Genomic DNA, 56,797 nt, shown 5'->3' on the forward strand with positions numbered 1-56,797 from the left:
CGGATCGCCTCTGTCGTCGTGGCGCTCCCATGAAGAACCTGGCCCATAGCGCATCCTTTGATTCGGACGAAAAGTATGCGCCATCAAAGCCTGGGATCAAACACCTAGGCAATCCGCGTCAGTTCAGCGGAATGTCGTTTTCGGCCTTGCGCGCCTGATAAGCGCCGGACAGTTCGTCGTAGCGGGCGGAAATATTGCCGATCCTTGCCTCAAGCCGGCCGCGCTCGGCCTCGGGCAGCGCCCGCACCAGCCTGCGAATGGAAAAACTCTTCCAATAAGCGTTCTCGGCATTGTAGCCGCCGGGATCAAGAGTGAAGACCTCTTTCAGGATTTTCAGATCGTGCGGGATCGCAAAGCTGTCGCGTGAATCCTCGTGGCTGAAGAGGTAGTAGAAATTGTCGAAGCCGGTCCAGGTGATCGCCGACAGGCAGAGCGAGCAGGGCTCATGCGTGGCGATGAAGATGGCGTCCTTGGTGTCGACGCGCTCGGCTTTCGGCATTTCATAGAAACGCTTCAGGCAGTGCACCTCGCCATGCCAGAGCGGATTTTCCATCTCGTTGTTGGTTTCGGCCAGCACCAGCGAGCGGTCGCCCTTCCGCAGGATGGCGGCGCCGAACAGCTTGTTCCCATGGGCCACGCCCTCTGCCGTTTTCGGCACGATGTCGTGCTCGATGACATCGAGCAGGCGGTCGATCAGCGATATGTCGGTCATTTCTCAGGTCTCGTTGGGGAGATGGATTTCGTAGGGGTGCGAGAAATGGAACTCTTCGAGGTTGGAGCCGTCACCGCCGCGGTCGACGATGACGAAATCCTGCGCTTCGCCGAGCGGCGTCAGCACGCCGTGCCAGAGATTGCGCGGATAGTTGACGCCTTGCCCGGGTGCGGTGATGAAGGCGTGCGGCTCGCCCGGACCGTCCTGGCCGTCATGGCAGACGACGACCAGGAAAGGCCGCGGCGACAGCGGGATGAACGCCTGGCTGCCCAAGGGATGGCGCTCGACCATGGTCAGCTTCAGCGGCAGGTCGTAAGGCGTGCCGCGCGCCATCGAGATCAGCACGCGGGCATTCGGTCCCGCGGCTTCAGCGGTGGCGAGATTGTGGTAGCGCTCGGTCTTGCCGCCATTGATCGGGTAGTGATTGCCGCCGCCCATGTCGATGACATCGCCGAAGCCGGCAAAGCTTTCGCGCGTCAGCGGCCGCGCTGTGATGCGGGTCACCGCGCGCGACCGCCAATGCCCGCCCCGCCGAGCTTGGCGTGCCGGTTGACGTCCTTGTAAAGGAGATAGCGGAATTTGCCTGGGCCGCCCGCGTAGCAGGCCTGCGGGCAGAAGGCGCGCAGCCACATGAAGTCGCCGGCCTCGACCTCGACCCAGTCCTGGTTGAGGCGGTAGACCGCCTTGCCTTCCAAGACATAGAGCCCGTGCTCCATGACATGCGTCTCGGCAAACGGGATGACGGCGCCAGGCTCGAGCGTAACGATGGTGACATGCATGTCGTGGCGCATGTCGGCTGGATCGACGAAACGCGTCGTCGCCCAGCGACCCTCGGTGCCGGGCATCGGCGTCGGCGCCATTTGCTGGTCACTGCTGAACAGGACTTCCGGCGCGTCGATGCCGTCGACGGCCTCATAGGCCTTCCTGATCCAGTGGAAGCGTACGGCGTCGCGACCTTCGTTGCGCACCGTCCAGCCGCTGTCCGGCGGCAGGAAGGCAAAACCGCCGGCTTGCAGCACGTGCTTCTTGCCGGCCAGCGAAACGGTCAACTCGCCCTCAACCACGAACAGCACGCCCTCGGCGCCGGCGTCCGGCTCGGGCCGGTCGCTGCCGCCGCCGGGCAGGACCTCGACGATGTACTGCGAAAATGTCTCGGCGAAACCCGAAAGCGGCCTGGCGATGATCCAGGCCCTGGTCTCGTCCCAGAACGGCAGGGGGCTGGTGACGATGTCCTGCATCACCCCCTTTGGTATGACCGCATAGGCCTCGGTGAAGACGGCGCGGCCGGTCAAAAGCTCATTTTGGCCGGGATGGCCGCCATGCGGCGCGTAATAGGTTTTCTGGTCAGTCTTGATCATATCCATTGGGTCCTGACCCCTCAGTCATTTCATTAGAGCGGGAGCATGTCTTTCAGGCGGAGCAGCGCAATGCGCTCGACCTGTTTGCAGGCGGTATCGAGTTCGATGCCGCGGCTGTTACCGATGCGCGCCTCGAACTCGGCGAGGATCTCCTCCTTGGTCTTGCCCCGCACCGCGATGATGAAGGGAAAGCCGAAGGTGGTGACGTAAGCGGCGTTGAGCTTGGAAAACAGCTCGCGCTCCTTGTCGGTCAGCGCGTCTAGGCCGGCGGAAGCCTGCTCGCGTGTGGATTCCGCCGTCAGCCGCCGCGCCTTGGCCAGTTTGCCAGCGAGATCGGGATGGGCGTTGAGGACGCCGATCCGCTCGGTTTCGCTGGCGGCGCGGAAGACGCGGCAGAGCGCATTGTGCAGGCCGCCGGCGCTGTCGTGCGCCGGCCCAAGCTCCAGCTCATAGGCACGTTCGGCGACCCAGGGCGAATGTTCGAACACGCCGCCGAAAGTGTCGACGAAGGTCTCGAACGCCATCTTCGACGGCTTGAGCGCCGCCGGCTGGTAGGGGTGGTTCTCCTGCCAGTGCCTGGCGATATCGACGCGCCGTGCCAGCCAGACCTTGTCGTGCGATCTGACATAGTCGACGAAGCGCTTCAGCGCCGCCACCCGCCCGGGACGTCCGACGAGGCGGCAATGCAGGCCGATATTCATCATCCGCGGCCGGCCCGCTTTGCCCTCGGCATAGAGCGTGTCGAAACTGTCCTTCAAATAGGCGAAGAACTGGTCGCCGGAATTGAATCCCTGCGGCGTGGCGAAACGCATGTCGTTGGCATCGAGCGTGTAGGGGATGACGAGTTGCGCGCCGCCGCTGTGCTCGAACCAGTAGGGCAGTTCGTCGTCATAAGTGTCCGACACATAGTCGAAGCCGCCCTCTTCGGCCACCAACCGCACCGTATTGACCGAGGTGCGGCCGGTGTACCAGCCGGTCGGCCGTTGGCCTGTCACCTCGTAGTGCAGCTTGATCGCCGCTTCGAGGTCGCGGCGCTCGTCCTCGGCGCTGTGGTCGCGGTAGTCGATCCATTTCAGCCCGTGCGAGGCCATTTCCCAGCCGGCCTCCTGCATCGCCGCCACCTGGTCGGGCGACCGGGCTAATGCTGAGGCGACCCCGTAACAGGTCACCGGCACTTGCGCCTCGCTGAACAGGCGCAGCAGCCGCCAGAAGCCTGCCCGCGCGCCATATTCGTAGATCGATTCCATGTTCCAGTGGCGCTGGCCGACCCAGGGCGCGGCGCCGACGATTTCCGACAGAAAGGCTTCCGAGGCCTTGTCGCCGTGCAGCACGCAGTTCTCGCCGCCTTCCTCGTAGTTGACGACGAATTGCACGGCTACATGCGCGCCATCAGGCCATTTTGGATCCGGCGGATTGGCTCCATAGCCGCGCATGTCTCTAGAGTAACGCATTGCCCCTCCCTGCCGGACGCTGCCGGAAGTTGTGATCAGGATAGTCGAAAGGGCTGCCTGCGCATTCCCCCGAAATTTTTGAAAGTGTTTTTGTGCCGCTCCGCTCGACCGGGACTTATGCATCGCCTTTAATTGGCGCACAATTCATTGCTTCGTTCGATTGTACCGGGCCAGTTCGTTCTGGAAATGGGAGGCGCCAGTGGCAGAAACGTCGAAAGCCGATGGCGGTCGCCTGACGACGCATGTGCTCGACACCGCGACCGGCAAGCCGGCGGCGGGCCTGTCGATCGCGCTTTATCACCTTGAGGGCAACGCACGGACACATCTGAAGACCGTTGTCACAAATGCCGACGGCCGCTGCGATGCGCCGTTGCTGGCAGGAGCGGAATTCCGCCTTGGCGAATACGAACTGGTCTTCGCCGCCGGCGATTATCTACGCGGCCAAGGGACAAAATTACCGGAACCGGCCTTCCTCGACAGCGTGCCGATCCGCTTCGGCATGGCAGAATCCGTGCATTATCACGTGCCATTGCTTATCTCTCCCTATGGCTACTCGACCTACAGGGGGAGCTGACGCATGGCCAAGATCACCATACGCAACGAGATCCGCATCATCCTCAATGGCAGGGATGTCGCGCTGTCGTCGGTGGCGCCCGATGCGACCTTGCTCGACTGGCTGCGGCTTGAGCGCTCGCTGCGCGGCACCAAGGAAGGCTGCGCCGAGGGCGATTGCGGCGCCTGCACGGTGCTGGTCGGCAAACTTGCGGCCACTGGGCTGGTCTATGAAAGCGTCAACGCCTGCATCCGTTTTCTTGGTTCGCTCGACGGCACTCATGTCGTCACGGTCGAACATCTGCGCGGCGTATCAGGCCATTTGCATCCGGTGCAGCAGGCGATGGTCGATTTCCACGGTTCGCAATGCGGCTTCTGCACGCCGGGCTTCGTCATGTCGCTCTACGGCCTGTGGATGAAGTCGCCGGACCCGTCGAATGCGGCGATCGAAAAGGCCCTGCAAGGCAATCTTTGCCGCTGCACTGGCTACGAGGCAATCATACGCGCCGCGCGCGCCATCTCCACCTACGGCAAGGCGGCTAAGGATCCGCTGGCGGCGGAGCGCAAGGCAATCACGGCAAGGCTCGAGACCATGCGTGACGGCGCCCGCGTCGAAATCGGCACCGGCAAGCAGCGGCTGATCGTGCCCGCCAACGCCGATGATTTCGCCGCTGTACTGGATAAGGAACCCGACGCCACTGTTGTCGCCGGCTCGACCGATGTCGGCCTGTGGGTCACCAAGCATATGCGCGATATTTCACCGGTGGTTTTCATCGGCAATCTCGACGGGCTGTGCGCGATTTCCGAAGACAATGACGTCATCACCATCGGCGCCGGCGTCACCTACACCGACGCCTTCGCGACACTGGCCAAGCGCATCCCGGCACTCGGGCCGTTGTTCGATCGCATCGGCGGCGAGCAGGTACGAAATATGGGCACCATCGGCGGCAACATCGCCAATGGTTCGCCGATCGGCGACACGCCGCCGCCTCTGATCGCGCTCGGCGCGCAGCTGACGCTGCGCCGCGGCAAGAAGCGGCGCACCATCGCGCTCGAGGAATTCTTCATCGCCTATGGCAAGCAGGACCGGCAGCCAGGCGAATTCGTCGAGGCCGTGCACGTTCCCGTGCCGGCCAAGGGCACGAAGTTTGCCGTCTACAAGATCACCAAGCGCCGCGACGAGGACATCACCGCAGCCCTTGGCGCCTTTTTCCTCGACTTGGCCAAGGACGGAACCGTGGCCGATATATGCATCGCCTATGGCGGCATGGCGGCCACCCCGAAGCGGGCTTTCGGTGTCGAAAAAGCGCTGCTCGGCAAGCCGTGGACGGAGACAACGGTGGAAGCGGCCATGGCTGAATATGCCGGCGATTTCACCCCGCTGACCGATATGCGGGCATCGGCCGAGTACCGGGCGCTGGCGGCCAGGAACCTGCTGCTGCGCTTTTTTGCCGAAACCAGCGGCAGCAAGGCGCCGTTCCAGGTGTCACGCAACGAGGCGGCCTGATGAACAAGCACGCCTCTCCAGATCTCAAGGCGCAGAAGATTTCCGGTGGCGTCGCCGCCGACCAGCGCCACGATTCCGCGCACAAGCATGTCAGCGGCAGCGCGGTCTATATCGACGATATGCCGGAACCGGCGGGCATGCTGCATTGCTGCCTCGGCCTGTCCACGGCGACGCATGCGACGATCAGCAAAATGGATCTGTCGGCGGTGCGCGCGGCGCCGGGCGTCGTCGATGTGCTGACGGCCAAGGACGTTCCGGGCGAAAATGACATTTCGCCGACCGGTCGACACGACGAGCCGGTGCTGGCCGACGACAAGGTGCAGTTTTATGGTCAGCCGATCTTCTGCGTTATTGCCAAGACGCGCGAACAGGCGCGCCGCGCCACCCGGCTGGCCAAGGTCGAATACAGTCCATTGCCTTTCGTCACCGACATTGGCGATCTCGACCCCCGCAAGGACAAGCTGGTCACGCCGCCGCTCACGCTGAAGCGTGGCGATGCCGCTGCCGCGATCAAGGCGGCGCCCCGCCGGCTGAAGGGCAAGATGCGCATCGGCGGCCAAGAGCATTTCTATCTCGAAGGCCATATCGCAGTGGCCATTCCTGGCGAGGACCAGGACGTCACCATCTATTCCTCGACCCAGCATCCGAGCGAAGTCCAGCATATGGTCAGCCATGCGCTGGGCGTGCCGAGCAACGCCATCACAGTGGAAATCCGCCGCATGGGTGGCGGCTTCGGCGGGAAGGAGACGCAAGGCAACCAGTTTGCGGCATTGGCTGCGATCGCCGCCAAGAAACACCATCGCGCGGTCAAGATCCGGCCCGACCGTGACGACGACATGATTGCCACCGGCAAGCGCCATGACTTCCTCGTCGACTACGAAGTAGGTTTCGACGACGCCGGCAACATTCTTGGCGTCGACTTCATGTTCGCGGCGCGTTGCGGCTTTTCCTCGGACCTGTCCGGCCCGGTCACCGACCGCGCGCTGTTCCATTGCGACAACACCTATTTCTGGCCGGCGGTGCATGCGCAATCGGCGCCGCTTTACACCAACACCGTGTCGAACACGGCGTTTCGCGGCTTCGGCGGCCCGCAGGGCATGGTCGGCGCCGAACGCGTCATCGACGAGGTTGCCTTTGCCGTCGGCAAGGACCCGCTCGAAATCCGCAAGCAGAATTTTTATGGCACCAGTGGTGATAAAGACGGGGGCCGCAACGTCACCCCTTATCACCAGACGGTCGAGGACAACATCATCCACCGCATCGTCGCCGAGCTGGAGGCGAGCGCCGACTATGCGGGGCGCCGCCGCATCATCCAGGCCTTCAACGCCAACAGCCGCTTCATCAAGCGCGGCCTGGCGCTGACGCCGGTCAAATTCGGCATCTCTTTCACAGCCACCCACTACAACCAGGCCGGCGCGCTGGTGCATGTCTACACCGATGGTTCGGTGCATCTGAATCACGGCGGCACCGAGATGGGGCAAGGCCTCTACGTCAAGGTGGCGCAGGTGGTGGCGGAAGAGTTCCAGATCGACCTCGACCAGGTCAAGATCACCGCGACGACCACCGGCAAGGTGCCCAACACTTCGGCCACCGCGGCGTCGTCCGGCACCGACCTCAACGGCATGGCGGCGCAGAACGGCGCCCGCCAGATCAAGGAACGGCTGACCGACTTCGCCGCCGAAAAATACCAGGTGCCGCGCGAGCAGGTGCTTTTCCTGCCCAACCGGGTGCGCATCGGCAACCAGGAGATCGCCTTCACCGACCTTGTCAAGCAGGCCTATATGGCCCGCATCCAACTGTCGGCGGCGGGTTTTTACAAGACGCCGAAAATCCACTGGAACCGTGACAAGGGCGAGGGCCGTCCGTTCTATTATTTCGCCTATGGCGCCTCGTGCTCGGAAGTCTCGGTCGACACGCTGACCGGCGAATATGTCGTCGAGCGCACCGACATATTGCATGAAACCGGCCGCTCGCTGAACCGCGCCATCGATCTCGGCCAGATCGAGGGCGGCTTCATCCAGGGCATGGGCTGGCTGACGACGGAGGAGCTGTGGTGGGACGACAAGGGCCGGCTGCGCACGCATGCGCCGTCGACCTATAAGATCCCGCTCGCGTCCGACCGGCCGAAGATATTCAACGTCACGCTGGCCGACTGGCCGGAGGCCAACGAGCCGACGGTGCACCGTTCCAAGGCGGTCGGCGAACCGCCCTTCCCGCTCGGCATGTCTGTGCTGCATGCGCTGTCGGACGCGGTGGCAAGTGTGGCCGATCATAAGGCCTGTCCGCGTCTCGACGCTCCTGCAACACCAGAAAGGGTGCTGATGGCGATCCAACGGCTGAAGGGTGAAGCCAAGAATAGCGCCTGACTCTGACCTGGATTCTGGCAAAACGTGCAATTCAGACTGAAAAACCCTATATTTCCCGTACGGGAATGCGAAATATGAAGTCGAAAGTGCAAAGCCTCAGAGCTTTTCTCGCCAGCGCCGACCGGTTTGCCTTGGTCGAAGTGGCCAGTACCAAGGGCTCGACCCCCCGCGAGAAGGGCGCCTTCATGCTCGTCTCGCAGGCGGCGACTTTTGGCACGATCGGCGGCGGTCAGCTCGAGTACATCGCGATCGACAAGGCGAGGCAGATGGTGGGGTCTTCACCCTCCCCCTTGTGGGGAGGGTCGGGCGGGGCGTCCCCGCCCCGCGGGGGGGGGGGGGGGCGCCGCCGCCCCCCCCCCCCCCGGGGGGGGGGGGGCGGCGGACGATCGTGCCAAGCCACCCCGTTTCGCTGACGCCGCCACACGGCGTCCGCTCACCGACCCTCCCCCCAAGGGGGAGGGTAAAGAAGCCCGCATCGGCTTCGACGAAGTCTGCGCCACGCTTGACGTGCCGCTAGGCCCCGAGATCGGCCAGTGCTGCGGCGGGCGCGTCGAAGTCTTGATCCGTGTCGTCGATGCCGCGCTTACTGCCGAGCTGATCGCGGCCGCAGAAGCCGAGGAAGCCCACCTGCCGCATGTCTATATCTTCGGCGGCGGCCATGTCGGCCGGGCGCTGGCCTCGACTGTTGCACTTCTTCCCGTGCGTGGTGTCGTCATCGAGACGCGGGCCGAAGCGCTGGAAGGCATGCCGGAAACCGTCGAGACGCGGCTGACGCCGATGCCCGAGGCCGAGGTGCGAAACGCCCCCGCCGGCACCGCCTTCGCCATCCTCACCCACGACCATGCGCTGGATTTCCTCATCGTCGCCGAAGCGCTGAAGCGCGACGACGCGGCCTATGTCGGCATGATCGGCTCGAAAACCAAGAGAGCGACGTTCAGGAACTGGTTCCTGAAATCGGCTGAGGGCACGGAGGCTGAGTTCGCCCGCCTCGTCTCGCCGATCGGCGGCGATGCGGTCAAGGACAAGCGCCCACCGGTCATAGCTGCGCTGGCCGCGGCCGAGATCATGACGGCGCTGGTCGTTCACAACACCGCGCCGAATGCCGACCATCAAGTCCAGCATAAGATGATGGCCGGCTAAGCTTCGGCGCGGCTAAGCAGGCCGCTTCAGGCCGAGATGATCTCGCAAGGTGCTGCCTTCGTATTCCCGACGGAACAGTCCGCGCCGCTGCAGTTCCGGCACCACCAGCGTGGCAAAGGCATCGAGCTCGCCGGGGAAGTATGACGGCATGACGTTGAAGCCGTCCGCGCCGCCGCCCTCGAACCGCGCCTGCAATTCGTCAGCGATCTGCGCCGGCGTGCCGACGATACGCCAATGGCCACGTGCGCCGGCGAAATGGCGGGCAAGCTGGCGGATCGACAGGCCGTTGCGGCGCGATTGTTCGATGACCAGCGCCTGGCGGCTTTTCATTCCCTCGGTCTCCGGCAGCTCGGGCATCGGTCCGTCGATCGGATAGCTCCCGAGATCGGAGATGCTGAGATAGCTGGACAGCAGCGCCACGCCGACATCGTCGGGGATCAGCGCCTGCAATTCCTCCTGTTTCTCCCGCGCTTCGGCCTCGGTTTCCGCCACCACGGGGGAGACGCCCGGCATGATCTTGATGTCGTCGGGCTGACGCCCATAGGCAGCCATACGGCCCTTGAGGTCGTCGTAAAAGCCCTTGGCTTCCTCGAGGGTCTGCGCCGCCGTGAACACGACGTCGGCGGTGCGGGCGGCAAGGTCGCGGCCGACATCCGAGGCGCCGGCCTGCACCATCACCGGCGCGCCCTGCGGCGAGCGCGGCAGGTCGAGCGGGTCGCGCATCGAAAAGCTCTGGCCGTTGTGACCGTGAAAGCCACTGCCTTGCCAAAGTCCTGATACCACCTCGGCGAATTCGCGCGCCCGCTCGTAGCGGTCGGCATGGGGTTTCAGGCCCATCGCGCCGAAATTGGCGGCTTCGATGGGGCTGGCCGACGTCACCAGGTTCCAGCCAGCCCGGCCACCACTCAGATGATCGAGCGACAGAAAGGTGCGCGCCAGACCGTAGGGCTCGTTGTAGCTGGTCGACGCCGTCGAAACGAGGCCGATGCCGCTGGTCTGCACGGCGAGCGCGGACAGCAGGCTGATCGGCTCGAAGCCGATCGAGCGTGAGGTCTGGCTGGCGATGCCGACATTGGCTTCGCGCAGACCGGCGGCGTCCTCGCAGAACACCATGTCGAACTTCGCCGCTTCCGCCGTGCGCGCCAGCTGGATGTAATGATCGATGTCGATGCCTGCAGTAACATGCGCCTTGGGGTGACGCCAGGCGGCGATGTGGTGGCCCGTCGCCCACAGGAAGGCGCCAAGCTTCATCTGGCGGGTCATTGCGCTCCTCCGGCAAGTCTGAGATGAGAGCGCAAGGTGGTGCCGGGATAATCCGGGCGGACGAGGCCGCGGCGCTGCAATTCCGGCAGCACGCGGCCGATGAAACCGTCAATCGCCGCAGGCGGTATTGCGATGTTGAACCCGTCGCAGCTTTGCGAGCTGAACCATGTTTCGAGCGCGTTGGCAGCGACATCTGCGCCAACGTTCAGCAGCAGCTTGACCGCACCCGGATCGCGTCCGCAGGCCACAACGCGGCGCTTGAGATCGTCATGGCGCGCCTTGGGGTCCTTTGTGGGTCTGTCCAGCAGGACGACATCGGCGGTGCGGGCGGCGATATCCAGGTCGGCCTCGGACAGGCCGGACAGCACCAGCACCGGCGTATCCTGCGGCGAGCGCGCGACGTTCAGCGGCCCGCGCACGGAGAAAAATTCGCCTTTGTGGTCGAGCAGGTGCATTTTTTCGGGATCGTGGAAGCGGCCGCCGATCTTGTCGAACAGCAGCGCGTCGGCATCCCAGCCCTGCCACAGGCGCTGAACGATGCCGATGTATTCCTGCGTGCGGCGGCGGAACACATCGTCGGAAAATCCATCCGGCCGGCTGAAATTGGCGGCTTCCCCTGGCGCCTGCGCCATGGTGGCGTGCCAGCCGGCGCGGCCATGGCTGATGATGTCGAGCGAAGCAAAACGGCGCGCCAGATTGTACGGCTGGTGAGCGACCGTCGAGGCTGCAGCGACAAGGCCGATCCGACTTGTCATCGTCGCCAGCGCCGCCAGCAAGGTCGTCGCTTCGAAAGAACTCGACCCGGCGCTGTTCGGCGCGGAATCATCGAGGACAATCATGTCCAGCCCCGCCGCTTCCGCTTGCTTGGCTAAGCCGGCCAGGTCGCTAAACCCGAGCGGCTGCCCGCAAGCAATGTTGAGCGAAACGGCAAGATGCATTGTGGCTTGCTGGTCAGTCGGCATGGGACCATCGATCATAGGGCAGCGTATGCGAACCTAAGGTCACCTGCTTGTAAGACAATCCTGGCGACTGGGCCAACAGCCCCTCACTTGCCGGCCAGCAAATCCTTGATCAGCCGCTGGCAACGCTCGGCCATGAAGTCGAGCAGCAGCCGCACCTTTGGATCCTGGAGCTTCTTGTGCGGATAGACGGCGGCGAACTGCACCGGCGTTGGCGGTGTGCTGGCCAGGATGACCTGCAGCCGCCGGTCGCGGATGAAAGGTTCCACTTCGAACCGCGGCTTGTTGATGATGCCGCGGCCCGACAGCGCCCAGCCGGTCAGCACATCGCCATCGTCGGTGTCGTAGGGGCCGTGCACCTCGAATTTCTGCGGGCCGGACGGCGTCTGCAGCGTCCAGACATATTCGCGCGCCCCGGAATAGCGCAGCATCAGGCAGTCGTGCTTCTTGCCGATCAGCTCCTGTGGCTCCACCGGCTCGCCGCGCGCTTCGAGATATTTCGGTGCCGCCACCAGCACGCGTTCACATTCCATGATGCCGCGCATCCGCAGGCTGGAATCCTCGATGATGCCGAGCTTGAAGGCGACGTCGATGCCTTCCTTCATGATGTCGATATTGTGGTCGGAGAGCCTCAGCCGCACCTCGATATCGGGGTATTTGTCGTGGAAATCCGGAATGCCCGACGCCACCAGCCGCCGTCCAAGGCCGAGCGGGGCGGTCACCTTGATGGTGCCGCGCGGCTGGCCGGAAAGAGCCGAGACCGCGGCTTCCGCCTCGGTGATCGCCTCCAGCACCTGCTTGGCGCCGGAGTAGAACACCGTGCCATGCTCCGTCGGCATCAATTGCCGTGTGGTGCGGTTGAACAGCCGCACGCCGAGGTGTTTTTCCAGCTCCTTGATGCGGTTGGAGGCGACCGCCGGCGAAATGCGCATGTCTCGGCCCGCCGCCGAGAGATTGCCAAGCTCGACGACGCGGACGAAGACGGCGATGTTGTCGAGATAGGCCATTCGTGGCTCTTTATGTGGCGGCGTACGTGGTCAGCCTAGTATTTTCCATTTTTTTTTGAAAGTCATCGTACACCTCGCCTCTTTTCGTTTGCGCCCCACACCGTAAAGTCAGCCGATCGGCAGGGACGATTTCACATGATGGATTTCGCGATTTTCTGGGACTGGCTGAGTTTCGCCGTGCGCTGGCTGCACGTCGTCACCGGCATCGCCTGGATCGGCTCGTCCTTCTATTTCGTCGCGCTCGACCTTGGCCTGCGCCAGCGCCCCGGCATGCCGGTCGGCGCATCCGGCGAGGAATGGCAGGTGCATGGTGGCGGCTTCTACCACGTCCAGAAATATCTGGTGGCGCCGGCCGAAATGCCGGAACACCTGACCTGGTTCAAATGGGAATCCTACGCCACCTGGCTGTCCGGCTTCGCCATGCTGTGCGTGGTCTACTATGCCGGCGCCGACCTGTTCCTGATCGACCCCAATGTTCTGTCCATGTCGGTTCCCGTGGGCATCCTGCTGTCGATGGCGACGATCGGCGTCGGCTGGGTTGTCTACGATCTGCTCTGCCGGTCGCCGCTCGGCAAAAGTGACACCGGACTGATGCTGGTGCTCTATGGCGTGCTGGTGTTCATCGCCTGGGGGCTGACGCATCTGTTCACCGGCCGCGCCGCTTTCCTGCATCTCGGTGCCATCACCGCCACGATCATGTCGGCCAATGTCTTCATGGTGATTATTCCAAACCAGAAGATCGTCGTCGCCGACCTGATTGCCGGCCGCAAGCCCGACCCGAAATACGGCAAGATCGCCAAGCAGCGCTCGCTGCACAACAATTACCTGACGCTGCCCGTGCTGTTCCTGATGCTGTCGAACCACTATCCGCTGGCGTTTGCGACGGAGTTCAACTGGGTCATCGCCTCGCTGGTGTTCATCATCGGCGTCTTGATCCGGCACTATTTCAACACCGTGCATAAGCGTGCCGGCAACCCGCACTGGACCTGGATGGCGGCTGCGGTGCTGTTCGTCATCATCATGTGGCTGTCGACAGCGCCGAAAATACTGACCGGCGAGCTCAAGGCATCCGCCGCGGCCGAAGTCTATATCGCCTCGTCGCATTTCCCGGCGGTGCGCGACACCGTGCTTGGCCGCTGCTCGATGTGCCATACGGCCGAGCCGGTCTATGAAGGCATCTACCATGCGCCGAAGGGCGTGATGCTCGACACCGACGCCGGCATTGCCGAGCATGCGCGTGAAATCTATTTGCAGGCCGGGCGCAGCCACGCCATGCCGCCCGCCAACGTCACCCAGATCAGCGACAAGGAACGGGCGCTGCTGGTCGCCTGGTTCGAAGGCGCAGGGAAATAGGGATGACCTCCACACTTCTGCGCGGCCGCACCCTAAGTTTTTTGCGCTGGCCCGAAGCCATCGACGACCATGCCGCCTGGCGCTATGAGGAGGATGGCGGCCTGCTGATCCGCGACGGCCGGATCGTTGCCGTAGGCAGCTACACGGAAGTCGAAAAGCAAGCGGGCGACGGTGCGAAAAAGATCGATCATCGGCCGCATCTGCTGCTGCCCGGCTTCATCGATGCGCATGCGCATTTTCCGCAGATGCAGGTCATTGCCTCCTACGGCGCCGAACTGCTCGACTGGCTGAACACCTACACCTTTCCCGAAGAGACCAAATTCGCCAACGCTCAGCATGGCCGCCGCATCGCCCGGCTGTTCCTGGACGAGATGGTGCGCCACGGCACGACGACGGTCGCCGCCTACTGCTCGGTGCACAAGGCGTCTGCCGAAGCGTTCTTTGCCGAATCGCATGCGCGCGGCATGCTCAACATTGCCGGCAAGGTGATGATGGACCGCAATGCGCCGGCAGGCGTGCTCGACACGCCGCAATCCGGCTATGACGATACGAAGGCGCTGATTGCGGAATGGCACGGCAAGGGCCGCCAGCTTTATGCGATCACGCCGCGCTTCGCCATCACCTCCTCGCCCGAGCAGCTGGAGATGGCCGGCACGCTCTGCCGCGAAAACCCCGACCTGCACATGCAGACGCATCTGTCGGAAAACCACGCCGAAATCGCCTTCACGCAAAAACTCTATCCGCAGGCGCGCGACTACACCGATGTTTACGAGCAGTATGGCCTGCTGGGGCCAAAGAGCCTGTTCGGCCACTGCATCCATCTCTCGGAACGAGAGGCCGATGCGCTGTCGGACTCAGGCTCGGTGGCGGTGTTCTGCCCGACCTCGAACCTGTTCCTCGGCTCCGGCCTGTTCGACTACCAGCGCTTTCGTCGCCGCGACAAGCCGCTCAGGATCGCTGCCGCCACCGATGTCGGCGGCGGCACCAACTATTCGATGCTGCGCACCATGGACGAGGGCTACAAGGTGATTGCGCTGAATGGCGAAAAGCTGAACCCGTTCCAGTCCTTCTGGCAGATAACGCGTGGCAATGCCGAGGCGCTGTCTGTGGCGGACAAGGTCGGCACGCTGGATGAAGGCACCGACGCGGACATCACCGTGCTCGACGCCCGCGCCACGCCGGCGATGCGGCTGAGGATGGAGACTGTGGGGACGCTGGCGGAGGAGCTGTTCCTGCTGCAGACATTGGGCGACGACCGCGCGGTGCGCGAGGTCTATGTTGCGGGGCGGCCGGCCAAGATCGATATGATCGTGGGGTAGGACCCATCATCCGCGCGGGACAAGATGATGATTGCGCCTGGTTGCCAAGTGGTTCCCCCACTCCGTCGCCGCTTCGCGGCGCCACCTCTCCCCCCTCCGGAGGGAGAGGAAGGGAGCCTTTGCTTCGGAGGACGGGCGCCGGTTCGGACAGCTTGGCGCCCTTCCTCTACCCTGTTGATCGGGGGAGAGGTGTCGAGAGAAGCTCGACGGAGTGGGGGTCGACCCTGGCGGGGCAAGACCACCACCGCGACGAGACCTTGACCGGGCGGAGCTTGTCGTACACACGATTTGTGACGATTTCGGAGAACAAAATGGCCGCCGCGGACGACATCGCTCTGATCCAGAAACAGGAAGAGACGCTGGTCTTCCCGGCCTTCGACGAGGCCGTCGCCTTCAAGGTCGGCGCGGCGATCCGCGAGCGGGCGCTGGCCGAAAAGCTGCCCATCATTGTCGATATCAGGCTGTGGGATCGGCCGCTGTTTTATGCCGCGATGCCCGGTTCAAACGCCTCCAACCCCGACTGGGCACGACGCAAGATCAATGTGGTCAAGCGCTACCTCAGGAGCACCTATCGTCTGGTGCTGGAACAGCAGCGACCGGACCGCACCTTCAAGGTCGGCGAGGGGCTGGATATTGCTGATTACGTACTGGCCGGCGGCGGGTTTCCGGTGACTGTAAAGGGTGCCGGCGTCATCGGCGTCATCGCCGTCTCCGGCCTGCCGGAACGCCAGGATCATGGCGTCGTCGTCGATGCACTGTGCGATCATCTCGGCGTCGATCGGACACAATTGGCGCTGCCGCCGGAAGGTAAATCGTGACGTTGGCGCTGCCCCTCATCCGCCTGCCGGCACCTTCTCCCCGTATAGTGACGGGAGAAAGGACAAGCTCGAGCGCTGGCGATCCCCTCTCCCCGTCTTTCACGGGGTGAGGGTGAGGGGCAGCGCCAACGTTTGCTCATTTTGAAAACCGCCAGTTACGGCCAAGGATAACCGTGCTCGATCCCAAATCCTTTCTCATCTCGATCTTCAATGCCGCTGTTGCCGCTGCCGATCCTGAACGGACCATCAGGGATCATCTGCCGGCCAGGCCCAAGGGCCGTACCATTGTCATTGGCGCCGGCAAGGGCTCGGCGCACATGGCGGCCGCGTTCGAGAAGGTGTGGGATGGCCCAATCGAAGGGCTGGTCGTCACCCGCTACGGCTATGGCGCCAGATGCGAGCGCATCGAAATCATCGAGGCGGCACATCCGGTACCGGACGCTGCCGGTCTTGAGGCGTCGCGGCGCCTGCTCGAAAAGGTGCAAGGGCTGACTGCGGACGACCTGGTAGTGGCGCTGATATCGGGCGGAGGATCGGCGCTGCTGCCGTCGCCTGCCGCCGGCCTGACGCTCGCCGACGAAATCGCCGTCAACGAGGCGCTGCTTGCCTCCGGCGCGCCGATCGCGGCGATGAACACAATCCGCAAGCATCTCTCGACCATCAAGGGCGGCCGGCTGGCAGCTGCCGCCTGGCCGGCCAAACTGGTATCACTGGTTGTCTCTGACATTCCCGGCGACAACCCGGCGCTGGTGGCCTCCGGCCCGACCGTGCCCGACTCCGGCAACCGCGCCGATGCGCTGGCCTCGATAGCGGCCTACGGCATGAAACTGCCCGACGCCGTCATGGCGCACATCAACTCGCCAGAGGCCGATGCGCCAGATCCGGATGACCAGCGCTTTTCACGCAATGAAGTGCACCTGATCGCCTCGGCTGGCGTGTCGCTGGAAGCGGCAGCCGCTGAGGCAAAACGGCAGGGCATCGAAGCCGTCATCCTCTCCGATTCCATCGAGGGCGAGGCGCGCGAGGTCGGTGGCGTGCATGCAGCCATTGCGCGCGAAGTGGCGACGCGCAACCGGCCGTTCAAAAAGCCGGTGCTGATCCTGTCCGGCGGCGAGACGACCGTGACCTTGCGGGCCCCTGTTGACGGAAAAAGGGGCAAGGGCGGCCGCAACTCCGAATTCCTGCTCGCCTTTGCCATCGGTATCAGCGGCGCGGAAGGTATTCATGCATTGGCCGCCGATACCGACGGCATCGATGGCTCTGAAGACAATGCCGGCGCCTTTGCCGATGGCTCGACTGTCTCGCGCATGCGTGCCGCCGGCATCGACGCCAAGGCGATGCTGGCCGGCAACAATGCCTGGACGGCGTTCAACGCGATCGGCGATCTGTTCGTGCCGGGGCCGACGGGTACGAATGTGAATGATCTGAGGGCAATCCTAATCAGTTAATTCGGCCGTGGCGGCCGAAGTTTCCAACGTTGGATTCACGACCGTAGGTGATTGGCTGAAGCCACTCAGCTTCGTCATCCGTGGGCGAAGCAGGAGCGAAGCTCCGTCGCGAAGCCCCGGGTCCATTCCGTGATGTTAGCCGTCGAGCGCAGCGGAGCAGAATTCTGCACCGTAGCAGCGTCCAAACGTCGCGGCATGAATCCTCGGGTCTGCGCTGCGTCGCTTCCCTCCTTGGCTCCGCCCGTGGATGACATGTCGCTGAGGCTTTCGCTCATCTCACGACCCCATAAGCCGCTTCACCTCTCTCATATCGCTGAGAAACCGCTCGCGCTCTGCCTCCTTGTCCGCCGGCTCATGAATACGCAGGATGAAGGAAGGATGGATGGTGATGAACACGCGCAAACCGTCCTCGCGCTCGATCACCTGGCCGCGCATTTTCGTCACGGCAATGGCCTTGCCCAGCAGCGACAACGCCGCCGTTGCCCCAAGCGCCACGGCGAGGTCCGGCTTGATCAGCTCAAGCTCCCGGCCGATCCACCAGCGGCAGGCCTGGACTTCACCGGCATTTGGCTTCGAATGGATGCGGCGCTTGCCGCGCGGCTCGAACTTGAAATGCTTGACGGCGTTGGTGACGTAGACTTTTTGCCGGTCGACGCCTGCGTCATCGAGAATTGCATCGAACACTTTGCCCGCTGGCCCGACAAAAGGTTTGCCGGCGAGATCTTCCTGATCGCCCGGTTGTTCGCCGACGAAGACCACTTTGGCATCATCCGGCCCCTCGCCGAACACGGTCTGTGTCGCGTCGCGCCACAACGGGCAGCGGCGGCAGCCTTTCGCGGCTTCGCGTAGCTCGGAAATGGTGTTGGCGTCATCGTCCGGCGCCTCGGCCGGCTCGCGCTTCGGCCAATGTTTCGCCTGCAGCTTGGCGTGGTGCGGCGCCGGCATTGTCGGCAGTCTGGCAATCATATCCCTGGCGGCCTCGTCCGCTCCTGCGATCAGATCTGGAATGAGTGAGGCCTCGGGAAGGTTCCGCCAATATTTCTTCGGCATCTCCTTCTGCATCGCCTTCACCTTGAGCCGCGCCGGGTTGAAGATGTTTTCGAAATAGGTCAGCCACAACGCCTCGGTGTCGTCCTGATCGGGTGCATCGCCCTTGGCCGCACCCGGCCCGATCGCCAGCCTTTCGCCGTTCCAGTCGGCGGAGGCATAGGGCGTCAGGATGGTCCAGCGCATGCCGGTGAACCGCCGGACGAAGAAATCCGCGTTGCGCTCGACAATGAAATGCTCCGGCTCGAACCAGGCGACGTAGCGCTCGTTCTCGCCGTCGCCGATATTCCGGAAGCGTACGAAGGCATGCATCTTATGGCTGTCGCGCCGCACCGCCTTTTCCATGGCTTCGAGCCGCCTGGTGTCGGGATCGGATGCGATCGCCAGCAGTTTCGGCTCGGTGCGCAGGCGCCAAAGCATCCAGTAGAGAAAGGCAAACCGGCCGGGGTCGGAGTGGCAGAAGGCGGTTTCGGCATGGGCGATGAACTCGCGCGGGACGGTAAGCTGCGCGCCCTCTGGCACCGCCGGCAAGGCATCTTGAGGATCATTGGCGTCGGACCCGACACCCCAACTAATATCCTCAGGCCGGACCTCATTCAGCGCCAGACGCCGTGCCGCATCGCGCCAACCGGCGAAATCGGTCTGGCTCGCTAGCCGGACAGTGTATCGGGCAAGGTCGAGCTGGGCCGGCTGCATGGTCAAAACAGCGACAGTTGTTCGCAGGACTTTACGATCGTATCGCGCAGGCCTGTCTTGTCGGTGAGTCCGCCCGGCGACCAGCCTTCGGCGATGATGAAGGGCCTCAGCTTGGCGATCGAATGGCAGATCCGTCCGACATCTTCCAGCCGCATGCGTCGGTGGCGGCGGGTTTCAAGGATCTTCGCCACCACCTTGGTGCCCAGACCCGGAACCCGCAGCAGCGCTTCGCGGTCGGCGCGGTTGATGTCGACGGGAAACCTCGCCCGATTGCGCAAAGCCCAGGCGAGCTTGGGGTCAATGGCGAGATCGAGCATGCCGTCGCTGCTGCCGGCGAGGATTTCCGGCTGCGAAAAGCCGTAGAAGCGCATCAGCCAGTCGGCCTGATAGAGCCGGTGCTCGCGCATCAGCGGCGGTTTCTGGAGCGGCAGCGACGATGACGAATCCGGGATCGGGCTGAAGGCGGAGTAATAGACGCGCCGCAGATGGTAGCTGCCATAGAGCCGCGCACTGGAGTGCAAGATACCGTCGTCGGATGTCTTGTCGGCGCCGACGATCATCTGCGTCGACTGACCTCCGGGCGCAAAGCGTTCGCGCTTCTTGGTCCGCAACGTCGGCTCGGCCTTTTCCTCCATCTTCCGGCGCAGGTTCGCCATGGAAAGCCGGATCGTTTGCGGCTTCTTCTCCGGCGCTAGTTTCTTCACGCCTTCATCGGTCGGCAGTTCGACATTGATAGACAGCCGGTCGGCGTAGAGCCCGGCCTGCTCGACCAGTTCGGCCGAGCTTTCCGGAATGGTCTTCAGATGAATATAGCCGGAGAATTTTTCGTACAGCCGCAGCCGCCGCGCCACTTCCACCATTTCGGCCATGGTCTCGTCGGGCGAACGGATGACGCCGGAGGACAGGAACAGGCCTTCGATGTAGTTGCGCCGATAAAAGTCCATGGTCAGCTTCACCACCTCGTCGATGCCGAAGCGGGCGCGGCGCACATTCGATGACGAGCGGTTGATGCAGTAGCTGCAATCGTAAATGCAGAAATTGGTCAGCAGGATTTTCAGGAGCGAAATGCAGCGGCCGTCCGGCGCGTAGGAATGGCAGATGCCCATGCCTTCGGTGGAGCCGATACCGCCGGATTGGCGCGAATCCTTCTTCGCCGACCCAGACGAGGCGCAAGAAGCATCGTATTTGGCGGCGTCTGACAGGATCGCCAGCTTTTCACGGACGGTGCGTGCGCTCATCCGTTCATGTTATGTTCTAGACGGCTGCAGCGCCACCTCATTTGATGCAGGCGGCGAAAAAGTGATCGCCGCCTGATCGTCGGGCTAGCAGGACGACTGTCCGAGTTCCAGGCGGTCTCTCAGACCTCATGGAGGTAGAGGTGGTAATCCAGCTCGCTGACGGTGCGGGCGACGCGCAGATACTCGGACTGCTTGATCGCCACGAAGGTGCGATGCAGATCCTCGCCAAGCGCCTCTTTCAGGAAGCTCGAGGCCCGCGCCGCCTCGATCGCGGCGCGCCAGTCGACCGGCATGGTCGTGCGCGTGACGGCGGCTTCATAGCCATTCCCAGTGGTTTCGGGGCCGGGGTCGAGGCCTTCGTCCAGACCCTTGATGATGCCGGCCAGCACCGTTGCCGCGATCAGGTAGGGATTGGCGTCGACGCCCGACGGCCGGTGCTCGATGCGCCGATTCTTGGCGTCGCCGGCCGGCACGCGCAGCGCCACCGAACGGTTGTTGACGCCCCAGGTCGGCGCCACCGGCGCATAGGACTGCGAGACGAAGCGCCGCCAGGAATTGGCGTGCGGCGCAAACACCAGCATCGATTCGGCCATGGTCTGGATCAGCCCGCCGAGCCCCTGCAGCAGCGGCAGCGACCAGCTTTCGCCGCCTGCTTCGGCAAAAACGTTGCGGCCGTTCTTGTCCTGCAGCGAAACATGGAAATGCATGCCGGAGCCGGCATATTTTTCGATCGGCTTGGCCATGAAGCAGGCGGTAACACCATGGCGGCGCGCCTGCGCCCGCACCAGCCGCTTCAACATGACGAGGTCGTCGGCCGCCCGCATGACATCCTTGCGGTAATTCAGCGTCAGCTCGTACTGGCCGGGCGCGTATTCGGAAATCACCGTTTCGGCCGGAATGCCTTGCGCCTTAGCCGCGGCATAGATGTCGGAAAACAGCGGCTCCATGCCGTGCAGATGGTCGACGGAATAGACTTCCGTCTTGGCCGAGCGGCGGCCGTCGAGCACCGCGTCCGCCGGCTTCACCTTGCCGTCGGCATCGCGCTCATTGGCGAGCAGGAAAAATTCGAGCTCGAAGGCGCCGGCGGGATAGAGGCCCTTGGCGGCCAATATGTCGACCTGCCTGGCCAGCGCCAGCCGTGGGTCCGACGACATTGGCTGTCCCTCGAGATGGTACATCGCCATCAGCAACTGGCCGCGCGGCGGGTTGGTACCGTAAAGCGGCACCAGCGTGCCGGGGATCGGCCAGGCCCTGAGGTCGCCATCGCCTGTCGTCCAGATCAGCCCGGTTTCGTGCACATCCTCGCCGGTGATGTCGAGGCCGAGGATCGAGATCGGCATGTGGCGGCCGCCCTCGAAAATGCTTTTCAGCTCATGCCGGCGCACGATCTTGCCGCGGCCGACGCCGTTGGCGTCGGTCAAGACGATATCGAAGGCTTCGATTTCCGGATGAGCAGCGAGAAAGGCTTGCGCCTCGGCGGGCGTCGAGCCCGAAGGTGAAGTCATGATTACTGTACTCAAGGTTTGCTTTGGCGCCTGTTTGTTGATCGCCTGCTTGTTGGCTGCTTGTCTCATGCCGTCAGCCTTGCCGCAACCGTGGCGAAGGCGGTGATCAGCCGGTTGACCTGGGTGGCGGTGGTAGCTGGCGAGATCAGCATCATGTTGTGGAAAGGCGCGATCAGCACGCCTTGGTTGACCAGCGCGACATGGATAGCCGCCTCAAGCTCCGGCGCATGCGCAGTCTCGGCTTCGGCGCCGTTCCTGAGCGGGCCGGGGGCGCAGATGAACTCGACGCGGGCGCCGACACGGGCGACATGCCATGGCAGATTGTAGCGGTCGATGACGCCGGTCAGCCCTGCATCGAGCCGCAGGGCCAGGCGATCCGCCCGGGCATAATTCTCCTGCGTCATCACCTCTTCGAGCGTTGCGCGCATGGCTGCGAACTGCAGCGGGTTCGCCGACAGCGTCGTGCCCATGCCGGAATAGCCCGGCTCCTTGGTTCGATTGTAGTCGGCATAGCGCGAGGCGACCTCGTCGCTCATGCCCCACACGCTTGCCGGCACGCCACCGGCGATCGGCTTGCCCAGCACGAAAAGGTCGGGCTGGAGCCCGAATTTTCTGGTGTAGCCCCCTGGGCCGGTCGAGATGGTGTGGGTCTCGTCGATCAGCAGCAGCGTTCCGGCCGCGCGCGTCAGTTTGCGCAAGGCGTCGTGAAAACCCGGATCGGGCAGCACCATGCAGGAATTGGTCAGCACCGGCTCAGCAATGACGCAGGCGACATCCTTGTCCTTGAGCGCTGCTTGCAGCGCGGCGACATCGTTGAATTCGATGACCTTCGCCATCCTGGTCAGGTCGCGGAATTCGCCCGCCAGGCCGGGCCGGTTGACAGCTTTGCCGTCGACCATCCGGACCATCGTCTCGTCGACCGAGCCGTGATAGCAGCCGTTGAAGACCAGTATCTTTTCGCGGCCGGTGACGGCGCGGGCGACGCGCAGCGAGAAGCGGTTGGCGTCGGTGGCGGTGGTGGCGATCTGCCAGAACGGCAGACCGAAACGCTCTTGCAGCAGCGGCCCGATGGCCAGAGCATCTTCCGAAGGCAGCATATAGGTCAGGCCGCGCCCGGCCTGGCGGCGGATGGCGCGCGCCACCGGCGGCGGCGAATGGCCGAACATCGAGCCGGTGTCGCCGAGGCAGAAATCGTCCAGCCTGTTGCCGTCGATATCCGTGATGGCGGCGCCCTTGGCGCTTTCGACCAGGATCGGGAATGGCGTCGGCCAGTCGTTCATCCAGTGCATCGGCACACCGCCGAAGAAGCCTGGCAGGCCGTTACCGACCTTGGCCTGCGATTTCGGCCGCGCCTTGCGGAAGGTGTTCGCCTCGCTTGTCCGCAATGCAGCGATGCGGTCACGGCTGATACCGCCGATGGACGCCTTTGAATAACTGTTCGTGCTGTGCATGAAATCCCTCTCGGCCGGCACACTACCCAATTGGCGACGGCAACCGCAATTGGCCGTGTTGGTGCGCTGCATTGGGTCAGCAGCAAGTTCGGCAGACTTGACCTTCCGGCGCAGTCGGGCGCCAATGCGATCGGGTCTGTGGTTTGGGGAGAAAAATGCGGACGATCATCTGCGCTATTGCGCTACTCTTGTCGGCCGCTGCGGCTTCCGCATCGGGCGGCGTCTGGTGTTCCGTCGATGACAAAGCGGTGCAATTCGAGGTCGGCGCCGGGGTCACCAGAGGTATGGGCGGCCCGACCTTCAATTTTCGCGGCGATCTCGAGATACTTGGCCGGCCGGAAGGCGACAGTCTGCGCAAGACCGTCTTCGAGGATTCCGACCTCACCCAGTACTGGCTGGACGACAAGGAGTTGCGGCTGAACGTCTACCACGAGCATCAGCTCGGAGATAAATTCAACTCTGTCGAACTGACGATCCTGACCAAGACCAGTGACGAGGGCGTCTATGACGGCCGGTACACGCTTGCCGTCTACGACAACGCCGCCGACACGGAACAGGACGGCAAGCCGAAAGAATTGACCGGCAAGGTGTCGTGCGGAGCCGAATAGGTCACGCCGAGATATCGATGACGCCGCAGTCGCCGGCGGCACTGCCGAAGGCGACCCGGCGCTCTTCCTTGTCCCACATCATCGCGGTGATGGCGCCCATGCCTGGGCGGCGCAACAGCACCTCTTTGGCATCGGCAAAGCGCACCGCCATGACCATGCCGTCATCATAGCCGACGGCGACGACATCCTGGCTCGGATGGCAGGCAACCGATGTCACCATGGCGTTGCCGCGCGTGCCGAGCTCCAGCGGCGCCTTGCCCATCGGGCCGTCCTTGCCCGAAAACGGCCAGACGATCGCCGCCGGCGCGCCGGAACTCGCCAGCCACTTGCCCTTCACGCTCCACGACAGGCTTTTGACCTTGCCGGGATAGCCGGTCATGCGCATGTGCTTGCCGTCGGCGAGCTTCCAGCCATGCAGCGCGTTTTCCTGCATGGTGGTGACGAGGAAGGCGCCATCCGGCGAGAAGGTCACGCCGGTATGGGCGCCGGCCCATTCCAGCTCCACCGGTCTGCCCTCGGCGGCCGGGAAATGCAGCGTCGCGCCATTGTAGCGGGCGACGCCGAAGCGCATGCCCTTGGGGGAGAAGGCCAGCCCCTCGACCGAACGTGGATGCGAGAACTCCTTGGTCTTGCCGTCGGCAAAGCGCACGAACGCAGTCTTGCCTGTGGCATAGGCGATAGCGCCTTGCGGCCCGGCGGCGACGCTGGTGATCCACTTCTTGCCGGCGCTCGCCAATTCGCCGACGGTGCCACCTGCGGTGACAGCAAAAATCTTGCCGTCCTCGCCGCCGGTGATCAGGCGGTCGTTGGCTGCGTCATGCAACGTGGAGAGCAGGCCGTCATTGGCCTGAATTGTCTTGTGGCCGTTGTCGAGCCTATGAACTGTCCCATCGGCGAGCGCAAAATGCGGCACGTTGTCGAGGAAGACGGCGGCAAGGCAGTGACCTTCCAGGTCGAGGGGAGCAACTGTGGGCATCAGGACCATTCCAATGAAGCTGTCACCACTCCCGGGAAGCCACTGAGGCGGCCAGGCCTGGCGTCAACCTTCTCCCCTTGTGGGAGAAGGTGGATCGGCGCGCAGCGCCGAGACGGATGAGGGGTGTTGAACGGATCGCCGTCGGTGCCGAGCTGGAGCACCCCTCATCCGACCTCGCTTCGCGAGGCCACCTTCTCCCACAAGGGGAGAAGGAAGAGCGGGCAGCGCTAGCGCCATAGAGTCCGGAAATCAAGCCGCCTGGCAGGCGTCAAAGCTCTTCTTCAGCCGCTCGGCGTCAAGCTCGCGGCCGATGAACACCAGCCGGCTCTCATGCTTTTCGCCGTCCTTCCAGGCGCGCTGGTGGTCGCCTTCGATGATCATGTGCACGCCCTGGATGACATAGCGCTCGTCGTCGCCCTTGAGCGCGATGATGCCTTTCAGCCGCAGGATGTTGGGACCTTCCATCTGGGTGATCTTCTCGATCCACGGGAAGAATTTCTTCGGGTCCATCTCGCCGCCGCGCAGCGACACCGACTGCACGGTCACGTCATGGATGTCGGAGGGATGCGCGTGATCGTGATGATGATGGTCGTGATCATGGTCGTGGTGATCGTGCCCGTCATGGTCATGATGGTCGTGATCATGATCGTGCGCCTCGAGGAAATGCGGGTCGTTTTCCAATGCGCGCGACAGGTCGAAGGCGCCGCGGTCGAGCACTTCGGACAGCGCCACGCCGGCGCGCGTGGTGCGGTGGATCCTGGCCGCCGGGTTGATGGCGCGGATGGTCGCTTCGACCTTGGCCAGCTCTTCGGGCGTCACCAGGTCGGTCTTGTTGAGCACGACAACATCGGCAAACGCGATCTGGTCCTCGGCCTCCCTGGAATCCTTGAGCCTGAGCGGCAGATGCTTGGCGTCGACCAGCGCCACGACCGCGTCGAGCCTGGTCTTGGAGCGCACGTCGTCGTCCATGAAGAAGGTCTGCGCCACCGGCACCGGATCGGCAAGGCCGGTGGTCTCGACGACGATGGCGTCGAAGCGGCCGGGACGGCGCATCAGGCCTTCGACGACCCGGATCAGGTCGCCGCGCACCGTGCAGCAGACGCAGCCATTGTTCATTTCGTAGATTTCCTCGTCGGATTCCACGATCAAATCATTGTCGATGCCGATCTCGCCGAATTCATTGACGATGACGGCGTAACGCTTGCCATGGTTTTCCGACAGGATGCGGTTGAGCAGCGTCGTCTTGCCGGCGCCGAGATAGCCGGTGAGAACGGTCACGGGGATTTGCGTCTGTGCTTCGCTCATATCTTGCCTCGAAATGGCTGGGCCACGGGTTGCGGGCCGCAAGAATGGATTGTTGGCCTGATATAGGATGTGTGCCGGCCTTTTGCACGAGGCAAACCGCCTGGGTGTTTGACCCAGGATTGACGAAGCGGATGGGTAGACCCGAGAGGCCGAGTGCGAGGGATGCCGACCATCAACGTGTCGCCGGAAACGCCTCTTCGTTGACCTGTGCTGAGCCGCGCCGCGTCAAACCGTTGCAATCGCCTTGGCGGAAACTCGTTTGTCATCTAACTGAAATAAACATCTGGCATCACCATTTCGAGCACCACAAATGGTTGCCGGCAAAGCTGTTTCGAAAAGCCGGAATCTTTTTGATCGTCGATTGCCAACCGGCCGGCTGCGTCTATGCTGCACGCACCGGTACGGCCGAAGAGGGATCACCATGGCCAAGGCGGACAAGACTGCAACGATGAGCCGGCTGCATTCGGCGGCAAGGCTGGCAAGGACCGCGCTGGCGGCGCGGCTTCTGGCGCACGGCTTCTATGCCGGCCAGGACCAGATCATGCTGACGCTCGACCGCGAGGACGGCCAGACGCCCGGCAATCTCGCCGGCCGCCTGGGCGTGCGCCCGCCTACCATCACCAAGACCATAAACCGGCTGCAGGCCCAGGGCTTTTTGGAAAAGCGCGCCTCTTCCGCGGATGCACGCCAGGCGCATATCTTTCTCACCGACACCGGCCGCGAGATCATCCACGCCATCGAGAAGTCGGTGAAGAAGACCGAAAAGCAGGCCTTGAAGGGCCTCGACAAGAAAGAACAGAAGACGCTGTTCAAGCTGCTCGCCCGCATCGAGGCCAATTTGTCGAACGAGGAGCTGGTGCTCGTCGACGACGACGCCGACATCGACGATTGATCTTCCTGACCTAGGCGGCTACCGAAGGCCCGCGCACCAGGGTCGACCAGCGGCCGGGCGTCAGGCCGAATGCTTTCTTGAAATGCCTGTTGAAATGGCTCTGGTCGCTGAAGCCGGCGCCAACGGCAATCTCGGCCAGCGGCTCGCCCACCTCGATCATCCGTCTTGCCTTTTGCAGCCGGCGCATCAGCAGGAACCGATGCGGGCTGGTGGAATAGGTCGCGCGAAAATGGCGTGACAGCGCATAGCGGTCGAGCCCGGTGACGGCTTCCAGCTCATCGGAACGAACGGACCGCTCGGCATTCTCCTCGAGATAGCCGCGCGCCAGCGCTGCCGCACGCGAGGCCGACTTCCCCATCGGCTTTGCTTTCTGTCCCGCATGACGCCCCAGATGCTGCGCCAGCTCCGCAACGAAATCGGCGACGAACAGCTCGTCCAGTTCCTCATCGAGCGGCGCCAAGGCCGAAAGCAGCGTGCCGCGCAAGGCAGGATCGCTGACCACAGCATCCCTGACGAAAGGCAGCGGCGCGCCGTCGAGGCAGTCGAGCAGCAGAGACGGTTCCAGATAGAGGATCCGGTAGCGCAGACCATCCTCGGTCCCGGCGCCGCCATCGTGCACTTCGTCGGGATGCAGCACGATAACCTGGCCGGGCAGGCTGTGGTTGACAGTGCCCCTGTAGTGGAAGCGCTGCACACCGGAAAGCGTCACGCCGACGGCAAGCGTATCATGACGGTGCAGGTCGAAGGCGTTGCCATGGAAATGCGCCTCGATGCGCTCGATGCCAGCGGTAACAGGCGCCGAGACGATCCGGTCTTCATCCGCGCACGAACGTTCAAGACCCTGCGTCGCCTCACCTTCTAGATCGTGCGTCATCACCTATCCCTGCCCTTCATGGGCGTGCTCCGGAGTTCTCATTTTGGTGTTCGATACGAAATTTGCAATCGTGCTGCGGGACGATCTCGCCGTCTGGCAAAAGCTCAACGTCGCCGCCTTCCTGACCAGCGGCATCGTCGCGCAATTCCCCGCCATTATCGGCGAACCCTACCGCGACCGCGCCGGCAACCTTTACAATCCTCTGTCGATCCAGCCGGTCATCGTGCTTTCGGCCGATGGGCCGACGCTCAACTCCATCCACCGGAAGGCGCTGGAGCGGGGCGTGACGGGGTCAGCCTATGTCGAGGAGATGTTTGCCACCGGCTTCGATGCGGCCAACCGCGCGGTCTTCGCCGAGTTCGGGCCTGAGGACGCCAAGATCGTCGGCATCGCGCTGCGTGCCGACAAGAAACTCGTCGACAAGATCACCAAGGGCGCCCGCATGCACGCCTAATTCAGCAGGAAGCGTGTAACGGCGCTCATGAATTCAGTCGGCCGCTCGACGTTCAGCATATGGACGCCCGGAAGCAGTGTAAGCGTGGCGCCGGGGATGCTGGCTGCGATCCCCTCGCTGTGGCTTGCCAGCGTTACCTTGTCGTCTTCTCCACCGATCACCAGGGTGGGCGCGGTAATGAGGGAGACAGTCCGGCGCAGATCGCAATCGCGTACGGCGGCGAAGCATCCCGCGAGACCTTGGGGCGGCGTCGCCAGGACCATCGCGCGGAACGCGTCGACGGTTTCGTTTGGGCCGGCAAGCATCGAGGCGGGAAACCAGTTGTGCATGAACATGTCCGCGGTGGCCGACATGTTGCTCGCTGCAAGGACAGTCCTGATCTGCTCATCAAAGTAAGAAGCCGGCCCGAGATGCGGCGAGGTGTTGGAAAGGATGAGACGCTCGATGCGCTCCGAGGCATGGATACCCAGCCACTGCCCTACGAAGCCGCCCAGCGACAGCCCGCAGAAATGCACGCGGGCGATTTGAAGCGCATCCAGCAGCTCAAGGACGTCGCGGCCCAGCCGATCAAGCGAATAGGCTCCGGCCGGAGCATCGGAACTGCCGTGGCCGCGCAGATCATAGCGCAGCACCCGGAAAGATCCGGCAAGTTCCGCTAGCTGCCGGTCCCACATATGCAGGTTCGTCGCAATGGAATTCGAGAGCACAAGCACAGGGCCGGCCCCCGCCAGCTGATAGGCGATCCGGCAGCCGTCGCCCGCCGTAAAATAAAGCGTGTCAGTCATCTGGTCCTCATCTCACCCTGGCGAAAGGAGTTCGATGCTCCCGCCGCCCTTTGAATGAGCCACCCTAGGCCTCTTAATTATCCAGGAAAATTACTATGATTGGACGATCTCAGTAGGTTTTTACGATAATGAATGGTCTGAAACTCCACGACTTACGGTGCTTTGACGCCGTGGCAAGCGAGGGCAGCTTCCAGGCGGCCGCCCTTGCCTTGAACCGATCGCATCCATCCGTCTTCGCCGCTGTCGCACGCCTCGAGCAGTTGCTCGGGCTCACACTTCTCGACCGCAGCGGATATCGGGTGGGGCTGACGGAGGCGGGCCGCGAGTTTCACGCGCGAGCGCAGCTGACATTGCGCGAGCTCGACCATCTGCGAACCTATGCGGGCCAGTTGGCGAGCGGCGAGGAGACGGTCCTGCGTGTCGTCATGGGTGATCTCTGCCCGCGACCGCAAATCCTGCCTATGCTCAGCGGCTTCTTTGCCGAACGCACCGGGACACGCCTGCACCTGGAGTACGAGGCGGTCGGCGGTCCGCTCGAACGGTTGATGGAAGGCGAGGCTGACCTCATCTTCCATCGCGCGGATCCTTCCGATCCGCATCTCGAGCGGATCCATCTCTGCGCGGTGCCCCTCGTGCCGGTGGTGGCGCCTGGGTTCCTTCCGTTCGCGCCTGGCCGCGAGATTGCGCCGGAGCAGATGCGGCCCTTCACCCAGTGCGTGATCCGCGACACGGCGCGGCGGCCGTCGCCGGAGAGCTATTTCCTCGTCGACGGTGCGCATCAGTGCTCGGTGCCGGATCATCTGATGAAGAAGGAACTGATCCTTCACGGACTGGCCTGGGGCCATCTGCCGGCATGGCTGATCGAGGACGAACTGCGGGATAGGAGGCTGATCTCGATCGCTGGTGCACATCTGCCCGGCCGGACGGAGACCCTGGCGGCGGTGCGCCGGCGCGACCGACCGCATGGACCCGTCGCCCAGGCGTTGTGGCTTCATCTCCAGGCGCAAGTGGCATCCGGCGAGGCGCTTTAGCCGGCATAGGATCGGCCCGCGCTGAGCCTGCGCGCGGCTCCTGTTGTGCCAGTCGCTTTTGGCTTGCCGGGCGCTGGAGATTGCCGCAAAGGTTAAGCGTTGATCCTCCCTGCCCGGCCTGACATTTGAACGTTCCCGCAAGATCAGACGAAAGCGCAACGCCGCCCGCGGCGATGCTGTTCATGCTTTCCACCTATGTCTTTTTCACCTTTCTCGACACATCGAGCAAATATCTGGTGCTGGCCGGCGTCTCGGCGCTGATCGTCGCCTGGGCCCGCTTCACCGTCCATGTCCTGCTTGTCGGCGTTTTTCTGCGCGGCTGGCGCGAGCCGTCGCGCTTCCGCGCCAACAATCTGTCGGCCCACATCCTGCGCGGCGGACTGCTGTTCGGCTCGACCATGTGCAACGTCATGGCGCTCAAGACACTGCAATTGGCCGAGACCACCTCGATCTACTTCTTCGGCCCGATGGTGATCACCGCCCTTGCCGGTCCGCTGCTCGGCGAATGGGCGGGCTGGCGGCGCTGGCTGGCGATCCTGACGGGTTTTGTCGGCGTGCTGGTCATCACAAGGCCGGGCGTCGGCGTTTTCGGTGTCGGCCACCTCTTCGCGCTCGGCTCCATGCTGTCGAACTGTTTTTACGTCATCATGACGCGCCGCATGTCGGCCAGCGAAAGCTCGGAAAGCCTGATCCTGTTTTCGGCGCTGGCGCCGGCCGTGCTCCTTTTGCCGATGCTGCCGTTCTCGCATCAGCTGCCGCAGGATGGCTGGCATTGGGTCATCCTGGTGATGCTGGGCGTGTTTGGCGCCGGCGGCCACTGGCTTCTGGTGCAGGCCTATCGCCTGGCAACCACCACGGCGCTGGCGCCGTATCCCTATTCGCAGATGGTCTGGATGATCCTGTCCGGCTGGATCATCTTCCACCAGTTCCCCGACCGCTGGACGCTGGTGGGTGCTGCCATCATCGTCGCCAGCGGCCTTTACATCATCCATCGCGAGCACCGTTTGCGGCTGCGCAATCGCACGACCGTCGATATAGAGGCGGAGGCTCTGGCGAAAAAACTTTGATTTGCTCCGAATCCGATGGCATAACGCCGCATTTAAAAAATTTAAAAAACTCGGGGAGCGAAGGGCTGGCACAAAAGATCAAGCTTTCGACGATCGCGGATGCGCTTGGCGTGTCCACGGCCACCGTCTCCCTCGCCTTGCGCGACAGCCCGCTGGTCGCAGGCGCCACGCGTGACCGCATCAAGGAACATGCGCGGGCCATCGGGTATATCTACAACCGCCGCGCCGCCTCACTGCGCACCTCGCGCTCAGGCATTGTCGGCGTCGTTGTGCACGACATCATGAACCCGTTCTTCGCCGAGATCCTGCGCTCGATCGAAAGCGAACTCGATCGCAGCCGGCAGACCTTCATCCTGTCCAACCATTATGACCAGTTGGAAAAGCAACGCACCTTCATCGATACGCTGCTGCAACTCGGCGCCGACGGCGTCATCATGTCCCCGGCCATCGGCACGCCGGCTTCCGACATCGTCATGGCCGAGGAAAACGGCCTGCCTGCGGTGCTGATCGCACGCAGCGTGGAAGGCGCCGACGTGCCGGTGTTTCGTGGTGACGATGCCTATGGCACGGCACTTGCCACCAATCATCTGATCTCGCTCGGGCACAAGCGCATCGCCATGATCGGCGGCACCGACCAGACCTCGACCGGGCGCGACCGCTACCAGGGCTATCTCAACGCCATGGAGGCCGCCGGGCTTGAGGTCAGGCCATCCTGGCGCATCGCCGGGCCGCGCACCAAGCAGGGCGGATTCGAGGCGGCTGGACAGTTTTTGGCGCTTAAAGACAAGCCAACCGCCGCTTGCTGCTGGAATGATCTGGTCGCCATCGGCCTGATGAACGGCATTGCCCGCGCCGGCCTGGTGCCGGGCGCCGACATCTCGGTCACCGGCTATGACGATCTCGAGGAGGCGGCAATCGCGACACCGGCGCTCACCACGGTCTGGAATGGCCAGCGCGAGGTCGGCCGCCGTGCCGCCAGCGCGCTGCTCGACAAATTGAACGGACAGGCGGTACGGCCGTCACAGGAACTGATCAAGCCGGAACTGCATGTGCGCCAGTCGACCGGCAAGCCGGTGGAGCGTGCATGACCAAGACTGATGCGTTGCAGACCGTCGCCGTTCTGGTGCCGGGACATTTCAACGACCATGCGGTCGAGCGCATCGACCGCACCTTCAAGCGGGTCAAGATAGAGCGCGCCGATCCCGCCCTGGTCACCGACGAGATGCGCCATGACGTGCGCGCCATTGCGTCCTTCGCCGGCGTCAATGCGGCATTGATGGATGCATTGCCCAACCTCGAACTCATCGCCTCCTTCGGCGTCGGCTATGATTCGGTCGATGCCGGCCATGCGGCCAAGAAAAACATCATGGTCACCAACACCCCCGATGTTTTGACCGAGGAGGTCGCCGACACCACGATCGGCCTTTTGCTCAACACCGTGCGTGAACTTTACAACGCCGAGAAATGGCTGCGCGACGGCAGTTGGGTGAAGAAGGGCAACTATCCCCTGAGCCGGCTGACCTTGCGCGGTCGGCATGTCGGCATTTTCGGCATGGGCCGCATCGGCCTTGCCATTGCGCGCCGGCTGGAAGCGTTCGGGCTGCCGGTGGCCTACCACAACAGGCGCAAGGTCGAAGGTCTGGCTTATGAATACCACCCGACGCTGAAGGGCCTTGCCGAAGCGGTCGATACGCTGATTTCCGTAGTGCCGGGCGGCGCTTCCACGGAGAAGGCGGTCAATGCCGAAATCCTGGCGGCGCTTGGCGCCAACGGCGTTTTCGTCAACATCGGCCGTGGCAGCACGGTCGACGAGGCAGACCTCGCCGCAGCGCTTGCCAACGGCACCATCGCCGCGGCCGGGCTCGATGTTTTCGCCGATGAACCGAATGTGCCCAAGGCTTTGCTGGAGGCGCCAAACACCTCGCTTTTGCCCCATGTCGGCTCGGCCTCGCACCATACGCGCCGGGCCATGGCGGATCTGTGCGTCGACAATCTGGTATCCTGGTTCAGCGAGCGCCGGCCACTGACCCCGGTGCCTGAGACGGCGCAAGTCAAGCCACGAACCTGAGCGGCTCTCTGCCACACTCGTTAACGTTGACTTAACGCTTTGGAATCATTCTGCATCTGCGCCGGGGGGCGCGGAGTGCAAGATGACGAAACTTCCGGCATTGATTGCGGCAGCGGCACTTTTCGCCGGCTTTCAGCTGTTTCACGGCGGCAGCAGTGAAAGTTCGGCCAATGAAGCAAGGCCGGCAACCACCTTCAGGCTGGTCGCCAATGGCGACGAAGGCGACTGCGCGGTTAGCCGCGGCGCCGCGATTGACGATGGCCTGTCGCTGTTGACCTTGGCGCCGAGTTGCCGCGGATTGCTGCCGGGGATCGAGCGGGCAAAATTCTGGCGAGAGGGCGAGGACGGCACGATCGCGTTCAGCGCCGACGGCACCGACCCGATCGTCACCTTCTCGGTTGCGGATGGCGACGGCTACGAATCCTACGCTCCGGCCACGCCGCTGCTGTCGCTGGCGACAACCGGCGAACGGGATCAATCCGCCGGCAATTGATCGTCGGGATTTATTCCGCCGCCGCCCGTGCACCGGCTTTCGCCGCCGCATGCAGGCGCACCGCATCGCCGAAAGCGCGGAAGATCTTGGCCGAGTTGCCGTCCGACTTGACCCAGTATTCGGGGTGCCATTGCACGCCGACGGCGAAGGCGCGGGCGTCCTTCACCGAAACCGCCTCCACCGTGCCGTCGCCGGCAACCGCCTCGACCTGCAGCTTCGAGCCGAGCCGGTCGATGCCTTGGCGGTGCAGCGAGTTGACCTTGATGTCGCCGGCGCCGAATACACCGGCCAGGCAACTGCCCGGCTTGATCGAAATGGTCTGGTGAATGGCGAAACGTTCGTCCTGATTGTCGCTCACCGGCGCGCGATGGTCCAGCGAACCTTCGCGCTCCTGGATCTCGGTGCCAAGCGTGCCGCCTAGCGCCACGTTCAACTCCTGGATGCCGCGGCAGATGGCAAGCAGCGGCACGCCGCGCTCGATCGCCTTGCAGATCAACGGCAGCGTGGTGGAATCGCGCGCCGGGTCGTAGGGGCCGTTGGCCTCGCTGGCGTCGCCGCCATAGAGCGAGGGATGCACGTTGGACTTTGAGCCGGTGACCATGACACCATCGACCGAGGACAACAGCTCGTCGAAATCGAGCCGGTCGCCGAAGGACGGCACCAAAAGCGGGAACACGCCGGCGCCGGAAAGTGCTGCCTCGATATATTGCTGCGGGACGGCATGCCAGGTGTAGTTGTCGAACTGACGGACGTCGGTCGATATGGCGACGAGCGGCTGGTGCATTTTGGGTCCGGATTCCATTTGGCGCGAAGCGAATAGCTATTGTGCCTGCAAAATAGGCGATCCGAAGGCGCTTTTCCATGGCAAGTTTCGCCATCTCGCATGGGCCACGCGGCGAACGTTAGACTATAGTTGCAGGCTGGCCGGCCGGCCCGCGGATTTGTCGCCAGCGCCGCCGTCAAATCCCGCCACCATGCTGGACTCGACCTTTTGCCCGTGTATTGTTTCGGGCAAATCGATACCGGACGTGAGGAGATGTCCCTGATATCGGTTGTTGGTCCAATAGGGAGGAACTGCATGGATCGTCGTTCATTCATCCGCAAGGCCGGGGTCACCGGCGTGGGCGCAGCGGCGGCTGCCGCTACGCTAGCCGCACCGGCAATCGCCCAGTCCAATCCGAAAGTGACGTGGCGGTTGGCGTCATCCTTTCCCAAGTCACTCGATACGATCTATGGCGGCGCCGAAGTCTTCTCCAAGATGCTGTCTGAGGCGACGGACGGCAATTTCCAGGTCCAGGTCTTCGCCTCCGGCGAACTTGTGCCCGGCCTGCAGGCCGCCGACGCCACCACTGCCGGCACTGTCGAGGCCTGCCACACGGTGTCATACTATTATTGGGGCAAGGACCCGACATGGGCGCTCGGTGCGGCGGTGCCGTTCTCGCTCAACGCGCGCGGCATGAACGCCTGGCACTATCATGGCGGCGGCATCGATCTGTTCAACGAGTTTCTTGCCACGCAGGGTCTTTTCGGCCTGCCCGGCGGCAACACCGGCGTGCAGATGGGCGGCTGGTTCCGCAAGGAGATCAACACCGTCGCCGACCTGTCCGGCCTCAAGATGCGCATCGGCGGCTTTGCCGGCAAAGTGGTGCAGAAGCTCGGCGTCGTGCCGCAGCAGATCGCCGGTGGCGACATCTATCCGGCGCTGGAAAAAGGCACGATCGACGCCGCCGAATGGGTCGGCCCCTATGACGACGAGAAGCTCGGCTTCTACAAGGTCGCGCCCTACTACTATTATCCCGGCTGGTGGGAAGGCGGCCCGACCGTCCATCTCTTGTTCAACAAGGCCAAGTACGAGGAGCTGTCGCCCGCCTACAAGTCGCTTGTGCACACCGCCGCGCAGGCGGCGGACGCCAACATGCTGCAGAAATACGATTTTCTCAATCCTGCGGCGGTGAAGCGGCTGGTGGCCGGCGGCGCGAAATTGCGCCCGTTCAGCCAGGACATCATGGCCGCCTGTTTCGAGAAGGCCAATGAGGTCTACACCGAAATGGAAGCCACCAACGCACCGTTCAAGAAGATCTGGGACTCGATCAAGGGCTTCCGCAAGGAGCACTATCTGTGGGCGCAGGTGGCCGAGTACAATTACGACACCTTCATGATGGTCCAGCAGCGCAACGGCAAACTGTAGGCTGGGATCTGTCCCTTCTCCCCGTCACTATACGGGGAGAAGGTCCCGGCAGGTGGATGAGGGGCGGCGCAAACTTCGGCGATTGATCGCCTTGGGCTTGGTAGCCGCCCCGAAATTATAGGCTATCTTTCCAAGCGTTGACGCTGCACCTCACCTGCCTGCCGGCATCCTCTCCCCGTATAGTGACGGGGAGAGGGACGCGGTCATCGTCGTTTCGCCAATCGCCAACGTCGCAGGATTGAGGCTGCCCTTCATTCCCTGCCCGGCACCACCAACACCTTGACCTCGCCGGGGGCGGCCGGGTTGGCGATCACCGAGGCGGCTTCCTCCAGGCCGACCTGCCTTGAGATGAGCTTGTCGATCTCGATTGCGCCGGACGCGACAAGGTCCGCTGCCCGCCTGTGGGTGAAGGGATTGATGAACGAGCCGAGAACCTTCAGCTCGCGAAACAGGATGTCGAACGGTTCGAAGGGCACTTTCACGCCTTGCGGCATCACGCCGACGATCACCACCGTGCCGCCGGACTTCGCCAGCCTCACCGATTGTTCGACGGTATCGGGGACACCGGCGCATTCGAGCACCACGTCGGCCCCGCCGGGCACAAGGCCGGCTGGGCCGGCGATCGCCTCGATCGGGTCGACCGCGCTTGGGTCGACCGTCGCCGTTGCACCGAGCTCTTCGGCGAGCGCACGGCGGGAGGCCTGCCGCGTCGACAGGATGATGGTCGCCGCTCCTGCGAGCCTCGCCAATTGCACGGTAAGCAGGCCGATGACGCCGCCACCAAGCACCACGACGGCAGCGCCAGGCCTGATGCCGGCGAGGTCGACAGCGTGCAGGCAGCAGGCCAGCGGCTCGCAGAAGGCGCCATGCGTTGGCTTGAGGTTCGCAGGCAGAAGGAAGGCCTGGCTCTGCGGCATCACGACGTAGTCGGCGAAGCCGCCGTCGCGGTGGATGCCGATAGCCCTGAGATTGCTGCACAAGTTCACCCGGCCGGCCCGACAATGACTGCAGCGCCCGCAGAAGATGTTGGGATCGCCGGTAACACGGTCGCCGACGGCGATGCCGGAAACCGCGTCTCCAACGGCCTCGACGATGCCGCAGAATTCGTGACCAAGCGTCACCGGCGGGCTCGAAGGGAATTCGCCGTGGAGGAGGTGACGGTCGGTGCCGCAAACGCCGCAGGCTTCGACGCGCACCAGAACGTCCTGCAGTCCCGCAATAGGCTTGTCGACCTCCCGTAGCGCAATGCTGCCCACGGCTTCCAGGCGCACGGCTCTCATGACATCCTCACTCAGGTTCTCAGTGTTCACACATCAGTTGAAGTTCGGCGGCTGCGACAGGTCGGTCGCCGGCGCCGCCGGCTTGGCGGGCGGCGTCTCGCCGAAATTCGGCGGCTGCGAGAGATCGTTCGACGGTGGCGCCGCGGGTGACGCGCCACCGTTGGCTGGTGGTGGTGTGCCGAGAGGCGCAAGGCCCGGCATATCAGGCAAGTTGATCTCGATCGCTCCCGGATCGACGGCCGCACCCTTGTAGCGCATGACCATTTGCGGGAAGGCGATGGTCAGCCCGATCATGATCACCTGGATGCATACGAAGGGCACGGCGCCCCAATAGATCTGGCCGGTGGTCACCGGCGCGATCTGCTTGCCGGTGAGGCGATCGAGATAGGGCACGCGCGCGGCGACAGAGCGCAGGTAGAACAGCGCAAAGCCGAAAGGCGGGTGCATGAAGCTTGTCTGCATGTTGACGCCGAGCAGCACGCCGAACCAGATCAGGTCGATGCCGAGCTTATCGGCAGCCGGCGCCAAGAGCGGTACGATGATGAAGGCGAGCTCGAAGAAGTCGAGGAAGAAGGCGAGCACGAAGACCAGGATGTTGACGCCGATCAGGAAGCCGACTTCGCCGCCCGGCAGCGACGTCAACAAATGCTCGACCCAGACGTGGCCGTTGACGCCGTAGAAGGTCAGCGAGAACACCCGCGCGCCGATCAGGATGAACAGCACGAAGGAGGAAAGCCTGGTGGTCGACGCGAGCGCCTGTTTGATGACATCCAGCGACAACCGCCCCTTCATTGCCGCCATCGCCAGGGCGCCAACCGCGCCCATGGCGCCGCCCTCCGTCGGGGTGGCGATGCCGAGGAAGATGGTGCCCAGCACCAGGAAGATCAGCGCCAGAGGCGGGATCAAAACGATGATCACCTGCTGGGCCAACCTGGACATCATGTTGATGTTCAGGCCCTTGTCGGCGATCGCCACGATATAGATCAGGATCACCCCGATGCTGGCGCCAAGGATATCGGCATTGTCGCCATGCGCCGGCGCAAGGTAGCGATAGGCCGCATAGGAAGCCGCGACTGCCACCAGCAGTGCCGCGAGCAGCGACAGCACGCCGTGGCCAAGCGTGCGGGCCGCCAGCGGCAACGCCGGCATCGAGTTCGGCCGGACGATCGACATGATCAGGATGTAGAGCGTGTAAAGGCCGGTCAGCACCAGGCCGGGGATCAGCGCGCCGGCATACATGTCGCCGACCGAACGGCCGAGCTGGTCGGCCAGAACGATCAGCACCAGCGACGGCGGGATGATCTGGGCGAGTGTGCCGGATGCCGCGATGACGCCCGACGCCAGTCGTCGGTCATAGCCGTAGCGCAGCATGATCGGCAGCGAGATCAGGCCCATGGCGATGACCGAAGCCGCGACCACGCCCGTGGTAGCGGCAAGCAGCGCGCCGACGAAAATCACCGCATAGGCAAGGCCGCCGCGAACCGGGCCGAACAGCTGGCCGATCGTGTCGAGCAGGTCCTCGGCCATGCCCGATCGTTCCAGCACGATGCCCATGAAGGTGAAGAACGGGATTGCCAAGAGCGTGTCGTTCGACATCACCCGGCTGCCGTAGAAATTGTCGGGCAGCGCATGCAGCAGCGGCCACGCCAGGTTGATCGAGCCGCCCGAATAGGGCGACAGCACGACGCCGATGAAGAAGAACATCAGGCCGTTTGCGGCGAGTGAAAAAGCGACGGGATAGCCGATCAGCAGGAAGATGATCAGCGAAGCGAACATGATCGGCGCCATGTTCTGGGCGATGAACTCGATCATGGGCGCGCCTCCTGGGCGAGCGCCTTGGCCTCTTCAGCAAGGGCTTTAGCCTCGAGCTCGGCCTGTTCGTGCACCGAGATGAACGGATTGGGATCGTCCATGTCGCCGCGCATGATGGCGATCTTCTTGATGATCTCGGAGATGCCTTGCAGCGCCAGCAGGAAGAAGCCGACGAGCAGGATTGCCTTGGCCGGCCAGATGATCAGGCCGCCGGAATTGTTCGACATTTCGCCGCTGCGGAACGACAGCGACACGTAGGGGACAAAATAGATCACCATCAGCGTCACGAACGGCATCAGGAACAAGACATGACCGAGCAGGTCGATCCAGTGCTGCACGCGGCGCGACCACATGCCGTAGACGATGTCGATGCGGATATGGTCGTTCTGTTTCAGCGTGTAGGCGGCGGCCAGCATGAAGGCGGCGCCGAACAGATACCACTGCAGTTCCAGCCAGGCGTTCGACGAGACGTCGAAGACCTTGCGGATGATGGCATTGGCGGCGCTGACCAGGATTGCCAGCAGGATCAGCCACGATATCCACCGGCCGATGAACTCGTTCATACGGTCGATCGTTCTGGATAGAGCGAGCAGCCCTGCCATGCATTTCCTCCCTGAGGTCGAAGGCGCGCCGGCTCCCCTATTTTCCGTCGCGCCGCTGTGGCCCAACGGTATGCCGTGCGTGGTTCGGCGGGTCAACATGGCATGGGCGCGATCAACGCCGTCGTGACGGGAGGCAGGGGATAAGTGCCGACCGGCTGCTGCGTCATGCAACCAAAGTCTGACAGCGGATGCGGCGATCAGGCGATCTTCTGCTGGTCGCGGCCGGGACCGATCAGCACAAGTGCCGCGACCAGGAACAGATACATCCAGCCATCGCGCCATTCGATCGGGAAATAGCCGGCCCATAGCGACTCCGTCATGCCGAAGGCGGCCGCACCGAGCGCGGCCCGAGGCGGAGAGAGATAGCCGCCCACCGCCGTCACGAACAGGATTTTCAGCCCGTAGACGAGGCCGGAGCCGAAGCTGACATTGCCGTAGTAAAGGGCGGCCATGATTCCGGCCAGCGCGGCGCAGAAACCGCCGAACAGCACCGCATGCCGGAACACTGCGCGCACGTCCACGCCGCACATGGCAGCCGCTTTGGGATCGTCGGAGACGGCGCGCCAACGGCGACCGAAGCCCGAGCGGGCAAACGCCCATGCAGCGAGCATGATGGCCGCCAGAACCACCGCGCAATCGATGAGCTGGATCAGCGTCAGCGTCGCCTGGAAGCCGGCATCCTGAGCGAAGACAATGGGTTGCGCCAGCATAGGCGGCAGCCACCAGTCATGCGTGTCGGCGGCGATACGGCTTGCTTCCGACAGCACCAGCAGGATGCCGAGCGTCGTCACCACAATGGCATTGGGCGTGCGGTCGGCCAGCGGTTCGAAGACGCTGCGCGACAGCACGTGGCCGATCAGCACGGCATAAAGGAAAGCCGTGACGACGCCGAGCACCACTGCCGCCAGCAAGGTCAGCCACAATACCTGATAGCCGAAGGCCACGGTCAGGATCATCGTCTGGCCGCAAAAGGCGAACAGCGCGCCATAGGCGAGATTGGTCCGGTGCAGGATGCCGTTGGTCAGCACGTAGCCGAAGGCAAGCAGCGCATAGAGCGCGCCGGAATGCAGCCCGTTCAGCACCTGCTGGAAGAAATAGAGCATAGACAGCTTTCCGGGCGCTGGAGCCCGCGCCAATGTTTGCATCGTAGAATCTAACTTGTCAAATGCGGTTTATCGGTTAGATTTCTGATATGACGGTATCTTGGACCCCGCATCGCTTCACCGGCGGCATTCTTGCGCTCGATACGGCCAACACCGTGGTGTTGCGCAACGATCCGGAAAAGACCTTCGACCGTTTTGACGATCCGGCCGAGATCGCGCGCTTCGCCGATGCCGCAAGCGGCTTTCGCGGTGCCGAGCTTGGCGGCAGACCGCTGGAGGCGACCTCGCCGGACAGGATCGCCCCGGTGGTGCTGGCGATCCGCGAGACGACCGACCGCCTGTTTCGCGGCGCGGTGTCGAAAGGTGCGCTTGCCGCCGGCGACCTCGCCGCTTTTCTCAAGGCCTGCGCCAACGGCCTTGATCGGAGCCCTGCCGAAATCGGCGCACCGGGTAGACCGTTCGGCGATCCATCGAAGCCGATCGCGTTCGAGGCGGCGCTGGCGGTTTCGGCCTTGTCGCTGCTGCGCGACGACACGGTCGCCAGGCTCAGGATCTGTCCCAATTGCAGCTGGCTGTTCGTCGACAGGAGCCGCAATTCCAGCCGCCTTTGGTGCGATATGGCTGTGTGCGGCAACCGCCAGAAAGCAAGCCGTCACTATCGCCGCCGCACGGCGGCACATGAGGTCAACAATGCTTAGGGTTGTTTTTCGTTCAATCCTTGTCGGTGCTGCGCTCATTGCAGCCGTTGCGCTTGGCGCCTGCCGCGACACCGGCGGCGACGGCAAGCTGTTCGAGGTTTCCGGCAAGGTCGTCGTCTTCAACTACCGTCTCGCCCGGGCGACCTATGTCGTGACGCTGCGGCCCCTGCAGCCGATGGGCGAAGGCCAGGTGGCGGTCGCCAGTTTCCAGAATCCGGCCGGCGGCCCTCCCCTGGTAGTCGAGCAGAAGGTCTGGCCGAAGCTCGACAAGGTCAGCCTGGAGAGCCCGGCGCTCACCTGCATCGTCAAGGACAAACCCTATGCGATCTCCATCAGCATCAGGGGTCCTGACGGCACGTTCCTGCAGAAGATCGACACGACGCTGATGTCGAGCGAGGACCAGTCGATCCTTCCCGACCGGCCGCTGGTGGTCGACCAGCTCTATACGGCCAATCCCGATCTTGCCGGCCATCCCGACGGCAAGCTGCCGGGTGAGCCGAAGCCGGATTGCTCGAAAGGCTGACGCGTCTTTGCCGGGCGCGACTGCGTGGAAATTTTCGGTCGCCGGACAACCGCCGCGGACCGATTTCGTGCCGGATACGCGACGGCAGCGGATCGTTCGTTGCGCTTTGCCTGGCACTTTCGATTTCGTTTGACCTGCCTTGCAAGCGGAGAAAGACTGCGCCATCTCACTCCTACGTTGGCTGCGCGCCCCCGGTGCTGTCTCCGCAGAGGAAATGCCTGATGACGCTGCACGACGTCGCGCTCGACGACAAGTTCGATCTTGGCAAGGAGCGCATCTTCCTGTCCGGCGCACAGGCGGTCATCCGCATGCTTGTGATGCAGCGCGAGCGCGACCGCCGGGCCGGCCTCAACACGGCCGGCTTCGTGTCCGGTTATCGCGGCTCGCCGCTCGGCGGCCTCGATATGCAGCTGTGGCGGGCGAAAAAGCAGCTGGCGCAGGCCGACATCGTCTTCCAGCCCGGCCTCAACGAGGAGCTTGCCGCCACCGCCTGCTGGGGCTCTCAGCAGACGGAATTAATGGGCGAAGGCAAGCATGACGGGGTGTTTTCGGTCTGGTACGGCAAGGGACCGGGCGTCGACCGCTCCGGCGACGTTTTCCGCCACGCCAACCTCGCGGGATCGTCGAAGCATGGCGGCGTGCTTGCGCTGATGGGCGACGACCATATGGCCGAATCATCGACCAATGCGCACGCCACCGAATTCCTGTTCGTCGACACCATGGTGCCGATCCTCAACCCGGCCGGCGTTCAGGAGATCATCGACTACGGCCTCTACGGCTTTGCCATGTCGCGCTTCGCCGGCACCTGGGCGGCTATCAAATGCGTCAAGGACAACATCGAATCCACGGCCTCCGTCGATGCCGCGCTCGAGCGCCTGAACATCGTCGTGCCGGAGTTCGATATGCCGCCCGGCGGCCTCAACATCCGCGATGAGATCGACATGCTCGGCCAGGAGGAGCGGCTGCATGAATACAAGCGCGCCGCTGCATCCGCCTTCATCCATGCCAACGGCCTGAACCGCATCGTCTATTCGGGCGGCCGCGCGCCGAAGCTCGGTATCATCACGCTGGGCAAGAGCTATCTCGATGTCCGCCAGGCGCTGGAAGACATCGGCATCGACGAGGCCGCCGCCAACCGCATCGGCATCCGCCTGTTCAAGGTCGGCTGCCCCTGGCCGCTCGACCTGCAGCATATCGCCGAATTCGCCCGCGGCCTCGACACCATCGTCGTCGTCGAGGAGAAGCGCTCGCTGATCGAGGTGCAGCTGCGCGAAAACCTCTACGGCACCGCCACGCGGCCGACGATCGTCGGCAAGAAGGACGAGCGCGGCGACTGGCTGTTCCCGGCCAAGGGCGCGCTTGACCCCAACGAGATCGCCATTGCGCTGGGCGAGCGCATCCTGCGCACAATCGGCCCTTCGGAAGAGATCACTGGCAAGGTGGCAAAGCTGCGCCAGTTCCAGGCGATGCTTGCCGACACCAGCGATATCGGTTCGCGCACGCCGTTCTTCTGCTCCGGCTGCCCGCACAATTCCTCGACCAAGGTGCCGGACGGCTCGATCGCCGCCGCCGGTATCGGCTGCCATTTCATGGCGCTGTGGATGGACCGCAACACGGTCGGCTTCACCGCCATGGGCGGCGAGGGCGCACAATGGGTCGGCCAGGCGCCATTTTCGAAGCGTGGCCACATTTTCCAGAATCTTGGCGACGGCACCTACAATCACTCCGGCACGCTGGCGATCCGCTTCGCGCTGTCGACCGATGCCAACATCACCTACAAGATCCTCTACAACGACGCCGTCGCCATGACCGGCGGCCAGCCGCATGAAGGCGGCCTGACTGTCGACATGATCGCCAGGCAGGTGCGCGCCGAAGGCGTCGAGCGCATCGCCATCGTCACCGACGAGCCGGAGAAATATGCGGGGAAGGCCGAATTCCCCTCCGGCGCCACCATCCACCACCGCGACGACCTCGACCTCGTCCAGCGCGAGCTGCGCGACGTCAAGGGCGTCTCGGTGCTGCTCTACGACCAGACCTGCGCCGCCGAAAAGCGCCGCCGCCGCAAGCGCGGCACCTTCCCGGATCCCGACAAGCGGGTCTTCATCAACGAACTGGTCTGCGAGGGCTGCGGCGATTGCGGCGTGCAATCGAACTGCGTCTCGATCCAGCCGGCCGAAACCGAGTTCGGCCGCAAGCGCAGAATAGACCAGTCGAGCTGCAACAAGGACTTCTCCTGCGTCAACGGCTTCTGCCCGTCCTTCGTCACCGTGCACGGCGCCAAGATCAGGAAGGCCGAAGGCATTGCCGGGCGCTCCGACCCGCTTGACGGCGTGCCGGTGCCGGCCGAATTCCCGCTCGGTAGCGAGGGTTGGGCGGCGATCATCGACGGTGTCGGCGGCACCGGCGTCGTCACCATAGGTGCTGTGCTCGGCATGGCCGCCCATCTCGAGGACAAGGGCTGCGGCATGATCGACATGGCCGGCCTCGCCCAGAAGGGCGGCTCGGTGTTCACCCATGTCCGCATCGCCCGCACTCAGGACGACATCCACGCGATCCGCGTTTCGGCCGGCAAGGCGGACCTGGTGCTCGGCTGCGACCTCGTCGTCTCGGGCGCCAAGAAGGTGCTGGCCGCAGTGCGCGAAGGCCATACCATCTTCCTCGCCAACACCGCCGAGATCATGCCCGGCGAATTCGCCCGTTCGGCCGATTTCTCGCTGCCGATCGAGCGCCTGAAGAAGGCGATCCGTGCTGCCGCCGGCGAAGACAAGACGCATTTCTTCGACGCCACGCGCACCGCCACCCAATTGTTCGGCAATTCACTCGGCGCCAATATGTTCATGCTCGGCTTCGCCTTCCAGAATGGCGGGCTGCCGCTGTCGGCGCAAGCCGTTGAAAAAGCAATCGAATTAAACGGCGAGGCGGTGGCGATGAACATCGCCGCCTTCCGCTGGGGCCGGCGCGCCGCGCATCAGCCGGAGTTTGTGCGCGGCCTCGTCGCCCAGCCGGGCAAGGCCACTGAGATCGCCAAGACGCTGGACGATATCATCGCCCGCCGCGTCGCTTTCCTCTCTGCCTATCAGAATGCCGCCTATGGCAGGCGCTATGCCGAGAAGCTGGCGGTTTTGCGTGCTGCCGAGGCCAAGGCCGTGCCTGACTCGACCGCGGTGACCGAGGCCGCCGCCAGAAACCTGTTCAAGCTGATGGCGATCAAGGACGAATATGAGGTGGCGCGGCTATACACCGACGGCTCCTTCGCTATGGAGCTCTCAAAACAGTTCCAGAGCTACGACAAACTCGAATTTCATCTGGCGCCACCGATCATGGGCAGGCGCGGCAATGACGGCAAGCCGAGGAAATCGAGCTTCGGCCCGTGGATGATGAAGGGATTTCGCCTGCTGGCGGCGCTGAAAGGCCTGCGCGGCACGGCCTTCGACGTGTTCGGCTACAGCACTGAGCGGCGCATGGAGCGGCAGCTTCTGGCCCGCTATGAGGCCGATCTGGAGCTTGTCGCCAAGGCACTTGCGCCAGGCAGGATCGAGGCCGCCATCGCCCTTGCCTCGGTGCCGGCGCTCATTCGCGGCTACGGCCATGTCAGGCAAGCCAGCGCCGAAAAGGCAGAGGGCGAGCGCACAAGGCTTGTCGAGCGGCTGGCCAACACGCCGGCGCGGCCTGAACTTCAGGCCGCCGAGTGATCGATACGCCTTGTTTACCTGAACACGAATTTTCGCGGTTTACGCCGATGGAGCCGACTTGACGCCAGGCGTCGGAACGGCATCTCTAAACCTTTCTTAAGGCGAATGTGACATGACTGCGGTTCGTGCGACACCGCAGGCCATGCAAGAAAACAAAGCCGCAGAGATAGGTGAGGACGTCTATGCTGGGTTCGTGCGATCGTTGTTCAACGATCCCGGGATCCTGCTGATTGGCGCATTTTGCCATGGCCTCATCGGCATTCTGGTTTATTTTACCTCGGGGCATCCGGCCTATCTTGCATTGGCCGCGCTTATGCTTGCGGCGGGGCTTTACCGTTACTACGGCATCCGCAAAGGCCTGCGCATAGGCAGTTTCGAAACTTATGAACAAGCCAAGAAGTGGGAACGCTACTACCTGGTTGGCGGCACCATCCAGGCTTTCTTCATGGGGCTTTTCTGCTTCACCTCAATCTATCTCATTCCCGATGTCTTCGGGGAAAGTGCCGCCATCGCCGTCATAATGGGCTCGACGGTGACCATTGTCGGCCGCAATTACGGCTCCAAGACCATGGTTGCGGTGCAGGCCTTCACGGTCGTGCTGCCGATCGCGGTCGGGCTGATGCTCAAGGGACATCTCGGCGATTTCATCCTCGGCCTCTACATAGTGCCGTTCATCTTCATCATCACCCGGATGGCCAGCCACGTCCGCACCGTGCTGTTCAACGCCATTTCGGAGCGCAAGACGGCCGCCAGGCTCGCCGAGCGCTTCAACCGCGCGCTCAACACCATGTCGCATGGCCTGGTCATGCTCGGCCCCGACGGCAAGGTCGTGGTCGGCAATGCCGAAGCCGCGCATCTGATGTCGCTGCGCTCGCCCGACCAGCTGCTCGGGCGGTCGATCCATTCGCTGCTCCTGCGCGGCGTTGCGGGCGGCATGCTGGCGCCGAAAGACTGTCGTTATGTCGAAGCGCAGCTGACGCGCGCCTTGCGCGAGGGCCGCGACCGCAAGGTGCTGGTCTCCTTCTCCAATGGCCAGCACTATGAGTTCTCGGCCCGCGAAGGCAATCAGGATCTCGGTGTCATCACCTTCGAGGACGTCACCGCCCGCGTCGAGGCTGAGGAAAAAATCCGCTTCATGGCGCGCTATGACAGCCTTACCGGCCTGCCGAACCGCGCGTATTTCCATGAGCTGGTCGGTGAAGCCATGGCGTCGGGCAGCCGCGACCGCCTGTGCGCCCTGGCGGTGCTCGATCTCGACGATTTCAAGAGCGTCAACGACACCCTCGGCCATCCGGTCGGCGACGGACTTATCTATGCCGTTGCCGAGCGACTGGCGGCCGTCGCCGGGCAAGGCGTCAATGTCAGCCGCTTCGGCGGCGACGAGTTCATGATCTTCTTCGACCGCGTCGAGGATGAAAGCCATCTGACGGGCCTGCTCGACCAGATCTTTGCCGATCTGCAGGGCGAGGTCGACGTCGCAGGCCACGGTCTGCGCATCCAGGCAAGCGCGGGCGCCGTGCTGTCCAGGGTCGACGACACCGATGTCGACGCCATGATCGTCAAGGCCGATCTGGCGCTCTACAAGGCCAAGGAACTCGGCAAGAACAACTGGCGGCTGTTCGAGGCAGCGATGGATGCGGCGTTCCGCAACCGCCAGCTGATGAAGGCCGATCTGCGCACGGCGGTCGAAGGCAAGGCGCTGCGGGTGGTCTATCAGCCGATCGTGGCGATGAACACCATGCGCATCGCCAGTTGCGAGGCGCTGTGCCGCTGGGATCATCCCGATCTCGGGCCGGTTTCGCCCAGCATCTTCATTCCGCTGGCCGAAGAAATGGGCATCATTTCCGAGATCAGCACTTTTGTGCTCGCGGCTGCCTGCGCCGAATGCGCTAAATGGCCCGCACAGACCAGCGTCTCGGTCAACCTTTCGGCCAAGGATTTCCGCAACCGCGACGTTGTCCAGAAGGTTCGCGACGCGCTTGCCACTTCGGGGCTCGCCGCCGGCCGCCTCGAGATCGAAGTCACCGAAACCGCACTGCTCGACGACAAATCGCTAACGCGCCAGTATATCGAGGAACTTAAGCAGCTTGGCGTGCGCATTGCGCTCGACGATTTCGGCACCGGCTATTCAAGCCTGAGCTACCTCCACAAGCTGCCGCTCGACAAGATCAAGATCGACCGTTCGTTCCTGATGGACGTGACCCAGAACAAGCGTTCGCTCGACTTGTTGAAGGGCATCGTCGACCTGACCCGCGTGCTCGGGCTGACCGTCACCATCGAAGGTGTGGAAACCTTCGAACAGCTGAAGATCCTGGTGCATTCGGTCAAGCCGGACCTCGTCCAGGGCTTCCTGTTTGGCGCAGCACTCAGTGCCTCGGGCATAGAGACCATGTCCAACGTGACCTGGCCTTTCGCCGCCGAGCTGCGGCCGGCGGCAAAACTCGCCACGCCCTGACCCGTCATTAAATTGCGCTTGAAAAGCCCGTCTAAAAAGCGTTGTATTGTCTAGGCGTTAACTGATTGTTAAGGTTAATGATCGGTAAACACAGACGATTAGAGTTTCATCTTCTTGTTCCTTCGGTCGTCCGGTATTGTTCTCCTGCGGCGGTACGAGGGGAAGTAATGGACACGCATCAGTCAGGTGTGCTTTCGGGTGCGGCAGTCAAATCCGGCCCGCCTTCCTTGTTCGCCCGCAACGTCCTCGACGTCCTCGAGCGTGTCGAATACCGGCGCTGCGAAAGCGGCGAGGATCTCGAAGCGGTCTACCGGCTGCGCTACAAGGCCTTTCATACACACGGCCTGCTTGACACCATTACCGAACAGAAGCTCGTCGATCCCCTTGACGAAGTGCGCAATTGCTACTGTTTCGGCGTCTTCATGGATGGCGAGCTGGTCAGCACCGTCAGGCTCCACCATTTGACCCGTGAGACCCCCGAAGCGCCGATCATGACCGTTTTCGGCGACCGGCTGCTGCTGCGGCTGGCGCGCGGTGAAACCTTCATCGACCCGAGCCGGTTGGCGATCGATCCGCAAATGTCGTCGGCCAACCGCGCCCTGCCCTATGTCACGCTGCGGCTCGCGGTTATCGCCAACACCTTCTTCAACGCCACCAGCTGCATTTCGATGATCCGCGAGGAGCACACGGCCTTCTACCATCGCATCTTCGGATCGGTGCAGGTCGGCGAGCCGCGCCTCTACCCGCCCTTCACCATGCCGATCTTCTTCTATGAATCGATCTGCGAGCAGAACATGGCCCCGACGCTGGAGCGCTTTCCCTTCTTCCAGTCGACGGCGCTGGAGCGGCGTATGCTGTTTGCCAAGGCGCCGGCCGGCGAGCTCGCGCCGCTGACCATCCTGCCCACCGCTAAATATTTTCGCGAAGCAGCGTAATGTCGGCAAAGCCGGCGCACTTTAGCGCCCGGTGCGAGGAGCTTTCCGGCCGCTTCGGCGTTCTGGACGTCACGACGCCGACGCGGCCATAGAAAGGAACCGACATGCATATTCCCGAGCTAGCACTGACCCCGCTGATCTCGCTGATTGCCGGCGTGCTGATCCTGGTGATGCCGCGGCTGCTCAACTACATCGTCGCGCTCTATCTGATCGTCATTGGGCTGCTCGGGCTGTTTCCGCATCTAGCCGGTTGAAACGCAAAATCCTCAACCTTCGACGCCAGGCCGGCGACAAGCCCATACCGCCGGCTTTCAACATTCCTTTGAGGCTGTTGTCACTGGTCGTGCGGCAATAGCGCCATTGCTCTTGGCCCGGCTTTTCGCTATGTGCCTCAAAGATGTCTTCGAAGGGGTATTCCTATGGCTGATCACACGCCGACCGGTCCTGTCGAACTGGGCGCGAAGATGGACTATGCCGAACATGACCGCACCTATCATGGCTTTCTGGCGCTGGCCAAATACGGCTCGCTGTTCTGCGGCGCCCTGCTCCTGGCCATGGCTTTCGGCTTCTTCGCAGGCGGCTTCTTCTCCGCGACCATCCTGTTCGTGCTGATCCTCGCCCTCGGCGCCTTCATTCTCCGATAGTCTATACAGACCCCTTGCCAGGGCGTAGCCGGATATCCGGCCGCACTCTTGCGCAAACAGGTTCCAGCCGAAAGGATCATGCGGTGGGACAGACGGTTTTCATCCCTCGCGAGCTCGATGCCAGCGAGCCTCGTGTCGCGGCCTCGCCCGATACCGTGAAGCGGCTGGCGGCGCTGGGCTTCGACGTCACCGTCGAGACGGGCGCCGGCACCAAGTCGCGCATTCCCGATGAGGAGTTCGCCAAGGCGGGTGCCGCGATCGGCAAGGCTTCGGATGCGAGCCGGGCGGATGTGGTGCTGAAGGTGCGCCGGCCGACCGACGCCGAGCTGAAGGGCTACAAATCGGGTGCGGCGGTCATCGCCATCATGGATCCCTACGGCAATGATGCCGCGGTCGCGGCGCTTGCCGAGGCTGGGGTCACCGCCTTCTCGATGGAATTCATGCCGCGCATCACCCGCGCCCAGTCGATGGATGTGCTGTCGTCGCAGGCCAATCTCGCCGGCTACCAGGCCGTGATTGACGGCGCATCGGAGTATGACCGCGCGCTGCCGATGATGATGACTGCGGCCGGCACCGTGCCGGCGGCGAAGATCTTCATCATGGGCGTCGGCGTTGCCGGCCTGCAGGCGATCGCCACGGCGCGCCGTCTCGGCGCTGTCGTCACCGCCACGGACGTTCGTCCCGCCGCCAAGGAACAGGTGGCGTCGCTTGGCGCAAAGTTCCTCGCCGTCGAGGACGAGGAGTTCAAGGCGGCCGAGACCGCCGGCGGCTACGCCAAGGAAATGTCGAAGGAGTACCAGGCGAAGCAGGCAGCGCTCACCGCTGAGCACATCGCCAAGCAGGACATCGTCATCACCACGGCGCTGATCCCCGGCCGGCCGGCGCCGAAGCTGGTGTCGGCGGCGATGGTCGCCTCGATGAAGCCGGGTTCGGTGATCGTCGACCTCGCCGTCGAGCGCGGCGGCAATGTCGAAGGCGCGGTTGCGGGTCAGGTGGTGACGACGGCCAACAACGTTAAGATCGTCGGCCACCTCAACGTGCCCGGCCGCGTCGCCGCATCGGCCTCGCTGCTCTACGCCAGGAACCTGTTCGCCTTCCTCGAGACGCTGGTCGACAAGACCAGCAAGACGCTCGCCATCAACCGCGAAGACGATCTGGTTAAGGCGACGATGCTGACCGACGCTGGCCGCGTGGTGCATCCGGCCTTCGCCAAGGCGGCGGAACAGCCCCATATCGAACCGGCGGCCATTCCGGCCGAGACCATGGTGGCTGATGCCACGCCGAAGAAGGCTGCACCGAAAAAGGCGTCCGACAAAGCCACTGCCGGCAAGTCCGCCGCCAAGCCGAAGGGGATCGCGTGATGGATCAGACCTTGCAGAAAGCCCTCGATCAGCTCGACCAGGCAAGTGCCGCCGTCCGGCTGGCTGTGCAGAACCTGGCCAACGCGCCCGGTGGCGTCGATGCGGCGGGCGATGCCGCGCACGCACTGTCCGGCGGCGCCATCGATCCCTTCGTCTTCCGCTTCGCCATCTTCGTACTTGCGATCTTCGTCGGATACTACGTCGTCTGGTCGGTGACGCCGGCGCTGCACACGCCGCTGATGGCGGTCACCAACGCCATCTCCTCGGTCATCGTCGTCGGCGCGCTGCTGGCCGTCGGCATCTCGGCCTCCGGCATTGCCACCGGCTTCGGCTTCGTCGCGCTGATGCTGGTCTCGGTCAACATCTTTGGCGGCTTCCTGGTCACCCAGCGCATGCTGGCCATGTACAAGAAGAAGGACCGGTAGAGAGCCATGAACGCCAACTTCGCGTCCTTCCTCTACCTCGTCTCCGGCGTCCTGTTCATCATGGCGCTGCGCGGCCTGTCGCATCCGACCACCAGCCGCCAAGGCAATCTCTACGGCATGATCGGCATGGGCATTGCCATTGCCACCACGCTGGCGCTGGCGACTCCGTCCGCCGGGCGCTTCGGCCTGATCGTGCTTGGTCTGGCCATCGGCGGCGGCGTCGGCGCCGTTACAGCGCGCCGCATCGCCATGACTTCGATGCCGCAGCTGGTCGCCGCCTTCCACTCGCTGGTCGGCCTTGCCGCCGTCATGGTGGCGGCAGCCGCCATCTACGCGCCGGAAAGTTTCGGCATCGGCACGAATGGCGACATCCACGCCCAGGCGCTGATCGAGATGAGCCTTGGCGTTGCCATCGGCGCCATCACTTTCACCGGCTCCGTCATCGCCTTCCTCAAGCTCGATGGCCGCATGTCGGGCAAGCCGATCATGATCGGCGGCCGTCACATCATCAACGCGGTCCTCGGCATCGCGCTGATCGTGCTGATCGTGCTTCTGGTCACCACCGAGGCCAAGCTGGTGTTCTGGCTGATCGTCGCGGCGTCGCTGGCGCTCGGCGTCCTCTTGATCATCCCGATCGGCGGCGCCGACATGCCGGTCGTCGTCTCGATGCTGAATTCTTATTCCGGCTGGGCCGCCGCGGCACTCGGCTTCACGCTTGGCAATCTGGCGTTGATCATCACCGGCGCGCTGGTCGGCTCGTCCGGCGCCATCCTGTCCTACATCATGTGCAAGGGCATGAACCGGTCGTTCATCTCGGTCATCCTCGGCGGCTTCGGCGGCGAGACCGCGGCGGTTGCCGATGACGGCATCGAACGCACGGTCAAACAGGGCTCGGCCGACGACGCCGCCTATCTGATGATGAACGCACAGAAGGTCATCATCGTGCCGGGTTACGGCATGGCGGTTGCCCAGGCCCAGCACGCGCTGCGCGAAATGGCCGACAAGCTGAAGGCCAATGGCGTCGACGTCAAATACGCCATCCACCCGGTCGCCGGGCGCATGCCCGGCCACATGAACGTGCTGCTCGCCGAAGCCAATGTTCCCTATGACGAAGTGTTCGAACTGGAAGACATCAACTCCGAGTTCGCGCAGGCCGATGTCGCCTATGTAATCGGCGCCAACGACGTCACCAATCCGTCCGCGCGCGACGACAAGTCGTCGCCGATCTACGGTATGCCGATCCTCGACGTCGACAAGGCCCGCACCTGCCTGTTCGTCAAGCGCTCGCTCGGCTCGGGCTACGCCGGCATCGACAACACGCTGTTCTACAAGGACGGCACCATGATGCTGCTCGGCGACGCCAAGAAGATGACCGAGGAAATCGTCAAGGCGATGGATCACTGATCCCGCCGCAACCTTCCACTGGAAGGTTGTCGGTCCATCATCGGAAACAAAAAAGCCCGGTTCGACCGGGCTTTTCTATGTTGAAGACCGGTTCAGCGGCTGGTCAGGAAAACCGCTTCCTCGTCGTCGCGCTGCCTGCCGCCCAGTGCTGCCGCAGCGCTGGCGATGAAGGCGCCGATAACCAGCGACAGGGCGCCAAGCAGTGCGAAGGTGGCGCTGCCTTTCCGGGCGGCGTCGGCGGCCTGCTTGGCCTTGACCTTGGCGTCCTCGACCCTGGCCACCAGGGCGTCGACACGCGCCTTGGCGTCAGCCTCGGAAAGCCCGGTGCGGGCGGCGACCAGCTGCGACAGATAGGTCTTGTCGTCAGCCGAAATTTCGCCTGCCGCCGCACTGGCGACGAGGATGCGCGAAGCCTGCCCGGCCGCAGCCGCATCGCTGTCCGGATTGGCCGCCGCGAGCCTGGCGGCATCAGCCGGACGGAACAGCGTATCCACAAGATAGGACGTTGCATTGTCGGCCGGTGCGCTGCCGGCATTGGCGGACGCGCCGGCCGAAGCACCCATGGCGGCGCCTGAGGCAACGGTAGAAGCCGCCTGCACGCCTGAACCAAGCACTGCCGACAGCGCCGACCCGAGAATGCCGACGACCAGCAATGTCGCCAGCGCCCAAGCGAGGAGGCCGTGCGCGGTGTCACGGAAATAGACCTCGTCGGTGTGGATGCCGACCCATTTGGTGCGCAGGCGTCCGGCAAGATAGCCACCGACCCCGGAGGACAGCCATTGCACGATGATGAGCCAGATCGCGCCGGACACCGCGAAGGTGGTCAGCGAGGCACTGGCGCCGGACCATGGCGAGACCATGGTCAGCCCCAGTCCTGAGCCGAGCAGCATGAGGATGAAGGTCAGCGTCGAGGCCGCGAAGGCGCCGGCGATGATCGGCCCCCAGCTGACGGCCGTGGCGGAGGATTCTGTTGAAGCAGATACGTCGACAGCCGATACGGTGGACTGCATCGACGCCTCCTACCGTACGAACAGCATGATGAGAATGATGATCGGGATCGGAATACCGAGCAACCAGAGCAAAATACCGCGTCCCATAAAGAGCCTCCCTGCGAGAAATTGATCGATGTCGTCACAATGTTCCTGAGCGATTTCCGTTCCGAGGAGCAATGAAATGATTTGCTTAGCGGGAACGGAACTATTTTCCGCGCGGCCCGAGGCACGACTGCGAAACTGTGGATTGGTTCACGGAGGTCCACATGGGCTGCCGTGTATTGTTGGCTCGGTGAGCCGGGGGTAGCATGAGCGATCCCGCCGTCGGATGTCGTCAACGGAGACGCTGATGCCCAAGACTGTCGCATCGCTGGCTTACAAAAAGGCGCAGCCCAGCCAGGCGGTGGTGATCGTGCATGGCATGGGCGAGCAGCGGCCGATGGGTACGCTGAGGGGATTCGTCCAGGCGGTCTGGAGCAGCGATCCCACCCGTGCTCCACCCTACGCCCAGATTCCCGATCCGGCCGTTTCCGGCGCCACGATCAACCAGAGCTGGATCACGCCCGACAGCCGGACCAAGTCACACGAGCTGCGCCGCATCACCACGCCCTACGACGTCGATGGCCGCCGTACCGATTTCTACGAGCTTTATTGGGCCGACATCACGCAAGGCACGACGCGCGGCCGGCTGGCCGCCTGGGTGACGAACCTGTTGTGGCGCAAGCCCGCCGACATTCCGCTCGACGCCCGCAAGCTTTACGTCGCCACACTTCTGATCGTTATCGTCATTCTGGGCGCAGCACTCGTGCTGGCAACATCGGTCTGGCAACAGGCCGTTACCTTGACGACCGGCCTGATGATCACCACCTTCGCTTCTTTTGTCATCTGGGCGGTGGATCAGTTCGCCCTGCCCTATTTCGGTGACGTCGCCGCTTATGTGCGCGCCGAGGCGGCGACGATCGAGAAGCGTGCGCTGATCCGCGACCGCGGCCTGACGTTGCTCAAGACGCTGATGAAGGACGATGCTTACGACCGCATCGTGCTAGTCTCGCACAGCCTGGGGTCGATCATCGCCTATGATTTGCTGCAGATCCTGTGGGCCGAGTTCCGGCCGCGAAGGCTGGAAGCGGTCCGCGACAAGGCCAAACTGGCGGCGGTCGAGGCCATCGACAAGGCAACGCTCGGCTCTGATGGGTCAGCGTGGCCAAAGAACCTTGAAGACCTCGCCGGGTTCCGGCGCGGCCAATGGGCGCTCTACCAGCAGCTTCGGGCCAAGGACGCCGACCACCCGCTGCCCTGGAAGATCAGCGATTTCGTCACGCTTGGCAGTCCGCTCTCCCACAGCGAATTCCTGGTGACCTACAATCTCGCGGAATTCAGGCGTGGCCTTGCCGAGCGCCTGTTCTCGGCCTGCCCGCCGATTGCCGATGACGGGCGCCCCGGCGGCACCGTGCTTTACCGGGAAGGACACAGCCAAGGCAAGGCGCAGCGCGCAGTGCATCATGGCGCGGTGTTTGCGGCAACGCGCTGGACCAACGTCTACGACCGCGGCAATGGCTGGGCGACAGGCGATCCGATTTCCGGTCCGATGACGGAAAACTTCGGCCCCGGTGTGGAGAACATCCAGATCGAGCTTCGCAGCTCACTTGGCCGTATCTTCACGCACACGCTTTATTGGTCATCGACGGCAAACGGCGTTGAAATCGCCCCGCCGGCGGGCACCGCGCCGCGCTCGCATCTGCAAGTGCTGCGCGACGTGGTGGACCTCGGGCGAAAGCTGGAACCAAAGGCCTGACCCCGGAGTGGAGCTTCGGCGGCAAGGCCCCCGCCATCAAATGTCCAGATTGGCCACCGACAGCGCATTGTCCTGGATGAATTCGCGCCGCGGCTCGACCTCGTCGCCCATCAGCCGCGAGAACAAGCTGTCAGCATCGGTGGCGTCATTGACCTTGACCTGCAGCAGCGAACGCACATTCGGGTCGAGCGTGGTTTCCCAGAGCTGCTCGGCATTCATCTCGCCGAGGCCCTTGTAGCGCTGCATGGTCAGGCCCTTGCGGCCGGTCGCAAACACCGCGTTGAGCAGCGCCAGCGGCCCCGAAATGGTTTCGGAGACATCCTTGCGGCGCAGCACCGGCGGCTCGCCATAGACTTCCATGAGGCGCGGGGCATAGCGGTCGAGCTGGCGTGCGTCGGCCGAATTTATCAGCCCGGCATCGAGCTGCGCGAATTCCTTGACGCTGCGCACCGTGCGTTCGAACACATAGCCGCCGACGCCTTCATTGGAGGTCGACAGCCGGCCGGTCCAGCCGCGCTCGGTGTCCTCGGCAATGATGTCGAGGCGCTGGGCGACGCGTTCGGCCATGGCATTGGCGCGGCCGAGGTCGTTTAGCACATCGGCGTTGAGCGCGCCGGCGATCGCCGCCTGTTCGACCACGCCCCTGTTGTAGCGCGTGTGCAGCCCGTTGATGAGCTGGCGCACGGCCAGTGCATCATCGATCGAGCCGCGCAGATCCTGTCCGGCCCGCGCCTCGCCGGAGGCAAGCGTCAGCGACGCCTCTTCCAGCCCGGAGCCGATCAGGAACTCCTCGAAGGCGCTCTCGTCCTTGATGTATTGCGAGCTTTTTCCGCGCGTCACTTTGTAGAGCGGCGGCTGGGCGATGTAGAGATGGCCGCGCTCGATCAGCTCCGGCATCTGGCGGAAGAAGAAGGTGAGCAGCAAGGTCCTGATATGGGCGCCGTCGACGTCGGCGTCGGTCATCAGGATGATCTTGTGGTAGCGCAATTTGTCGGCGTTGAACTCGTCCTTGCCGATCGAGGTGCCGAGCGCGGTGATCAGCGTGCCGATCATCTCGGAGCCGAGCATGCGGTCGAAGCGGGCGCGCTCGACATTGAGGATCTTGCCGCGCAGCGGCAGGATCGCCTGGTTCTGGCGCGAACGGC

General features: G+C 63.5%; 50 protein-coding genes and 1 pseudogene (1 of these 51 cut by a window edge). 28 read left to right on the forward strand and 23 right to left on the reverse strand.

The window, feature by feature from the left end:
- Window positions 1–118: 118 nt before the first annotated feature.
- Genes NKJ57_RS09775 through puuE form a run of 4 tightly spaced genes read right to left on the reverse strand, consistent with a single transcriptional unit; the run spans window position 119 to window position 3,521 of the window.
- Entirely contained in the window at window positions 119–712 is a 594-nt protein-coding gene (locus tag NKJ57_RS09775) for a nucleoside deaminase (RefSeq protein WP_023683488.1), read from the reverse strand.
- 3 nt (window positions 713–715) lie between these two features.
- Window positions 716–1,216, reverse strand: a complete 501-nt coding sequence (locus NKJ57_RS09780; RefSeq protein ID WP_352513781.1) for an ureidoglycolate lyase — start codon at window positions 1,214–1,216, stop codon at window positions 716–718.
- On the reverse strand, window positions 1,213–2,070 hold the full coding sequence (locus NKJ57_RS09785) for a bifunctional allantoicase/(S)-ureidoglycine aminohydrolase (protein ID WP_460221618.1): 858 nt from the start codon (window positions 2,068–2,070) through the stop codon (window positions 1,213–1,215). Before NKJ57_RS09785 ends, NKJ57_RS09780 begins: the two co-directional genes overlap by 4 nt.
- 32 nt (window positions 2,071–2,102) lie before the next feature.
- Window positions 2,103–3,521 (reverse strand): allantoinase PuuE, encoded by a 1,419-nt coding sequence (gene puuE / locus NKJ57_RS09790; protein ID WP_352513782.1) that lies wholly within the window; start codon window positions 3,519–3,521, stop codon window positions 2,103–2,105.
- A 199-nt stretch (window positions 3,522–3,720) separates the two neighbouring features.
- Here puuE and uraH point away from each other — a divergent pair, with 199 nt between their 5' ends.
- The 4 genes and pseudogenes from uraH to xdhC all read left to right on the forward strand — a co-directional run bounded on the left by uraH (window position 3,721) and on the right by xdhC (window position 9,086).
- Window positions 3,721–4,095: a hydroxyisourate hydrolase gene (gene uraH, locus NKJ57_RS09795; RefSeq protein WP_352513783.1), complete on the forward strand. Its 375-nt coding sequence runs from the start codon at window positions 3,721–3,723 to the stop codon at window positions 4,093–4,095.
- Between the two features lie 3 nt (window positions 4,096–4,098).
- The gene (gene xdhA, locus NKJ57_RS09800) at window positions 4,099–5,580 is read left to right on the forward strand and encodes a xanthine dehydrogenase small subunit (RefSeq protein WP_352513784.1); all 1,482 of its coding nucleotides are present in this window, start codon (window positions 4,099–4,101) and stop codon (window positions 5,578–5,580) included.
- On the forward strand, window positions 5,580–7,946 hold the full coding sequence (xdhB, locus tag NKJ57_RS09805; RefSeq protein WP_352573695.1) for a xanthine dehydrogenase molybdopterin binding subunit: 2,367 nt from the start codon (window positions 5,580–5,582) through the stop codon (window positions 7,944–7,946). Before xdhA ends, xdhB begins: the two co-directional genes overlap by 1 nt.
- A gap of 74 nt (window positions 7,947–8,020) precedes the next feature.
- Window positions 8,021–9,086, forward strand: a pseudogene (gene xdhC / locus NKJ57_RS30895) (xanthine dehydrogenase accessory protein XdhC).
- A gap of 12 nt (window positions 9,087–9,098) precedes the next feature.
- Here the strand turns inward: xdhC and NKJ57_RS09820 are convergent.
- The 3 genes from NKJ57_RS09820 to NKJ57_RS09830 all read right to left on the reverse strand — a co-directional run bounded on the left by NKJ57_RS09820 (window position 9,099) and on the right by NKJ57_RS09830 (window position 12,315).
- Window positions 9,099–10,349, reverse strand: a complete 1,251-nt coding sequence (locus tag NKJ57_RS09820; RefSeq protein ID WP_023752454.1) for an LLM class flavin-dependent oxidoreductase — start codon at window positions 10,347–10,349, stop codon at window positions 9,099–9,101.
- Window positions 10,346–11,287 carry an LLM class flavin-dependent oxidoreductase gene (locus NKJ57_RS09825; protein WP_023752455.1) on the reverse strand — a complete coding sequence of 314 codons (942 nt, stop codon included), beginning with the start codon at window positions 11,285–11,287 and terminating at the stop codon, window positions 10,346–10,348. The genes NKJ57_RS09820 and NKJ57_RS09825 overlap by 4 nt, the downstream gene beginning before the upstream one ends.
- Window positions 11,288–11,394: 107 nt before the next feature.
- A complete protein-coding gene (locus NKJ57_RS09830) occupies window positions 11,395–12,315 on the reverse strand; it encodes a LysR family transcriptional regulator (protein ID WP_023671373.1) in 921 nt (306 codons plus the stop codon).
- Window positions 12,316–12,450: 135 nt separating this feature from the next.
- On the opposite strand from NKJ57_RS09830, the gene NKJ57_RS09835 reads away from it, so the two are divergent.
- The 4 genes from NKJ57_RS09835 (at window position 12,451) to NKJ57_RS09850 (ending at window position 17,253) form a co-directional block, all read left to right on the forward strand.
- A complete protein-coding gene (locus NKJ57_RS09835) occupies window positions 12,451–13,668 on the forward strand; it encodes a urate hydroxylase PuuD (RefSeq protein ID WP_023752456.1) in 1,218 nt (405 codons plus the stop codon).
- A 2-nt stretch (window positions 13,669–13,670) separates the two neighbouring features.
- Window positions 13,671–14,987, forward strand: coding sequence for a guanine deaminase (gene guaD, locus NKJ57_RS09840; protein WP_352510579.1), 1,317 nt, complete (start codon window positions 13,671–13,673; stop codon window positions 14,985–14,987).
- A gap of 311 nt (window positions 14,988–15,298) precedes the next feature.
- Window positions 15,299–15,805 (forward strand): heme-degrading domain-containing protein, encoded by a 507-nt coding sequence (locus NKJ57_RS09845; protein WP_023711326.1) that lies wholly within the window; start codon window positions 15,299–15,301, stop codon window positions 15,803–15,805.
- 167 nt (window positions 15,806–15,972) lie between these two features.
- Window positions 15,973–17,253, forward strand: a complete 1,281-nt coding sequence (locus NKJ57_RS09850) for a glycerate kinase type-2 family protein (protein ID WP_023703652.1) — start codon at window positions 15,973–15,975, stop codon at window positions 17,251–17,253.
- 276 nt (window positions 17,254–17,529) lie between these two features.
- On the opposite strand, the gene NKJ57_RS09855 is transcribed toward NKJ57_RS09850, so the two are convergent.
- The 4 genes from NKJ57_RS09855 to NKJ57_RS09870 form a co-directional block, all read right to left on the reverse strand.
- Entirely contained in the window at window positions 17,530–18,996 is a 1,467-nt protein-coding gene (locus NKJ57_RS09855) for a UdgX family uracil-DNA binding protein (protein WP_352510580.1), read from the reverse strand.
- Window positions 18,997–18,998: 2 nt separating this feature from the next.
- Window positions 18,999–20,234: a putative DNA modification/repair radical SAM protein gene (locus NKJ57_RS09860; protein ID WP_023742587.1), complete on the reverse strand. Its 1,236-nt coding sequence runs from the start codon at window positions 20,232–20,234 to the stop codon at window positions 18,999–19,001.
- 119 nt (window positions 20,235–20,353) lie between these two features.
- On the reverse strand, window positions 20,354–21,739 hold the full coding sequence (locus NKJ57_RS09865) for a glutamine synthetase family protein (protein ID WP_023742588.1): 1,386 nt from the start codon (window positions 21,737–21,739) through the stop codon (window positions 20,354–20,356).
- Between the two features lie 65 nt (window positions 21,740–21,804).
- A complete protein-coding gene (locus NKJ57_RS09870) occupies window positions 21,805–23,190 on the reverse strand; it encodes an aspartate aminotransferase family protein (protein ID WP_352510581.1) in 1,386 nt (461 codons plus the stop codon).
- A 155-nt stretch (window positions 23,191–23,345) separates the two neighbouring features.
- Between NKJ57_RS09870 and NKJ57_RS09875 the strand changes: the two genes are divergently transcribed.
- Complete coding sequence (locus NKJ57_RS09875; protein WP_023683507.1) at window positions 23,346–23,798, forward strand: hypothetical protein; 453 nt, start codon at window positions 23,346–23,348, stop codon at window positions 23,796–23,798.
- Window position 23,799: 1 nt separating this feature from the next.
- On the opposite strand, the gene NKJ57_RS09880 is transcribed toward NKJ57_RS09875, so the two are convergent.
- Together NKJ57_RS09880 and NKJ57_RS09885 are read right to left on the reverse strand one after the other, a co-directional pair.
- Window positions 23,800–24,774: a WD40 repeat domain-containing protein gene (locus NKJ57_RS09880; protein ID WP_352510582.1), complete on the reverse strand. Its 975-nt coding sequence runs from the start codon at window positions 24,772–24,774 to the stop codon at window positions 23,800–23,802.
- Window positions 24,775–25,023: 249 nt separating this feature from the next.
- Window positions 25,024–26,079, reverse strand: coding sequence for a CobW family GTP-binding protein (locus tag NKJ57_RS09885; protein WP_352510583.1), 1,056 nt, complete (start codon window positions 26,077–26,079; stop codon window positions 25,024–25,026).
- Window positions 26,080–26,500: 421 nt separating this feature from the next.
- On the opposite strand from NKJ57_RS09885, the gene NKJ57_RS09890 reads away from it, so the two are divergent.
- The gene (locus tag NKJ57_RS09890) at window positions 26,501–26,971 is read left to right on the forward strand and encodes a MarR family winged helix-turn-helix transcriptional regulator (RefSeq protein WP_023694717.1); all 471 of its coding nucleotides are present in this window, start codon (window positions 26,501–26,503) and stop codon (window positions 26,969–26,971) included.
- A gap of 10 nt (window positions 26,972–26,981) precedes the next feature.
- Here NKJ57_RS09890 and NKJ57_RS09895 read toward each other — a convergent pair whose 3' ends face one another.
- Complete coding sequence (locus NKJ57_RS09895; RefSeq protein WP_023711333.1) at window positions 26,982–27,845, reverse strand: AraC family transcriptional regulator; 864 nt, start codon at window positions 27,843–27,845, stop codon at window positions 26,982–26,984.
- A 46-nt stretch (window positions 27,846–27,891) separates the two neighbouring features.
- Here NKJ57_RS09895 and NKJ57_RS09900 point away from each other — a divergent pair, with 46 nt between their 5' ends.
- Window positions 27,892–28,299 carry a DUF2000 family protein gene (locus NKJ57_RS09900; RefSeq protein ID WP_023683511.1) on the forward strand — a complete coding sequence of 136 codons (408 nt, stop codon included), beginning with the start codon at window positions 27,892–27,894 and terminating at the stop codon, window positions 28,297–28,299.
- Here NKJ57_RS09900 and NKJ57_RS09905 read toward each other — a convergent pair.
- Window positions 28,296–29,084 carry an alpha/beta fold hydrolase gene (locus tag NKJ57_RS09905; RefSeq protein WP_352510584.1) on the reverse strand — a complete coding sequence of 263 codons (789 nt, stop codon included), beginning with the start codon at window positions 29,082–29,084 and terminating at the stop codon, window positions 28,296–28,298. The two genes, NKJ57_RS09900 and NKJ57_RS09905, sit on opposite strands and share 4 nt — an antisense overlap.
- Before the next feature lie 128 nt (window positions 29,085–29,212).
- On the opposite strand from NKJ57_RS09905, the gene NKJ57_RS09910 reads away from it, so the two are divergent.
- The 5 genes from NKJ57_RS09910 to NKJ57_RS09930 all read left to right on the forward strand — a co-directional run bounded on the left by NKJ57_RS09910 (window position 29,213) and on the right by NKJ57_RS09930 (window position 33,743).
- On the forward strand, window positions 29,213–30,115 hold the full coding sequence (locus NKJ57_RS09910) for a LysR family transcriptional regulator (protein ID WP_352510585.1): 903 nt from the start codon (window positions 29,213–29,215) through the stop codon (window positions 30,113–30,115).
- A 182-nt stretch (window positions 30,116–30,297) separates the two neighbouring features.
- The gene (locus NKJ57_RS09915; RefSeq protein ID WP_352510586.1) at window positions 30,298–31,182 is read left to right on the forward strand and encodes a DMT family transporter; all 885 of its coding nucleotides are present in this window, start codon (window positions 30,298–30,300) and stop codon (window positions 31,180–31,182) included.
- A 65-nt stretch (window positions 31,183–31,247) separates the two neighbouring features.
- Window positions 31,248–32,270: a LacI family DNA-binding transcriptional regulator gene (locus NKJ57_RS09920; RefSeq protein ID WP_023671355.1), complete on the forward strand. Its 1,023-nt coding sequence runs from the start codon at window positions 31,248–31,250 to the stop codon at window positions 32,268–32,270.
- The gene (locus NKJ57_RS09925) at window positions 32,267–33,250 is read left to right on the forward strand and encodes a 2-hydroxyacid dehydrogenase (RefSeq protein ID WP_352510587.1); all 984 of its coding nucleotides are present in this window, start codon (window positions 32,267–32,269) and stop codon (window positions 33,248–33,250) included. The genes NKJ57_RS09920 and NKJ57_RS09925 overlap by 4 nt, the downstream gene beginning before the upstream one ends.
- A gap of 82 nt (window positions 33,251–33,332) precedes the next feature.
- A complete protein-coding gene (locus NKJ57_RS09930) occupies window positions 33,333–33,743 on the forward strand; it encodes a hypothetical protein (RefSeq protein WP_352510588.1) in 411 nt (136 codons plus the stop codon).
- A 10-nt stretch (window positions 33,744–33,753) separates the two neighbouring features.
- Here the strand turns inward: NKJ57_RS09930 and NKJ57_RS09935 are convergent, their stop codons facing one another.
- Window positions 33,754–34,527: a gamma-glutamyl-gamma-aminobutyrate hydrolase family protein gene (locus NKJ57_RS09935; protein WP_023725934.1), complete on the reverse strand. Its 774-nt coding sequence runs from the start codon at window positions 34,525–34,527 to the stop codon at window positions 33,754–33,756.
- Between the two features lie 294 nt (window positions 34,528–34,821).
- On the opposite strand from NKJ57_RS09935, the gene NKJ57_RS09940 reads away from it, so the two are divergent.
- Window positions 34,822–35,931, forward strand: a complete 1,110-nt coding sequence (locus NKJ57_RS09940; RefSeq protein ID WP_023671351.1) for a TRAP transporter substrate-binding protein — start codon at window positions 34,822–34,824, stop codon at window positions 35,929–35,931.
- Window positions 35,932–36,182: 251 nt separating this feature from the next.
- Here NKJ57_RS09940 and NKJ57_RS09945 read toward each other — a convergent pair whose 3' ends face one another.
- The 4 genes from NKJ57_RS09945 to NKJ57_RS09960 form a co-directional block, all read right to left on the reverse strand.
- Window positions 36,183–37,211: a zinc-dependent alcohol dehydrogenase family protein gene (locus NKJ57_RS09945; RefSeq protein ID WP_352510589.1), complete on the reverse strand. Its 1,029-nt coding sequence runs from the start codon at window positions 37,209–37,211 to the stop codon at window positions 36,183–36,185.
- A gap of 33 nt (window positions 37,212–37,244) precedes the next feature.
- Complete coding sequence (locus NKJ57_RS09950) at window positions 37,245–39,023, reverse strand: TRAP transporter large permease (RefSeq protein WP_352510590.1); 1,779 nt, start codon at window positions 39,021–39,023, stop codon at window positions 37,245–37,247.
- Window positions 39,020–39,625, reverse strand: coding sequence for a TRAP transporter small permease subunit (locus NKJ57_RS09955; protein ID WP_352510591.1), 606 nt, complete (start codon window positions 39,623–39,625; stop codon window positions 39,020–39,022). The genes NKJ57_RS09950 and NKJ57_RS09955 overlap by 4 nt, the downstream gene beginning before the upstream one ends.
- Window positions 39,626–39,822: 197 nt before the next feature.
- Window positions 39,823–40,728, reverse strand: a complete 906-nt coding sequence (locus NKJ57_RS09960; protein ID WP_352510592.1) for a branched-chain amino acid ABC transporter permease — start codon at window positions 40,726–40,728, stop codon at window positions 39,823–39,825.
- Between the two features lie 89 nt (window positions 40,729–40,817).
- Here NKJ57_RS09960 and NKJ57_RS09965 point away from each other — a divergent pair, with 89 nt between their 5' ends.
- The 5 genes from NKJ57_RS09965 to NKJ57_RS09985 all read left to right on the forward strand — a co-directional run bounded on the left by NKJ57_RS09965 (window position 40,818) and on the right by NKJ57_RS09985 (window position 49,031).
- On the forward strand, window positions 40,818–41,426 hold the full coding sequence (locus NKJ57_RS09965) for a CGNR zinc finger domain-containing protein (RefSeq protein WP_352510593.1): 609 nt from the start codon (window positions 40,818–40,820) through the stop codon (window positions 41,424–41,426).
- Window positions 41,419–41,949 carry a hypothetical protein gene (locus NKJ57_RS09970; RefSeq protein WP_023694704.1) on the forward strand — a complete coding sequence of 177 codons (531 nt, stop codon included), beginning with the start codon at window positions 41,419–41,421 and terminating at the stop codon, window positions 41,947–41,949. The genes NKJ57_RS09965 and NKJ57_RS09970 overlap by 8 nt, the downstream gene beginning before the upstream one ends.
- A 221-nt stretch (window positions 41,950–42,170) precedes the next feature.
- On the forward strand, window positions 42,171–45,641 hold the full coding sequence (locus tag NKJ57_RS09975) for an indolepyruvate ferredoxin oxidoreductase family protein (protein ID WP_352510594.1): 3,471 nt from the start codon (window positions 42,171–42,173) through the stop codon (window positions 45,639–45,641).
- Between the two features lie 112 nt (window positions 45,642–45,753).
- Window positions 45,754–48,096: a putative bifunctional diguanylate cyclase/phosphodiesterase gene (locus NKJ57_RS09980; RefSeq protein ID WP_031196397.1), complete on the forward strand. Its 2,343-nt coding sequence runs from the start codon at window positions 45,754–45,756 to the stop codon at window positions 48,094–48,096.
- A gap of 167 nt (window positions 48,097–48,263) precedes the next feature.
- Window positions 48,264–49,031 (forward strand): N-acyl amino acid synthase FeeM domain-containing protein, encoded by a 768-nt coding sequence (locus NKJ57_RS09985; RefSeq protein WP_023695933.1) that lies wholly within the window; start codon window positions 48,264–48,266, stop codon window positions 49,029–49,031.
- On the opposite strand, the gene NKJ57_RS09990 is transcribed toward NKJ57_RS09985, so the two are convergent.
- A complete protein-coding gene (locus NKJ57_RS09990; protein WP_280793507.1) occupies window positions 49,006–49,137 on the reverse strand; it encodes a hypothetical protein in 132 nt (43 codons plus the stop codon). The genes NKJ57_RS09985 and NKJ57_RS09990 overlap by 26 nt on opposite strands.
- Here NKJ57_RS09990 and NKJ57_RS09995 point away from each other — a divergent pair.
- The 5 genes from NKJ57_RS09995 to NKJ57_RS10015 all read left to right on the forward strand — a co-directional run bounded on the left by NKJ57_RS09995 (window position 49,136) and on the right by NKJ57_RS10015 (window position 52,865).
- Window positions 49,136–49,285: a DUF3096 domain-containing protein gene (locus NKJ57_RS09995; RefSeq protein ID WP_023671341.1), complete on the forward strand. Its 150-nt coding sequence runs from the start codon at window positions 49,136–49,138 to the stop codon at window positions 49,283–49,285. The two genes, NKJ57_RS09990 and NKJ57_RS09995, sit on opposite strands and share 2 nt — an antisense overlap.
- Before the next feature lie 165 nt (window positions 49,286–49,450).
- Complete coding sequence (locus tag NKJ57_RS10000) at window positions 49,451–49,675, forward strand: aa3-type cytochrome c oxidase subunit IV (protein WP_023671340.1); 225 nt, start codon at window positions 49,451–49,453, stop codon at window positions 49,673–49,675.
- A gap of 83 nt (window positions 49,676–49,758) precedes the next feature.
- Window positions 49,759–51,036: a Re/Si-specific NAD(P)(+) transhydrogenase subunit alpha gene (locus NKJ57_RS10005; protein WP_023695932.1), complete on the forward strand. Its 1,278-nt coding sequence runs from the start codon at window positions 49,759–49,761 to the stop codon at window positions 51,034–51,036.
- Entirely contained in the window at window positions 51,036–51,461 is a 426-nt protein-coding gene (locus tag NKJ57_RS10010; protein ID WP_032891560.1) for an NAD(P) transhydrogenase subunit alpha part 2, read from the forward strand. The genes NKJ57_RS10005 and NKJ57_RS10010 overlap by 1 nt, the downstream gene beginning before the upstream one ends.
- A 6-nt stretch (window positions 51,462–51,467) precedes the next feature.
- A complete protein-coding gene (locus tag NKJ57_RS10015; RefSeq protein ID WP_023671337.1) occupies window positions 51,468–52,865 on the forward strand; it encodes an NAD(P)(+) transhydrogenase (Re/Si-specific) subunit beta in 1,398 nt (465 codons plus the stop codon).
- Between the two features lie 92 nt (window positions 52,866–52,957).
- Here NKJ57_RS10015 and NKJ57_RS10020 read toward each other — a convergent pair whose 3' ends face one another.
- The gene (locus NKJ57_RS10020) at window positions 52,958–53,875 is read right to left on the reverse strand and encodes a membrane protein (RefSeq protein ID WP_023729730.1); all 918 of its coding nucleotides are present in this window, start codon (window positions 53,873–53,875) and stop codon (window positions 52,958–52,960) included.
- Window positions 53,876–54,206: 331 nt separating this feature from the next.
- Between NKJ57_RS10020 and NKJ57_RS10025 the strand changes: the two genes are divergently transcribed.
- Window positions 54,207–55,652, forward strand: a complete 1,446-nt coding sequence (locus NKJ57_RS10025) for a hypothetical protein (protein ID WP_352510595.1) — start codon at window positions 54,207–54,209, stop codon at window positions 55,650–55,652.
- A 36-nt stretch (window positions 55,653–55,688) separates the two neighbouring features.
- Here NKJ57_RS10025 and gyrB read toward each other — a convergent pair whose 3' ends face one another.
- Window positions 55,689–56,797 carry the final stretch of a DNA topoisomerase (ATP-hydrolyzing) subunit B gene (gene gyrB / locus NKJ57_RS10030; protein WP_023671333.1) on the reverse strand. It continues 1,363 nt past the right edge of the window, so only the last 1,109 of its 2,472 coding nucleotides appear in the window; the start codon falls outside the window, past its right edge — the gene reads right to left on this strand; the stop codon is at window positions 55,689–55,691.

The organism is Mesorhizobium sp. M0077 (assembly GCF_040322955.1).
In the GTDB taxonomy this organism is placed as follows: Bacteria; Pseudomonadota; Alphaproteobacteria; order Rhizobiales; family Rhizobiaceae; genus Mesorhizobium.

Coding starts and splice junctions, on each gene's coding strand:
- NKJ57_RS09775 (WP_023683488.1), bottom strand. CDS start 712: ATGACCGACATATCGCTGATCGACCGCCTGCTCGATGTCATCGAGCAC.
- NKJ57_RS09785 (WP_460221618.1), bottom strand. CDS start 2,070: ATGATCAAGACTGACCAGAAAACCTATTACGCGCCGCATGGCGGCCAT.
- puuE (WP_352513782.1), bottom strand. CDS start 3,521: ATGCGTTACTCTAGAGACATGCGCGGCTATGGAGCCAATCCGCCGGAT.
- xdhA (WP_352513784.1), top strand. CDS start 4,099: ATGGCCAAGATCACCATACGCAACGAGATCCGCATCATCCTCAATGGC.
- xdhB (WP_352573695.1), top strand. CDS start 5,580: ATGAACAAGCACGCCTCTCCAGATCTCAAGGCGCAGAAGATTTCCGGT.
- NKJ57_RS09820 (WP_023752454.1), bottom strand. CDS start 10,349: ATGACCCGCCAGATGAAGCTTGGCGCCTTCCTGTGGGCGACGGGCCAC.
- NKJ57_RS09825 (WP_023752455.1), bottom strand. CDS start 11,287: ATGCATCTTGCCGTTTCGCTCAACATTGCTTGCGGGCAGCCGCTCGGG.
- NKJ57_RS09830 (WP_023671373.1), bottom strand. CDS start 12,315: ATGGCCTATCTCGACAACATCGCCGTCTTCGTCCGCGTCGTCGAGCTT.
- NKJ57_RS09835 (WP_023752456.1), top strand. CDS start 12,451: ATGATGGATTTCGCGATTTTCTGGGACTGGCTGAGTTTCGCCGTGCGC.
- guaD (WP_352510579.1), top strand. CDS start 13,671: ATGACCTCCACACTTCTGCGCGGCCGCACCCTAAGTTTTTTGCGCTGG.
- NKJ57_RS09845 (WP_023711326.1), top strand. CDS start 15,299: ATGGCCGCCGCGGACGACATCGCTCTGATCCAGAAACAGGAAGAGACG.
- NKJ57_RS09855 (WP_352510580.1), bottom strand. CDS start 18,996: ATGCAGCCGGCCCAGCTCGACCTTGCCCGATACACTGTCCGGCTAGCG.
- NKJ57_RS09860 (WP_023742587.1), bottom strand. CDS start 20,234: ATGAGCGCACGCACCGTCCGTGAAAAGCTGGCGATCCTGTCAGACGCC.
- NKJ57_RS09865 (WP_023742588.1), bottom strand. CDS start 21,739: ATGACTTCACCTTCGGGCTCGACGCCCGCCGAGGCGCAAGCCTTTCTC.
- NKJ57_RS09870 (WP_352510581.1), bottom strand. CDS start 23,190: ATGCACAGCACGAACAGTTATTCAAAGGCGTCCATCGGCGGTATCAGC.
- NKJ57_RS09875 (WP_023683507.1), top strand. CDS start 23,346: ATGCGGACGATCATCTGCGCTATTGCGCTACTCTTGTCGGCCGCTGCG.
- NKJ57_RS09880 (WP_352510582.1), bottom strand. CDS start 24,774: ATGCCCACAGTTGCTCCCCTCGACCTGGAAGGTCACTGCCTTGCCGCC.
- NKJ57_RS09885 (WP_352510583.1), bottom strand. CDS start 26,079: ATGAGCGAAGCACAGACGCAAATCCCCGTGACCGTTCTCACCGGCTAT.
- NKJ57_RS09890 (WP_023694717.1), top strand. CDS start 26,501: ATGGCCAAGGCGGACAAGACTGCAACGATGAGCCGGCTGCATTCGGCG.
- NKJ57_RS09895 (WP_023711333.1), bottom strand. CDS start 27,845: ATGACGCACGATCTAGAAGGTGAGGCGACGCAGGGTCTTGAACGTTCG.
- NKJ57_RS09905 (WP_352510584.1), bottom strand. CDS start 29,084: ATGACTGACACGCTTTATTTTACGGCGGGCGACGGCTGCCGGATCGCC.
- NKJ57_RS09910 (WP_352510585.1), top strand. CDS start 29,213: ATGAATGGTCTGAAACTCCACGACTTACGGTGCTTTGACGCCGTGGCA.
- NKJ57_RS09915 (WP_352510586.1), top strand. CDS start 30,298: ATGCTTTCCACCTATGTCTTTTTCACCTTTCTCGACACATCGAGCAAA.
- NKJ57_RS09925 (WP_352510587.1), top strand. CDS start 32,267: ATGACCAAGACTGATGCGTTGCAGACCGTCGCCGTTCTGGTGCCGGGA.
- NKJ57_RS09930 (WP_352510588.1), top strand. CDS start 33,333: ATGACGAAACTTCCGGCATTGATTGCGGCAGCGGCACTTTTCGCCGGC.
- NKJ57_RS09935 (WP_023725934.1), bottom strand. CDS start 34,527: ATGCACCAGCCGCTCGTCGCCATATCGACCGACGTCCGTCAGTTCGAC.
- NKJ57_RS09940 (WP_023671351.1), top strand. CDS start 34,822: ATGGATCGTCGTTCATTCATCCGCAAGGCCGGGGTCACCGGCGTGGGC.
- NKJ57_RS09945 (WP_352510589.1), bottom strand. CDS start 37,211: ATGAGAGCCGTGCGCCTGGAAGCCGTGGGCAGCATTGCGCTACGGGAG.
- NKJ57_RS09950 (WP_352510590.1), bottom strand. CDS start 39,023: ATGATCGAGTTCATCGCCCAGAACATGGCGCCGATCATGTTCGCTTCG.
- NKJ57_RS09955 (WP_352510591.1), bottom strand. CDS start 39,625: ATGGCAGGGCTGCTCGCTCTATCCAGAACGATCGACCGTATGAACGAG.
- NKJ57_RS09960 (WP_352510592.1), bottom strand. CDS start 40,728: ATGCTCTATTTCTTCCAGCAGGTGCTGAACGGGCTGCATTCCGGCGCG.
- NKJ57_RS09965 (WP_352510593.1), top strand. CDS start 40,818: ATGACGGTATCTTGGACCCCGCATCGCTTCACCGGCGGCATTCTTGCG.
- NKJ57_RS09970 (WP_023694704.1), top strand. CDS start 41,419: ATGCTTAGGGTTGTTTTTCGTTCAATCCTTGTCGGTGCTGCGCTCATT.
- NKJ57_RS09975 (WP_352510594.1), top strand. CDS start 42,171: ATGACGCTGCACGACGTCGCGCTCGACGACAAGTTCGATCTTGGCAAG.
- NKJ57_RS09980 (WP_031196397.1), top strand. CDS start 45,754: ATGACTGCGGTTCGTGCGACACCGCAGGCCATGCAAGAAAACAAAGCC.
- NKJ57_RS09985 (WP_023695933.1), top strand. CDS start 48,264: ATGGACACGCATCAGTCAGGTGTGCTTTCGGGTGCGGCAGTCAAATCC.
- NKJ57_RS09995 (WP_023671341.1), top strand. CDS start 49,136: ATGCATATTCCCGAGCTAGCACTGACCCCGCTGATCTCGCTGATTGCC.
- NKJ57_RS09990 (WP_280793507.1), bottom strand. CDS start 49,137: ATGTCGGTTCCTTTCTATGGCCGCGTCGGCGTCGTGACGTCCAGAACG.
- NKJ57_RS10000 (WP_023671340.1), top strand. CDS start 49,451: ATGGCTGATCACACGCCGACCGGTCCTGTCGAACTGGGCGCGAAGATG.
- NKJ57_RS10010 (WP_032891560.1), top strand. CDS start 51,036: ATGGATCAGACCTTGCAGAAAGCCCTCGATCAGCTCGACCAGGCAAGT.
- NKJ57_RS10015 (WP_023671337.1), top strand. CDS start 51,468: ATGAACGCCAACTTCGCGTCCTTCCTCTACCTCGTCTCCGGCGTCCTG.
- NKJ57_RS10020 (WP_023729730.1), bottom strand. CDS start 53,875: ATGCAGTCCACCGTATCGGCTGTCGACGTATCTGCTTCAACAGAATCC.
- NKJ57_RS10025 (WP_352510595.1), top strand. CDS start 54,207: ATGCCCAAGACTGTCGCATCGCTGGCTTACAAAAAGGCGCAGCCCAGC.